The 56809-nt window shown below is 62.8% G+C and carries 53 protein-coding genes and 2 tRNA genes (2 of these 55 only partly in view); 27 read left to right on the top strand and 28 right to left on the bottom strand.

Annotated elements, in window-relative coordinates; all coding sequences use genetic code 11:
* Positions 1–641, top strand: the 3' portion of a protein-coding gene (locus KCN53_RS09260; RefSeq protein ID WP_224199554.1) for an SDR family NAD(P)-dependent oxidoreductase. Its footprint begins 142 nt before the window's first position; 641 of the gene's 783 nt are visible here — the last part of the coding sequence; the start codon falls outside the window, past its left edge; it ends in the stop codon at positions 639–641.
* Positions 642–904: 263 nt separating this feature from the next.
* Positions 905–1393: a type II toxin-antitoxin system RatA family toxin gene (locus KCN53_RS09255; protein ID WP_088712627.1), complete on the top strand. Its 489-nt coding sequence runs from the start codon at positions 905–907 to the stop codon at positions 1391–1393.
* On the opposite strand, the gene KCN53_RS09250 is transcribed toward KCN53_RS09255, so the two are convergent.
* Together KCN53_RS09250 and KCN53_RS09245 are read right to left on the bottom strand one after the other, a co-directional pair.
* A complete protein-coding gene (locus KCN53_RS09250) occupies positions 1345–1854 on the bottom strand; it encodes a CinA family protein (RefSeq protein ID WP_088712628.1) in 510 nt (169 codons plus the stop codon). The genes KCN53_RS09255 and KCN53_RS09250 overlap by 49 nt on opposite strands.
* A 12-nt stretch (positions 1855–1866) precedes the next feature.
* A complete protein-coding gene (locus KCN53_RS09245) occupies positions 1867–3012 on the bottom strand; it encodes a bifunctional 2-C-methyl-D-erythritol 4-phosphate cytidylyltransferase/2-C-methyl-D-erythritol 2,4-cyclodiphosphate synthase (RefSeq protein WP_088712629.1) in 1146 nt (381 codons plus the stop codon).
* 88 nt (positions 3013–3100) lie between these two features.
* Here KCN53_RS09245 and dusB point away from each other — a divergent pair, with 88 nt between their 5' ends.
* Genes dusB through ntrC form a run of 3 tightly spaced genes read left to right on the top strand, consistent with a single transcriptional unit; the run spans position 3101 to position 6626 of the window.
* A complete protein-coding gene (gene dusB, locus KCN53_RS09240) occupies positions 3101–4099 on the top strand; it encodes a tRNA dihydrouridine synthase DusB (RefSeq protein WP_088712630.1) in 999 nt (332 codons plus the stop codon).
* Positions 4096–5190: a two-component system sensor histidine kinase NtrB gene (locus KCN53_RS09235; RefSeq protein WP_088712631.1), complete on the top strand. Its 1095-nt coding sequence runs from the start codon at positions 4096–4098 to the stop codon at positions 5188–5190. The genes dusB and KCN53_RS09235 overlap by 4 nt, the downstream gene beginning before the upstream one ends.
* Positions 5190–6626 carry a nitrogen regulation protein NR(I) gene (ntrC, locus tag KCN53_RS09230; protein ID WP_088712632.1) on the top strand — a complete coding sequence of 479 codons (1437 nt, stop codon included), beginning with the start codon at positions 5190–5192 and terminating at the stop codon, positions 6624–6626. The genes KCN53_RS09235 and ntrC overlap by 1 nt, the downstream gene beginning before the upstream one ends.
* Positions 6627–6649: 23 nt before the next feature.
* Here ntrC and KCN53_RS09225 read toward each other — a convergent pair whose 3' ends face one another.
* The 3 genes from KCN53_RS09225 to KCN53_RS09215 form a co-directional block, all read right to left on the bottom strand.
* A complete protein-coding gene (locus KCN53_RS09225) occupies positions 6650–7558 on the bottom strand; it encodes a C40 family peptidase (RefSeq protein ID WP_088712633.1) in 909 nt (302 codons plus the stop codon).
* A complete protein-coding gene (locus KCN53_RS09220) occupies positions 7506–7847 on the bottom strand; it encodes a MarR family transcriptional regulator (RefSeq protein ID WP_088713451.1) in 342 nt (113 codons plus the stop codon). The genes KCN53_RS09225 and KCN53_RS09220 overlap by 53 nt, the downstream gene beginning before the upstream one ends.
* 143 nt (positions 7848–7990) lie before the next feature.
* Entirely contained in the window at positions 7991–9385 is a 1395-nt protein-coding gene (locus KCN53_RS09215) for a leucyl aminopeptidase family protein (protein WP_088712634.1), read from the bottom strand.
* Positions 9386–9523: 138 nt separating this feature from the next.
* Here KCN53_RS09215 and KCN53_RS09210 point away from each other — a divergent pair, with 138 nt between their 5' ends.
* The gene (locus tag KCN53_RS09210) at positions 9524–10327 is read left to right on the top strand and encodes a SapC family protein (RefSeq protein WP_088712635.1); all 804 of its coding nucleotides are present in this window, start codon (positions 9524–9526) and stop codon (positions 10325–10327) included.
* Between the two features lie 73 nt (positions 10328–10400).
* Positions 10401–10934, top strand: a complete 534-nt coding sequence (locus KCN53_RS09205) for a cytochrome b (protein ID WP_088712636.1) — start codon at positions 10401–10403, stop codon at positions 10932–10934.
* A 148-nt stretch (positions 10935–11082) separates the two neighbouring features.
* Here the strand turns inward: KCN53_RS09205 and KCN53_RS09200 are convergent, their stop codons facing one another.
* The gene (locus KCN53_RS09200; protein WP_088712637.1) at positions 11083–11937 is read right to left on the bottom strand and encodes an N-formylglutamate amidohydrolase; all 855 of its coding nucleotides are present in this window, start codon (positions 11935–11937) and stop codon (positions 11083–11085) included.
* Between the two features lie 131 nt (positions 11938–12068).
* On the opposite strand from KCN53_RS09200, the gene cpdR reads away from it, so the two are divergent.
* From cpdR to KCN53_RS09180, 4 genes are all read left to right on the top strand, one after another.
* Complete coding sequence (gene cpdR / locus KCN53_RS09195) at positions 12069–12458, top strand: cell cycle two-component system response regulator CpdR (protein WP_088712638.1); 390 nt, start codon at positions 12069–12071, stop codon at positions 12456–12458.
* Between the two features lie 63 nt (positions 12459–12521).
* Positions 12522–12596 (top strand) — tRNA-Val (locus KCN53_RS09190).
* 28 nt (positions 12597–12624) lie between these two features.
* The gene (locus tag KCN53_RS09185) at positions 12625–13308 is read left to right on the top strand and encodes a 6-phosphogluconolactonase (RefSeq protein ID WP_088712639.1); all 684 of its coding nucleotides are present in this window, start codon (positions 12625–12627) and stop codon (positions 13306–13308) included.
* 141 nt (positions 13309–13449) lie between these two features.
* Entirely contained in the window at positions 13450–14211 is a 762-nt protein-coding gene (locus KCN53_RS09180) for a crotonase/enoyl-CoA hydratase family protein (protein ID WP_088712640.1), read from the top strand.
* A gap of 532 nt (positions 14212–14743) precedes the next feature.
* On the opposite strand, the gene KCN53_RS09175 is transcribed toward KCN53_RS09180, so the two are convergent.
* Positions 14744–15169 (bottom strand): very short patch repair endonuclease, encoded by a 426-nt coding sequence (locus KCN53_RS09175; protein ID WP_224199552.1) that lies wholly within the window; start codon positions 15167–15169, stop codon positions 14744–14746.
* Between the two features lie 80 nt (positions 15170–15249).
* On the opposite strand from KCN53_RS09175, the gene KCN53_RS09170 reads away from it, so the two are divergent.
* Positions 15250–16770 (top strand): DNA cytosine methyltransferase, encoded by a 1521-nt coding sequence (locus KCN53_RS09170; protein WP_088712642.1) that lies wholly within the window; start codon positions 15250–15252, stop codon positions 16768–16770.
* A gap of 49 nt (positions 16771–16819) precedes the next feature.
* Here KCN53_RS09170 and KCN53_RS09165 read toward each other — a convergent pair whose 3' ends face one another.
* From KCN53_RS09165 to KCN53_RS09145, 5 genes are all read right to left on the bottom strand, one after another.
* Positions 16820–18919, bottom strand: coding sequence for an AIPR family protein (locus KCN53_RS09165; RefSeq protein ID WP_088712643.1), 2100 nt, complete (start codon positions 18917–18919; stop codon positions 16820–16822).
* Positions 18912–19898: a PD-(D/E)XK motif protein gene (locus tag KCN53_RS09160; protein WP_088712644.1), complete on the bottom strand. Its 987-nt coding sequence runs from the start codon at positions 19896–19898 to the stop codon at positions 18912–18914. The genes KCN53_RS09165 and KCN53_RS09160 overlap by 8 nt, the downstream gene beginning before the upstream one ends.
* The gene (locus tag KCN53_RS09155; protein WP_088712645.1) at positions 19891–22644 is read right to left on the bottom strand and encodes a Z1 domain-containing protein; all 2754 of its coding nucleotides are present in this window, start codon (positions 22642–22644) and stop codon (positions 19891–19893) included. Before KCN53_RS09155 ends, KCN53_RS09160 begins: the two co-directional genes overlap by 8 nt.
* Entirely contained in the window at positions 22641–24059 is a 1419-nt protein-coding gene (locus KCN53_RS09150) for an ATP-binding protein (protein WP_088712646.1), read from the bottom strand. The genes KCN53_RS09155 and KCN53_RS09150 overlap by 4 nt, the downstream gene beginning before the upstream one ends.
* Before the next feature lie 638 nt (positions 24060–24697).
* Entirely contained in the window at positions 24698–25450 is a 753-nt protein-coding gene (locus KCN53_RS09145; RefSeq protein WP_088712647.1) for a hypothetical protein, read from the bottom strand.
* Positions 25451–25852: 402 nt separating this feature from the next.
* Between KCN53_RS09145 and KCN53_RS09140 the strand changes: the two genes are divergently transcribed.
* The gene (locus tag KCN53_RS09140) at positions 25853–26806 is read left to right on the top strand and encodes a DUF6615 family protein (protein ID WP_088712648.1); all 954 of its coding nucleotides are present in this window, start codon (positions 25853–25855) and stop codon (positions 26804–26806) included.
* A 121-nt stretch (positions 26807–26927) separates the two neighbouring features.
* Here the strand turns inward: KCN53_RS09140 and KCN53_RS09135 are convergent, their stop codons facing one another.
* The 6 genes from KCN53_RS09135 to gorA form a co-directional block, all read right to left on the bottom strand.
* The gene (locus KCN53_RS09135; protein WP_088712649.1) at positions 26928–27329 is read right to left on the bottom strand and encodes a hypothetical protein; all 402 of its coding nucleotides are present in this window, start codon (positions 27327–27329) and stop codon (positions 26928–26930) included.
* A 30-nt stretch (positions 27330–27359) separates the two neighbouring features.
* Positions 27360–28214, bottom strand: coding sequence for a phospholipase D family protein (locus tag KCN53_RS09130; RefSeq protein WP_088712650.1), 855 nt, complete (start codon positions 28212–28214; stop codon positions 27360–27362).
* A 557-nt stretch (positions 28215–28771) separates the two neighbouring features.
* Positions 28772–30649, bottom strand: a complete 1878-nt coding sequence (locus tag KCN53_RS09125; protein WP_088712651.1) for a DUF6538 domain-containing protein — start codon at positions 30647–30649, stop codon at positions 28772–28774.
* A gap of 98 nt (positions 30650–30747) precedes the next feature.
* Positions 30748–30823: transfer RNA gene (locus KCN53_RS09120), tRNA-Glu, on the bottom strand.
* Positions 30824–30938: 115 nt separating this feature from the next.
* Positions 30939–32321: a class II 3-deoxy-7-phosphoheptulonate synthase gene (locus KCN53_RS09115; RefSeq protein WP_088712652.1), complete on the bottom strand. Its 1383-nt coding sequence runs from the start codon at positions 32319–32321 to the stop codon at positions 30939–30941.
* Between the two features lie 88 nt (positions 32322–32409).
* Positions 32410–33753: a glutathione-disulfide reductase gene (gene gorA, locus KCN53_RS09110; protein ID WP_088712653.1), complete on the bottom strand. Its 1344-nt coding sequence runs from the start codon at positions 33751–33753 to the stop codon at positions 32410–32412.
* Positions 33754–33888: 135 nt separating this feature from the next.
* Here gorA and KCN53_RS09105 point away from each other — a divergent pair, with 135 nt between their 5' ends.
* Both KCN53_RS09105 and KCN53_RS09100 read left to right on the top strand, forming a co-directional pair.
* On the top strand, positions 33889–34248 hold the full coding sequence (locus KCN53_RS09105; RefSeq protein ID WP_088712654.1) for a response regulator: 360 nt from the start codon (positions 33889–33891) through the stop codon (positions 34246–34248).
* Between the two features lie 615 nt (positions 34249–34863).
* Positions 34864–37038, top strand: a complete 2175-nt coding sequence (locus tag KCN53_RS09100) for a methyl-accepting chemotaxis protein (RefSeq protein WP_224199550.1) — start codon at positions 34864–34866, stop codon at positions 37036–37038.
* A 68-nt stretch (positions 37039–37106) separates the two neighbouring features.
* Here the strand turns inward: KCN53_RS09100 and glmS are convergent, their stop codons facing one another.
* On the bottom strand, positions 37107–38933 hold the full coding sequence (gene glmS, locus KCN53_RS09095) for a glutamine--fructose-6-phosphate transaminase (isomerizing) (protein WP_088712656.1): 1827 nt from the start codon (positions 38931–38933) through the stop codon (positions 37107–37109).
* Between the two features lie 97 nt (positions 38934–39030).
* Entirely contained in the window at positions 39031–40389 is a 1359-nt protein-coding gene (gene glmU, locus KCN53_RS09090) for a bifunctional UDP-N-acetylglucosamine diphosphorylase/glucosamine-1-phosphate N-acetyltransferase GlmU (RefSeq protein WP_088713452.1), read from the bottom strand.
* Between the two features lie 115 nt (positions 40390–40504).
* Here glmU and KCN53_RS09085 point away from each other — a divergent pair, with 115 nt between their 5' ends.
* Positions 40505–41206, top strand: a complete 702-nt coding sequence (locus KCN53_RS09085) for an HAD hydrolase-like protein (RefSeq protein ID WP_088712657.1) — start codon at positions 40505–40507, stop codon at positions 41204–41206.
* On the opposite strand, the gene KCN53_RS09080 is transcribed toward KCN53_RS09085, so the two are convergent.
* Genes KCN53_RS09080 through KCN53_RS09065 form a run of 4 tightly spaced genes read right to left on the bottom strand, consistent with a single transcriptional unit; the run spans position 41124 to position 43941 of the window.
* A complete protein-coding gene (locus tag KCN53_RS09080; protein ID WP_088712658.1) occupies positions 41124–42185 on the bottom strand; it encodes a nucleotidyltransferase domain-containing protein in 1062 nt (353 codons plus the stop codon). The two genes, KCN53_RS09085 and KCN53_RS09080, sit on opposite strands and share 83 nt — an antisense overlap.
* Positions 42182–43054: an HprK-related kinase A gene (locus tag KCN53_RS09075; protein ID WP_088712659.1), complete on the bottom strand. Its 873-nt coding sequence runs from the start codon at positions 43052–43054 to the stop codon at positions 42182–42184. Before KCN53_RS09075 ends, KCN53_RS09080 begins: the two co-directional genes overlap by 4 nt.
* A 7-nt stretch (positions 43055–43061) precedes the next feature.
* Positions 43062–43337, bottom strand: coding sequence for an HPr-rel-A system PqqD family peptide chaperone (locus KCN53_RS09070; RefSeq protein ID WP_088712660.1), 276 nt, complete (start codon positions 43335–43337; stop codon positions 43062–43064).
* A 7-nt stretch (positions 43338–43344) separates the two neighbouring features.
* Positions 43345–43941: a hypothetical protein gene (locus tag KCN53_RS09065; RefSeq protein WP_088712661.1), complete on the bottom strand. Its 597-nt coding sequence runs from the start codon at positions 43939–43941 to the stop codon at positions 43345–43347.
* 199 nt (positions 43942–44140) lie between these two features.
* On the opposite strand from KCN53_RS09065, the gene KCN53_RS09060 reads away from it, so the two are divergent.
* From KCN53_RS09060 to KCN53_RS09020, 9 genes are all read left to right on the top strand, one after another.
* Complete coding sequence (locus KCN53_RS09060) at positions 44141–45406, top strand: ATP-binding protein (RefSeq protein WP_172406235.1); 1266 nt, start codon at positions 44141–44143, stop codon at positions 45404–45406.
* A gap of 138 nt (positions 45407–45544) precedes the next feature.
* Entirely contained in the window at positions 45545–46933 is a 1389-nt protein-coding gene (gene pstC, locus KCN53_RS09055) for a phosphate ABC transporter permease subunit PstC (protein WP_088712663.1), read from the top strand.
* Entirely contained in the window at positions 46926–48218 is a 1293-nt protein-coding gene (pstA, locus tag KCN53_RS09050) for a phosphate ABC transporter permease PstA (protein ID WP_088712664.1), read from the top strand. The genes pstC and pstA overlap by 8 nt, the downstream gene beginning before the upstream one ends.
* Positions 48218–49027 carry a phosphate ABC transporter ATP-binding protein PstB gene (gene pstB, locus KCN53_RS09045; RefSeq protein ID WP_088712665.1) on the top strand — a complete coding sequence of 270 codons (810 nt, stop codon included), beginning with the start codon at positions 48218–48220 and terminating at the stop codon, positions 49025–49027. The genes pstA and pstB overlap by 1 nt, the downstream gene beginning before the upstream one ends.
* A gap of 20 nt (positions 49028–49047) precedes the next feature.
* Entirely contained in the window at positions 49048–49767 is a 720-nt protein-coding gene (gene phoU, locus KCN53_RS09040) for a phosphate signaling complex protein PhoU (protein WP_088712666.1), read from the top strand.
* 17 nt (positions 49768–49784) lie between these two features.
* A complete protein-coding gene (gene phoB / locus KCN53_RS09035) occupies positions 49785–50483 on the top strand; it encodes a phosphate regulon transcriptional regulator PhoB (RefSeq protein WP_088713453.1) in 699 nt (232 codons plus the stop codon).
* Positions 50484–50578: 95 nt separating this feature from the next.
* Entirely contained in the window at positions 50579–51478 is a 900-nt protein-coding gene (locus KCN53_RS09030) for an SDR family NAD(P)-dependent oxidoreductase (protein ID WP_088712667.1), read from the top strand.
* Positions 51479–51629: 151 nt separating this feature from the next.
* The gene (locus KCN53_RS09025) at positions 51630–51878 is read left to right on the top strand and encodes a hypothetical protein (RefSeq protein ID WP_088712668.1); all 249 of its coding nucleotides are present in this window, start codon (positions 51630–51632) and stop codon (positions 51876–51878) included.
* A 94-nt stretch (positions 51879–51972) separates the two neighbouring features.
* Complete coding sequence (locus KCN53_RS09020) at positions 51973–52620, top strand: hypothetical protein (protein WP_088712669.1); 648 nt, start codon at positions 51973–51975, stop codon at positions 52618–52620.
* Positions 52621–52655: 35 nt separating this feature from the next.
* On the opposite strand, the gene KCN53_RS09015 is transcribed toward KCN53_RS09020, so the two are convergent.
* A complete protein-coding gene (locus tag KCN53_RS09015; RefSeq protein ID WP_317988427.1) occupies positions 52656–52949 on the bottom strand; it encodes a DUF2794 domain-containing protein in 294 nt (97 codons plus the stop codon).
* A 60-nt stretch (positions 52950–53009) separates the two neighbouring features.
* Positions 53010–53702 (bottom strand): serine O-acetyltransferase EpsC, encoded by a 693-nt coding sequence (gene epsC, locus KCN53_RS09010; RefSeq protein ID WP_088712671.1) that lies wholly within the window; start codon positions 53700–53702, stop codon positions 53010–53012.
* A gap of 138 nt (positions 53703–53840) precedes the next feature.
* Here epsC and KCN53_RS09005 point away from each other — a divergent pair, with 138 nt between their 5' ends.
* Complete coding sequence (locus KCN53_RS09005) at positions 53841–54587, top strand: sulfite exporter TauE/SafE family protein (RefSeq protein ID WP_088712672.1); 747 nt, start codon at positions 53841–53843, stop codon at positions 54585–54587.
* Here the strand turns inward: KCN53_RS09005 and KCN53_RS09000 are convergent.
* Together KCN53_RS09000 and KCN53_RS08995 are read right to left on the bottom strand one after the other, a co-directional pair.
* A complete protein-coding gene (locus tag KCN53_RS09000) occupies positions 54584–55105 on the bottom strand; it encodes a carboxymuconolactone decarboxylase family protein (RefSeq protein WP_088712673.1) in 522 nt (173 codons plus the stop codon). The genes KCN53_RS09005 and KCN53_RS09000 overlap by 4 nt on opposite strands.
* A 132-nt stretch (positions 55106–55237) precedes the next feature.
* Positions 55238–55780, bottom strand: coding sequence for a peroxiredoxin (locus KCN53_RS08995; protein WP_088712674.1), 543 nt, complete (start codon positions 55778–55780; stop codon positions 55238–55240).
* 157 nt (positions 55781–55937) lie between these two features.
* Here KCN53_RS08995 and KCN53_RS08990 point away from each other — a divergent pair, with 157 nt between their 5' ends.
* On the top strand, positions 55938–56809 hold the 5' portion of the coding sequence (locus KCN53_RS08990; protein WP_088712675.1) for a hydrogen peroxide-inducible genes activator. Its footprint extends 31 nt past the window's final position; 872 of the gene's 903 nt are visible here — the first part of the coding sequence; the start codon lies at positions 55938–55940; the stop codon falls past the right edge of the window.

Here is a 56809-nt window from a genome sequence, read left to right as displayed (position 1 = left end):
AATGCGCCGAGGTCGTCGCGGAGATTGCCGCGGAAGGCCATCCCGGCACGGCGCGTGCCTGGGCGCTCGATGTGAGCGACCGGGACGCGATCAAAACGGTAATCGCCGCGATCGGCGAGGCGTTCGGCGCCATCGACATTCTCGTGAACAATGCCGGATTCGCGATCCCCGCCGATGTCGCGAAGGAGAGCTACGAGGAATCGTGGGGGCGCAGCATCGAGGTCATGCTGTCGGCGCATCAGCGCACCATCCGCGCCGCACTGCCATGGCTTCGCAAAAGCGACGCTCCGCGCATCGTCAATGTCGCGTCGACCGAAGGACTGGGGGCAACGCCCGGCAACAGTCCCTACAGTGCGGCCAAACACGGCGTGATCGGTCTGACGCGCGGTCTCGCGGTGGATCTCGGCAGGGAAGGGATCACGGTAAACTGTATCTGCCCGGGGCCGATAGATACGCCGCTCGTCTCCTCCATTCCGGATGAGCATAAGCAGATATTCGCAAAGCGCCGCACGGCGCTCAGGCGCTACGGCATAGCTGAGGAGGTTGCCCATATGACGCTCTCCTGTGTGCTTCCCGCTGCCAGCTTCCTGACGGGCACGGCGATACCGGTCGACGGCGGACTGACGATCAAGAACGCCTAGCTTCGCCCCTTCGCAAAAAAAATTCATCCGGACTGGACCCTCAGCGCTTAACATTCGTTATCATGGCAGACAGCGCTGACTGAGCAGTCGGCCGTACGCGGCCTGCTCCCTCTCTCGGCAATTGAACCTCGGCCCTGCCGCTGCCTTGCAGCCGCAGGGCCTTTTTATGGCGATTGGCGGATTTCTGCGGCTGTACGGGCGACCAGCCTCGAAAAGCCGGCTCGGAGCCCCTAAGTGAGGCGGAGAAAGGAGCTTCGCCCGCGATGCCACGCCACAAGGAAGTGCGCCATCTTCCCTATTCGCCGACGCAGATGTTCGATCTGGTTGCGGATGTTGGCGGCTATGAGGAGTTCCTGCCCTGGGTAGTGGCCACCCGTGTGCGTTCGCGCAGTGAGACGGAGCTCGTGGCCGACCTGATGGTCGGCTTCCGTATGGTTCGGGAGACCTTCACCAGCAAGGTTGCGCTCGACCGGCCGCACCACATCCACGTCGATTATCTCGACGGGCCGCTTCGCTATCTGAAGAATGACTGGCGATTTGACGTTGCCGACGATGGCGGCACCGACATCTGCTTCTTCGTGGATTTCGAGTTCAAGCAGAAGCTGTTCGAGCGTCTCGCCGGCAGCTTCTTTCATGAAGCGTTCCGCCGGATGGTTGCGGCCTTCGAAAAGCGCGCGCGTGACGTTTACGGCGCTCCTGAGGCTCAGTCCGACTCCGGCAGCAGCAGTTCCAGCGCGCATTCCACTGCCTGAAGGCGGATGCCGGTTCGCCCGCTATTCTCGAACAGGTGGCTGTCGGCGACGATTTCTTCCGGGTCCGCGCCGCGTGTTGCGCACGCGAACACGACCGTGCCCACCGGCTTCTTATCGGTTCCGCCATCGGGGCCGGCAATCCCCGTAATCGCAACGGCGACATCGGCGCCGCTCTTTTCGAGCGCGCCCAGCGCCATTGCCCAGGCCGTCGCGACGGAGACGGCCCCGAACGTTTCGATGACGTCCGAATGAACGTCGAGCACCTGTCGCTTGGCTTCGTTCGAATAGGTCACGAAACCCCGGTCCAGCACCGCGGAAGAGCCGGGAATTTCCGTCAGGGCGCCGGCGGCAAGGCCGCCCGTACAACTCTCTGCCAGCGCGACGCGCCGGCCCGCTTCGCGGTTTCGTTCGATCACGTCGGCAGCTAGCCGTTCGATGCGCTCGGGAAATAGCGCGGACATCCGTCTCTCCGGTCAGATCCTGATGGTGGCAGCCGCCTGTGCGGCAATTCCTTCGCCCCGGCCGGTAAAGCCGAGGCGCTCTGTCGTCGTCGCCTTGACGCTAATTCTGCCGGGCTCGACGCGCAACAACTGCGCGATCCGCCGGCGCATCTGCTCCTTGTAGGGACCGACTTTCGGGCGCTCGCAGATCAGGGTTATGTCGGCATGCTCGACAACGCCGCCCGCTGCGGCAACGAGCCTGCGAGCGTGTTCGACGAACTCGGCGGAGGGGGCGCCGCGCCATTGCGGATCGCTGGGCGGGAAATGATCGCCGATATCGCCGGCGGCGAGGGCGCCTAGAAGCGCGTCGACCAGCGCATGCAGCCCGACATCGGCGTCGCTATGCCCCTTCAGGCCCGCCCCATGCGGTATCGCCACACCGCACAGCGTAACGTGACCGCCGGGCTCGAACCGATGAACGTCGAAGCCGGTGCCGGTCCGGAAACCCCGTCCGGCCAACAGTCGCTCGGCGCGCTGGAAGTCGTCTTCATAGGTCAGTTTGAACAGGCCCTCGTCGCCTTTGACGAGGGCGACCGACAACCCGGCAGCCCTGGCGATTTCCGCATCGTCGGTCGCGCCGGGTACGGCTGCGCGATGGGCGGCGAGAAGCGGGGCTAGGCGAAACGCCTGCGGTGTCTGTACGCGGTGCAGGCCCTCACGCGCCACTTCGCCTTCCACGTGCGTCTTGCCTTGTCGGAGACTGTCGACCACGGGCAGGGAGGGAATCGCGCCCTGATCAGTATCCAGCGCCGCCAGAAGGCGGGCTGTCACGGCGCGCGTTACGAAGGGCCGCGCCGCGTCATGGATCAGGACGATGTCGTCTTCCGCGCCGCTCGCTTCCGTTTCCAGGAGGTTCAGCCCTGCAAGCACCGACCCTTGGCGGCTGTCTGCGCCGGTGACCGGGGCGCTTAGCGGCAAGCCTTCCGTCGCCGCGTCATATGCGGCCTGATGATCCGGCTGGATGACGACCCGGACGGAGGCGATGGCCGGGTCCGCGCTCAGCCGTTCGGCAGACCAGCGCAGCAGCGGCTGGCCGCCCAAGGGACGATATTGCTTGGGAAGGCCGGCGCCCGCGCGGGCGCCGACGCCCGCCGCAACGATCAGGCAATGCACGGTCATCTCCGGCGGCCCTCTAACGTGCGTTCTTCTTGTGGAACAGCCTCCGAACGCTTACTCTTGCGCCTTAATTTTGTGCAGATTTGACTCCATGCCCGACTTGACCCCCATTCAGATCGGTCCCGTGCGGATCGAGGAGCCGGTTATCCTGGCGCCGATGACCGGTGTCACCGACGGTCCGTTCAGGAAGCTCGTAAAACGCTATGGCGCCGGACTGACGGTGACCGAGATGATCGCCAGCCAGGCTGCGATCCGGGAAACCAAACGCTCGATGCAGCAGATGGCGTGGGACCCGATCGAGGAACCTGTCTCCATGCAGCTTGCCGGCTGCGATCCGCAGGTGATGGCCGAGGCGGCGAAGCTGAACGAGGGCCGCGGCGCGGCGATCATCGATATCAACATGGGCTGTCCCGTGAAGAAGATCGTCAACGGCCATGCCGGCAGCGCCCTGATGCGCGACCTGAAGCTGGCGGCGAGCCTGGTGGACGCGACCGTGAAGGCGGTCGATGTGCCGGTGACGCTGAAGATGCGCATGGGATGGGATCATGACAGCCTGAACGCGCCGGAGCTTGCGCGCATTGCCGAGGATCTCGGCGTTCACATGATTACCGTGCATGGGCGCACGCGCTGCCAGATGTATCGCGGGACGGCGGACTGGCGCTTCATCCGCCGGGTGAAGGACGCCGTCTCGGTTCCGGTCGTGGTCAACGGCGACATCTGCTCGGTTGAGGATGCCCGTGCCGCCCTCGAGCAGTCGGGTGCCGATGCCGTCATGGTGGGGCGGGGTGCCTATGGCAAACCCTGGCTTTTGTCCCAGATGATGGGCGCGCTGTCGGGCCGCGCGGATTTGCCGGCGCCCACCCCCTGGCAGCAATATCAGCTGATCAAGGAGCATTACGATATGGTTCTGTCGCTCTATGGAGAGCAGAACGGCGTGAACATGTTCCGCAAGCATATCGGCTGGTACACGAAGGGCCTGCACGGCTCCGCGGAATTCCGTAACCGCGTGAACCAGGAACCTGACTCGGCGAAGGTGAAGACCATGCTTGCCGAATTTTACGAGCCGTACCGGGAGCGTATCGCAGCGTGAGCCTGCTGGCGCCGCTGAAAGTCTGGCGTGGGGGAGCCCCGGCGCCGACGGAGGTGCTGAACGCTATCCCCGTACCCGTCGTGCTGGTCGACCGGGCGGGCCACCCGGCCAACTGCAATCCCGCCGCCGAGATGATGTTCGGCCGCTCCGAAACCGCTCTTGCTGACCGTGGCTGGGAGGGGATTCTCCCGCCCGACAGCCCGGTGAAGTCTCTGATCGCGGAAGCGGCGCAGGCGGGCAGCGAACTCGGCGCGTACGGGCTCGAAATCGCCTTCGTCGACGGCACCACGCGAGATGCGGACGTGCTTGTCGGACCGATTGCCGAGAATAACGATTTCCTCGCCGTGGTCTTCCAGCGGCGCAGCGTGGCGGGACTGGTCGAGCGGCAGGCGGACAATCGCGGCGCCGCCCGGTCCGCGACGGCGCTGGCGGCGATGCTGGCGCACGAGATCAAGAATCCGCTGTCGGGCATTCGCGGCGCTGCGCAGCTTCTCGGCGGCGATACGGACGGTGAAGGGCGTGAGGAGCTGTCCCAGCTCATCATCGACGAGGTCGAGCGCATCCGCACCCTCATCGACCGCATGGAGCGCTTTACCGACCCCCGGCCCGGGCGGCTCGAGCCAACCAATATTCACTCGATCCTCGCCCATGTGCGGCGGCTGGCGGAGGCCGAGGGCATCCGTATCGAGGAGAGCTACGACCCGTCGTTGCCGGAAGTGCCGGCCGACCGCGACGGCCTGGTGCAGCTTTTTCTCAATTTGGTCAGGAACGCCTATGAGGCGGCCGGGTCCGGCGGACGCATCAGGATTACGACGGCCTATCGCCACGGCCTGAAGATGGCCACCGCGACGGGCCGCTCACGCGTGGCGGTTCCGATCGAGGTATGTGTCATCGACGACGGTCCGGGGGCGCCGCCCGAGATCGCGGACAATCTGTTCGATGCGTTCGTCAGCTCGAAGCGTGGAATCGGCGGTCTGGGTCTCGCCCTCGCTGCAAAGGTCGCGGCCGACCATCAGGGCCATATCGAATATGCGCGCGACGACCGGGCCGGCGAAACGGTCCTGCGGCTGCTGTTGCCGAAGGCCGGCTGATGACGCAGGCGACCGTTATTGTCGCGGACGACGATGCCGCCATCCGCACCGTTGTGCGGCAGGCGCTTATCCGCAAGGGGCATCTGGTCCGGACGACCGACACATTGTCCGGCCTGAACCGCCTTTTGGAAAGCGGCGTCGGCGATGTCGTTGTCACCGATGTCGGCCTCCCCGATGGAGACGGGCTCGACTTCGTCCCCGAACTCCAGGCCCGGCGCCCGGGCCTCCCCGTTATCGTGGTGAGCGCGCAGAACACGCTCGCAACGGCGGTGCGCGCTACCGAGCGCGGTGCGTTCGAATATCTGCCCAAGCCCTTCGATCTTGATGAGCTGGGCCGCGCGGTGGCCGCGGCACTCGACCGCGACGAGGCGGGCGCGGAGCCCGACCATGAGCCGGGTGACGATCTGCCGCTTATCGGGCGCTCGCCCGCGATGCAGGACGTCTACCGCCTTATCGCGCGTGTGGTGCCGACGGACCTGACCGTGCTCATCCTGGGCGAATCCGGCACCGGCAAGGAGCTTGTGGCGCGCGCGGTTCACGATCTCGGGCCGCGCCGGACAGGGCCCTTCGTCGCCGTCAACATGGCCGCGATCCCGCGCGAGCTGATCGAGACCGAGCTGTTCGGTCACGAGAAGGGGGCCTTCACGGGCGCCCAGGCGCGCAGCACCGGCCGCTTCGAGCAGGCGCAGGGGGGTACGCTTTTTCTCGACGAGATCGGCGACATGCCGATGGACACGCAGACGCGGCTGCTGCGGGTACTTCAAAGCGGCGAATTCCAGCCCGTGGGCGGTGCACGCACGATTCGAACCGATGTCCGGATCATCTGCGCCACGCACCAGGATCTCCGCCGCTCGATCGAGGCCGGTACGTTTCGCGAGGACCTCTTCTACCGCCTGAACGTCGTTCCCATCGCCATGCCTCCCCTGCGCGATCGGCGCGCCGATATCGGCGAGCTTGCCCGGCATTTCCTCAAGCTGGCAGCCGAGGAAGGGCTTCCGAAAAAGTCGATTTCCTCCGCCGCCATCACGCGCCTCGAACAGCATGACTGGCCGGGCAATGTGCGCGAGCTGCAGAACCTCATCAGGCGCATGGCAGCGCTCGCGCGTGAAGACCTCCTTGATGAGGATGCCGTTATCGAGGCGCTGGGAAGGACGACCCGTACCGAGCGTCAGCCGGCGGCGACCGACGCGGACCTTGCCGGGCTCGCCGAGCAGCGCGCGTTCGAAATTCTGTCTCAGATCGACGAAACCGACGAGCAGGGCCTTTACGAGCATGTCCTTGCAGAGGTCGAACCCTCGATCCTGCGCGCGGCGCTCTCGCATACGCAAGGCAACCAGATACGCGCCGCGAAGCTGCTCGGCATGAACCGCAATACACTGAGGGCCAGGCTGGAAAGCCGGAACATCGACGCGCTGGATTTCCGCGCGCGCGACTAACCCGCAACCTGTAAGATTGGCCGCTAGGGAGTTATCCGCCGAGTGGCCGCCACCGGGTTCGGCGACGTCTGAGACAGCCGGCGCACGACATCGTCGAGCGGCTCGATCAGCGTCGTCATCCAATGCGCATTGGCGTGTAGAAGGCGCGTCTCGTCTTCCATGAAGCCAACATGTCCGGGAAAGAAGACGAGATCGCCGCGTCTCAGTTCAGCGGGATCGATTTCCTCGCCGATCTCCGCCGCCTGCAGATCGCTGTCGCGCGGCACGAAGATACCGCAGGCGGAGAGTGCCACCTGCACCAAGCCTGAACAATCGATGCCCGACCTGCTGCGACCGCCCCATTTATACGGCGTACCCAGGAAAAACTCCGCGATTTCCATGTGATCGGGCGCATAGGCTTCGATGGCGCCGACATGCCGCCGGTGCACGAAGGTGCCGTTTCTGTGGCGCAGGAAATTCTCATCGAACTGCTCGGCTGCAATTTCCGCACCCAGCGGCAAGGTCATTGTGACACCCGACTTGATATCGGGGCGCTGGAAGCACAGGGCGAGCGGGGCGATGATCCGGTGGGTCCGCGTCGGCGCATCGCTGCGCAGGAACTCGCTGCGCACATAGCCGACATAATGGTCATGAGCGGAATAGCCGAAAGCCCAGCCGTCATTGTCGTCGACGATGTCGAACCGCTGGCCGGGCAGCAGTTCGCTGACGGCGGCCGCGGCGGGATCGGGCTCCGCGCGCATCATCTCGGAGACGCCTTCTACTAGGCGGTGCGGTACGGGAACGGCGAAGCGACGCGCCTCGACGCGGCCCTGCAGGGCGCTGTCGGCAACGTCGGCATTATAGGCATTGAGGCGCGGGTCGGGGGCCTCGCTGCTTTCGTCAGCTGTGGAGAGGTTCGGCTCCCCGGATGTCTCGTTCGGCTTTGTCGGCATTGGCGGCCTCGATCAGCGCCGAGAATTCGGACAGGAATTCCCGCCCGGCATCCGTGGGTTCGACGAATATGTTGCGAAGGTCGCTTTCATCTTTCTGCCGGCGAATATAACCGAACGCTCCCAGTGTATTGAGTGCCCTTGTGACGACCGGTTTCGAGACCGAAAGGCTCGCAGCCAGTGCCCGGACCGTATGGGGTCCCGGGGTCAGATAGACAAGCAGCAACAGTGCCATTTGCCGATTAGTAAGGTCCGGCCGTGCAGACCGGACATAGGCGATCAAGGTGTGCATCCAGTCGGACAGGGTAGCCCCTGCGTCCGATCCGATGCGGATTTGTTCAGTGCTCATATTCGGCCCTTTCCCGCCTATTTGGCCCCGGCAGGAAAGCGCATGGTAACTTAACGAAACCCTTTTCGATATACTTAATATTCCGCTCAGCCAGTCGTGTAACGATCGGCGATCAGCTGGAAGGTTGCGCGCAGGCCCAGCGCTTCCCCGCCCTTTGGGCGGCCCGGCTTGTTGGCCGGCATCCAGGCGTAGGTATCGAGGTGCACCCAGTCGCGGCTCTTGTCGACGAAACTGGACAGGTAGAGTGCCGCCGTCACGGCGCCGGCAAATCCGCCGGTTGCGGCATTGCTGAGGTCGGCGATATCGGAGTTCAGCATTTGCAGGTAGTTCTCCCACAGCGGCAGGCGCCATACCGGATCCTCGCGCAGCGTGCCGCTGCGTACCAGCGCCTCTCCGGTATCGTCCAGCCGGGCGAACATCGCCGGCAGATCCGGCCCCAGCGCCACGCGCGCCGCGCCCGTCAGGGTGGCGAAGTCGACGACGAAGTCAGGATCGCTTTCCTCGGCATAGGCCAGCGCGTCGCAGAGGACGAGGCGGCCTTCCGCGTCGGTATTATGGATTTCGACCGAAAGGCCCTTGCGCGTCTTCACGACGTCGCCCGGCCGCAGCGCATCGCCGGAGACACTATTTTCGACGGCCGGGATCAGCAGTTGCAGGCGAACCCGCAGGCCCGCTTCCATGACGAGGCGGGCGAGCCCGAGTGCGTGCGCTGCGCCGCCCATGTCCTTCTTCATCAGCCGCATGCCCGACGCCGACTTAACGTCGAGCCCGCCGCTATCGAAGCAGACGCCCTTGCCCACGATCGCGATGCGCGGATCGCTTTCGCGGCCCCAGTTCAGTTCGATCAGCCTCGGCTCCCGTCCGGGCGCGGCGGCGCGACCGACCGCATGGATCATCGGAAAGCGCTTTTCGAGCAGACTTGCTCCGGTGATCGCTGCCACGGTCCCGCCGAATTCATCTCCAAGCGCGCGGGCCGCGGCTTCCAGATCGGCCGGCCCCATATCCTCGGCGGGCGTATTGACGAGGTCGCGCACCAGCGCCTGTGCGTTCGCCTCGGAGACGGCCCGCTCAAGTAGTTTCTCGTCGCTCACCAGCAGGCAGCGCGGAGAAAGCGCCTGTGGGTCGCCGCGGTACCGGTCGAAGCTGTAATGGGCGAGCGCCCAGCCCAGCGCATCGGCCTCGGTTTGCCGCTCACCCTCCAGTCGGTAGGTGCCTTCGGGCAGCAGCTTGGGCAATCCAGCTAGGCGCCAGATGTTGAAATCCTCGCTGGCGACGAAGGCCACGCTCCATTCCTCCGCGTCCTGGCCGGGCAGGATGGCGTGGCTGCCGGCCTTCCCGAAGGAGGGGGAGGCATCGACGCTGGCGCGGGCGCGAGGGCTCAGATCGGCTTTCCAGGCTTCGACCTTTCCTTCCTCTACGATCCGGATGGTGCGGGCGTCCTGCCCGCGGTCGAGGGCAAGCGTATCGGCGAAATCGGTCATGCGGCTGGCCTTAGGGCATTGAACGGGCTTGTCATACGGGCGTAATGTTCCTCCGCTTGCGGGCGTTCCGCCGCGTCCTTATGACAGGCAGCTATACGAATTCTCGTAGTCCCATTAATTCGACCAGGATCCAGATACATGGCTACCACACCGACGAGCGGTGCGCAGGACGCCGCGCCGAAGCTTCCGCTGTTCTACAAGGAAATCACGCCGCTCTCTTCGAGCGCTCATGCCGATTTCGGCGTGAAGCCGCGCGAGTCCCTGGAATTCACCCGGGGCGTGCACGCCATTCCCGTGACCGTCGACGAGTTTGCCGCGGCGCACCGCTTCTTCCCGATCGTGTTCTCCGCCGCCGAAACGCCGACCCCGCTTGCGCTTCTCGGCCTGAAGGAAGGCGAGAATCTCTATCTGGAAGATGACGGCACCTGGATGAAGAATACCTATGTGCCGGCTTTCATCCGCCGCTATCCCTTCCTTCTGGCGCGCACGTCTAGCGAGAGCCAGGACCTTTCGCTTTGCTTCGACCAGACGTCCGGTGAACTGGGCCCCGAGTTCGACAACAAGCTGTTCGAGAATGGCGAGCAGTCGCAGGTGCTGCAGAATGTTCTCAACTTCTGCGAGGAATATGAGAAGTCGATCTCGCGCACGCACGCCTTCGTCGCCGAGCTGAAGAATGCCGACCTGCTGATGGACGGCGAGGTGGCGATCCAGGCCCCCGGCGCCGAGAAGCCGAACGTCTATCGCGGGTTCCGCATGGTCAACGAGCAGAAGCTTAAGGACATGCGCGGCGATCAGGCGCGCAAGCTGGTCAGCAACGGTGCGCTTGCTTTGGTCTACGCACATCTGATGTCGATGCAGATCATTCGCGAGCATTTCGCCCGCGCCAATCCTGCTCTCCAGCAGAATCCCGCTTCTGCCGTAGAGGCCGAAGGCAAGCTCTAACGAGCGACATTTTTAGGAGGTCCCGCTCTATTTCTCCTTGACCGGCGAGAAAAAGCGGGGCCTCTTTGCGCTTATGACAGCGCGCTATTCCGTCCTGACGATCACGCTTCACTGGCTCATCGCGCTTCTGGTGCTGTTCCAGTTCGTCAGTATCAACATTCTCGACGGGATGGCCGAGGGCGATCCCCGCATCGGCACCGGCTACATGCTGCACAAGTCGGTCGGGATCACAATTCTGGTGCTGACGCTGGTCCGTATCGTGACCCGGCTTGCGGAGGGCTTTCGGCCCCTGCCTGTACATATGGCGGCGTGGGAGCGTGTCCTCGCCCGCGCGACGCATATCGGCTTCTACGTCTTCCTCGTTCTGATCCCGCTCAGCGGGTGGGCGTTCGCCGTAACTGACGAGCGGTCGCTGCATCTGTTCGGTCTGTTCCAGATACCGGAACTCGGGCTCGTCCCGCGCCAGCTTTGGCACGAGGTGCATGAGCAGGCACCGGCCCTGCTCGTCATTCTGTTCGTGCTTCACGTGCTTGGCGCTCTGAAGCACCAGTTTCTGGACCGCGATGCGATCTTGGCGCGGATGCTCCCGGGCGCCGGGCGCGGCTGAATGTCGCCCCGCCGGACTGGTTGAACATTCGGCGAACACTTCCCACTTTGAGGGTCCAACGTCGTGTTTTGCCCCTTTTTCACGACGCTGTTGTCGACTTTGGCCACCGCTCGGTCGCTTTTCGCGCGAGACGGTGGCCTTTTTTCGTTTATTCCGCCGCTTGCGGCAGGCGGCTGATGCCCGGATAGGCGCGATATAGCGCGCCGATAGCTTCGGACAGTCGCCGGCTCACATCTCCGAAGGAGTCGGTTGGTAGCAGAGACCCGGCGTCCATGTAGAGCGTTCGTTCGACCTCCAGCTGCACGGCATGATATCCGCGCGCAGGTTTGCCATAGTGCAGCGTCGTCCAGCCGCCCGCATAGACCTCGTCGATCCCCACGCGATAATAGGCTGACAATGTTGCTTCGAGTGCCCTGGCTATCCCGGGCGCGCAGCTTTTGCCATGTCCCGTACCCAGAACGATTTGGGAGGCGGGACGTCCGCCGGATGTCGGCAGCGGCGGCATGGAATGACAGTCAACCAGGATGGCGAACCCGTTCGCATCATAGGCGCGCTTCAGCATTGTTCTCAGCTGGTCGTGATAGGGCCGATGGATCGCGTCCAGTCTCATGTCGGCTTCGGCGCGCGTCAGCTTTCCGGAATAGAGCGGAACGCCGGGCCTCGCGACGCGCGGGATGACTCCCAGTCCGGCCCGGGTACGAACGTTTCCCGGCCCCTTGGCGTCCATATCGATGAGCGCAGGGTCTAGATCGTCGGGGGCGCGGTTGGGGTCGAGCACGGTGCGCCCATAGCGTGCCTTCAGGAGCGGGAGGTCCAGCTCCTGCGCCGCCGGTTCGACCAGCCGGTCGACCCAGGCATCTTCGGCCTGCCTCAGGTCGCGTTCGGAGCAGGTGATCCTGTTGAGGAAATCTGGGGGATAGATCCGGCCGCTATGCGGCGAGGCGAGAACCAGGGGCGGAACGGGCCCGCGGCACTCGGCAACCGTAAAGGCAGGCGCTGTCATGCCTTTCTGTTTAGCGCAACCGGCGCGGAGGTCGAGCCTTCCGCTCGTGCCGCGGCTGTTGAGGCGGCATTAAGAATGTTAGGGCTAGGAAACGGCGCGACAGCATTCGCGTACACAGCAGGAAGAAGAAGATGTCGGCAGGGGAGCCAAGCGCAACACAGGAACCGCGGATCCTCCTTGCCGAGGACGACGATTCGATGCGCGGCTTCCTTCAGCGCGCAATCGAGCGGGCCGGATACCGCGTGACGGCGGTTGACCGCGGTACGGAGGCGATCCCTTATCTCACGGAGGGGGGATATGACCTCCTGCTGACCGATATCGTCATGCCCGAAATGGACGGCATCGAACTTGCCCAGCGCGCTGCCGAGCTGCAGCCGGGCATGCGGGTGATTTTCATCACCGGCTTTGCTGCCGTTGCCCTGTCGAAGAACTCCGGTGCGCCGCAAGGGGCGAAGGTGCTGTCGAAGCCCTTTCACCTGCGCGAATTGACGGCCGAAATCGAACGCATGCTGGCTGCCTGAAAATAGGCGAAGATAGGCCCTTGCGCCGCACGGGGCGCCCGGCTACATGCCCGTCTTCCGGTGGGGCGCATAGCTCAGTGGTAGAGCACTGTGTTGACATCGCAGGGGTCGGAGGTTCGAACCCTCCTGCGCCCACCATTTTCTTCCCCCTGACCCGCGAGGCCGCATGACCGAACTCGAAATGTGGGATGCGGCGGATTCAGAAGAATTCGCCGGGTCGCTTGCGGGGGACATCGGTTTCATCATCGACAGCGCGCTCGATGCCCGCCGCGACGCGCTCGTTGCACTGCCCGCCGCCGACTTCCTGATGCCCGCCTACGAGACTCTCGCGGCGCAGAAGCGCGACTGGCGCCATGTCACGATCGTGCCGACGCATGACTATCTGGTCGCGGTGGACGATGAGCGCTCGCAGGTTGCGAAGCTTGCGCGCCTGTTCATGCCGAAGGGCGCGCGCGTCATGCCGCTGGGCAGCGAAAACCCCGACTACAAGCTCGCCGGCAGCGCCGCGAACGCACGGCTCGAGGATCTCAGCTGGCCCTTCGACCTCATTCTTCTGACCATGTCCTCCGGCGGTGACGTGGCCGGGCTGGTCGCCAGCGACGATCTGGACGAGGCCATCGACAGCCCCGGCGATATCCGTGCGGCCGCGCTCCGGACCGGGGACGGTGAAGAGCTCGTTGCTCTGTCCGGCCACAGCATTCGCTCCGCTCGCACGGTGACCGTCGCTCTCGACGACCCGGCGAAACAGGATACGCTCGAAGCGGCCGCCGAGGGAAATGGCGACGGCAGCGCGGCGCGCATCATTTCGTCGCTGACGGTCCCGGTCGACGCGCACGTCGTTACCGGCTGACCGGTCGGAGCCGTCACCCGGCCTGCGGGCGGAGGCTCGCCGATACCTTGCCCATTCCGCGAGGCTTACGCGCCGCTTCGATCCTGTAGGGTCCGCGCTCCAACAACGGGGCTGCGGCCCGACAATGACAGGGAGCGATCCATGAGCGAGGAAATCCTCACCGTCGAAGATGACGGCATCCTTACCATCACCATCAACCGTCCGGACGCCAAGAACGCCATGACCAAGGCGGCGTCGGAAGGCATTGCCGCCGCGCTCGACCGCCTCGACAGCGACGATTCGCTGCGCGTCGCCATTCTGACCGGGGCCGGCGGCACCTTCTGCTCGGGCATGGACCTCAAGGGCTTCCTCAAGGGCGAGACGCCGTCCGTCCCCGGGCGCGGCTTCGGCGGTCTTTGCGAAGCGCCGCCGAAAAAGCCGCTGATCGCCGCGGTCGAAGGCTATGCGCTTGCCGGCGGTCTCGAACTGATGATCTCCTGCGACCTGATCGTCGCCAATGCGGGCGCGAAGTTCGGCATTCCCGAAGTGAAGCGCGGCCTTGTGGCCGGCGCCGGCGGCCTCATTCGGCTGCCCGACCAGGTCCCCCAGCGGATCGCCATGGAGCTGGCGCTGACCGGCGATTTCATCGACGCCGCCCGCGCCTACGAAATCGGTCTGATCAATCAGGTGACGGACGGCCCTGCGCTGGAGGCCGCAAAGGCGCTCGCAGCGAAGATCAACGAGAATGGCCCGCTCGCGGTGCAGGTCTCGAAGCAGATCATCGACGAATCGCGTGGCTGGCCGATGGAGGAGCGCTGGAAGCGGCAGGGTAAGCTGATGGCTCCCGTCTTTACGTCCCAGGACGCGCGCGAGGGCGCGGCTGCGTTCGCAGAGAAGCGCAAGCCGAACTGGACGGGGAAGTAATACGGTTCGCCAGCATGGCGGGGAGGGCGGTAGTGCCGGCCGCTCTCCTGGCCGGCTCGCGCGGACGTCCCTCGATTGTGAACAGGGGGGCGAAGCAGCGCCGGCACGCCTCGATCAGCGTGCGCCGGTCGCTGACATTCAGGAATCTCTAGAGCCGGTACGCCGCAGCAAGCGTGGCGAAAACCCGGGATCGCAAGGTTTTCGCGAGAGCGGCTGGTGACCCCTACGGGAGGGGTCGCTGCACTTTGAAAACCGCAGAAAACTGCCATCCTCTGTCAGCGCAAACGGTGGCTTTGTACCACCCGTTTGTAGCGCCTTGGACCACCTTTGAATCCGGGCAGTGAGAACGTCAACCGTCGCATGCCAACCGTCCTCCGGGCGATTGATGATAAGGCCTAGGGAGGTCGCTTGTGGGGCCGGGAACGGACTGTCTGGTCTTGGTCCGAAATGGCGTTAGCAGCCGCCACGTTGCTGCGACGACCTTTTTAAGGCCAAGCTCAGGTCCGATCCAGCCGTAGTGGTTGACGTCGTTTCAAATCTCGAAATTCTTTTCGTCGCTAGGCAGCCATGCGTTCACTTCGCTCGCGATCGCCTCACCCCCCCGCTTCCTGATCGAGCACTCCCAGACGACACCCACTTTCCATCCGCTGTTAGCGAGATCGCACTGGTTCCTGCGGTCCCTTTCAACGTTGGCATCGAACTTCGCCTGCCAGAACTCGGTCCTCGTGGCAGGCGTGGTGGCGAAACGACATCCCTCATGCTGATGCCAGAAGCACCCGTGAACGAAGAGCGCGGCCCTGAATCGGGGAAAAACGAGGTCGGGGCGGCCTGGAAGCTTTTTCCAATGTAGCCGGTATCGAAGTCCCCTTCGGTGCAGTGCCCGCCGCAGGGTCAATTCCGGCTTCGTGTCCTTTCCGCGGATGCTGGCCATCATCCTCGACCGGCTGGCAGCATCCACTATGTCCGCCACGAGATCTTCCCTGGCGATAACTCGCCAACCTGGTATTGATCGGGCTTCATGAAGAACAGATCGCCTCGATGAAGCCGAAGTTCAAGACAGTCGACCTGTTCGCGGGACCGGGCGGCTTGGCCGAGGGCTTCTCGACGATGCGTCATAAGGACGGTTCGAGGATCTTCCCGATCTCCATCTCCGTGGAAAGGGAAGCCTCCGCATTCGCGACGCTGCGCCTGAGGGCGTTCTTCAGGCAGTTCGAGGACGCGCCAAGCGAATACTACGAATACATCGCCGGTGAGACGAGCAAGGAAGAACTGATCGCGGCGCATCCCGCCGAATGGGAATCCGCCGTTCTGGAAACGAGGATGCTGGAGCTCGGGACGCCCGACGCGAAAACGTTGATCGACGCGCGCCTCGGCGAACTGACCGCGGAGGGCGATGCCGAGTTCGTGGTGATAGGTGGACCCCCCTGTCAGGCATACTCCCTCGTCGGGCGCGCGAGAAATCGCGGGATAGCGGACTACGAGGCCGAGAAGGACCACCGCCACTTCCTCTATCGGGAATACATCCGGATCCTCGAGAGGCTCCGACCTGCCGCGTTCGTCATGGAGAACGTTAAAGGGATGCTGTCCGCAAAGGTCGGCGGCGAGAGCATCATCGACAAGGTGCTGACGGACCTCCGGGCTGCGGGAGGCGATGGTGGTGGTTACGTCCTTCTTCCGCTCGTGGACAAGACACGCGGTCTGCATTCGGGCAACCTAATCAGATGCGAGGACTTCGGCGTCCCGCAATGCAGGCACAGGGTGATACTCGTGGGGCTTCGCAGGGATATCGCCGCATGGCTGCCGGCCCTGCCGGGAGACGGCCATCTCTTGGTTCCCTCCGGCCGCACGGCCACGGTTCGCGACACGCTGGCGGACATGCCCGGACTACGGAGTGGCCTCAGCAGGGGCGGCGATTCCGCCGAAGGCTGGAGAACCGCCGCGATCCGCGCCGCGGACCTTGCCGCCGTCGCCTGCACCCGTGCTGGTCGCGAGAAGGTCGCCAGACGGCTGCGAGCGGTCGCGAAGCAGCACCGTGATCGCCACGAGGTTCCGCCACGCTCGAGTTTCGCAGTGACTTCGATCCGCGACAACGGACTGGGGTCTTGGACGGCGGACGGGCGACTGATCGGCATGCCGAACCACGAGAGCCGCGGTCACATGGAGAGTGATCTTGCACGGTATGCCTTTGCCTCCGCATTTGCGGAGGTCGAGGGACGTTCCCCAAAGGCGAACGAGTTTCCCGCCGACCTTGCTCCTGCGCACCGGAACTGGGACAGCGGCAAGTTCGCCGACCGCTTCAGGGTGCAGAGCTGGGATCGTCCGGCGACCACGGTAACCAGTCACATATCCAAGGACGGCCACTATTTCATCCATCCCGACCCGCAGCAGTGTCGAAGCCTGACTGTCCGCGAGGCGGCGAGACTGCAGACCTTCCCGGACAACTACTTCTTCGAAGGGAACAGGACACAGCAATACGTCCAAGTCGGCAACGCCGTCCCTCCGTTGCTGGCCCGCCAGATAGCAGAGGTCTTAGCCAAGCTGCTCGGCGCGCTCGACTGAATACCGCGACCGTCGGGAAAGCCGGACGTTCGAAGAGCTAACGCGGTGGTCAGACGCGCTCCTTCTCGCGCGCCCATGCGCGAGGTCCTGCGCTGAACTCATCCAGCTTGCCTAGGAGCTGCTTCAGGCCTTTCTTGTCGCTTCGTGCCAGATCGATCCTCCCGCTCCTCAGCTTGCGGATCGCGGAAGCGGCGCTCGGCGTCATGATCCTCTTCCGCTTGGCGAAATCCTCCAGTTCGCAGATCCTGTTCACGTTCTCGAGCACGAAAGTGTCGAAGCCGATCTCGATATCGATCTCCCCTTCCGAACGATTGTCCTTCTTCCGCTGCCGGACCTCCTCCATGCCAATAGTGGAAGCCTTGAGGTTTCCGGTGAAATCGAATTCGCCTTCGCACAAGGCCTTCCAGCAAATCTCCTTCTTGGCATACTCGCTGATGTTCGAGATGCTCGGTGGCGGTGACTTCACTACTCCGGCCACCTGCGGTGCAAGATCGGTGAAGGCGACCTGAAGCTCTTCGGGCACGTCCTGTTCCTTCCACACCATATCGAAATCCAGCTTGCGGCCCTCCCGGGAGAGATGATCGACGAGCCAGCCGATCGTGTAGGTCACGATGTTCGCCTTGTAGCCGCGGTCCTCTTTATACCAGTCCGACGTTCCCACGTGCTTGTCGACCCAGCGGAAGATTATCGCCTTGGCGACCATCTCCCTGAAGAATGCATCGTTGAAAGTCGTGCGCGAGGTCTGCCACTGCTGATCTATCTCCTTCGCGAACTCGAGAAAGCATTTCTGCGCGCCCGTGCTGACGACATGCGGGGCAGGCCGGAACGACATCTGATACTTCGCGAGGTCGGTCTTCTGGATGACCTGATTGCGAGGATACTCGATCTGGAAGCGCCGCTTCTCGGCGGTTGTGCGAAGGCCGCACTCCGTTCGATACTGCCCTCGCGCCCGCTCGTAGAACCACTTGGTCGTCGCGAGCCTTCCTGCCGCCGCCGGCGCGGCCAGCCTGCGCGAGATCTTCTGCATCTCCACATGGAATTCGTGGTTAGAGAAGAAGTCGGCTTCGCTGACCTTGTTCTGGGTGTTCGCGAAACGCGAGATCAGCGGGACGACTGTGTCCACCTGATCCGGATCGATCACCGTCAGCTTCATCTGGACGAAGATCTTGGACAGGTCCGCCGACCCACGATCGCCGGCGTAGAGCAGCGATGCTGTCGTCTGTCCGCCATTCACGATCTGCAGGTTCCGGATCTGCGAGATGCCGGGCCGACCGTCCTCATCCTTCTCAATCACGAGACCGTTGGCAGTCGCCGTGATGCCGTTGTTGTAAGCGAAGAAGCGCTCCGGCTGGTCGGATGCGGTGTGAATGATCCCCTTGTTAGTCTTCGTTCTCGCCTGAAGGAAGGTGCGGACATTCTGCTCCATGAGCCTCGCGCCATAAAGCCCGTACATGCGAGCAAGCAGCTCTCCCGGCATGACAACGAGATAGGACTGGGTGTCGGACCCGGGATCGTGGGCATCTAGGCAGGGGAGCAGCCCTTCGTTGAGTTCGCGGACCTCCAGCTCGATCGGCTCGGTTCCACCGCGCGCGCTGGCGATGTCGAGGTAGCGTACGAAGTCGATGATGTTCAGCGTCATCTTCGCGCCGATCACCTCTTCGGCTTCCAGCGTCTTCTTGCGCGTGGAAAGCCGTGCGTTGCTGAAGATCACGCACCGGATCCGCTTTATCTGGCTGCCAGCCTGGTTGACCAGATTGGCAAGCTCAAACGCAGGACTCGTTTCCTCAAGCGAGTCGATGAAATCTTCTCCTGCCGAATGCTGAAAGAAACGGCGCACGCGGCCGAACAGCTGCTTGGGACGGTCCATGTTGATCGTCTGCAGGTTCTCGTCCGCATGGTAGTCGGAGATCGCGACATGCAGCTCTCCGCGCTCCGCATCCCAGGCATAGCCGTCCACCTGATATCCTCGGGCACCCTCGCGGAACACCGGCGCGTAGGTGAGATCGGCGGTATCCCCGTTGTCGGCGGCAAGTTCCGCGAACATCTGGAAGAAGGCCGCGCGCTGCGGCTCGCCGGAAAATTCGGCGTCCCGGAGAAGCTCCTCACGGAACTCGCGGTAATCGTCCTCGATCGAACTTTCCTCAGGCACCCAGCACCTCCCTGTCGAGCCAGCCCGGTTCCCGGCGGAAGTCGGCGCAGGCGGCCGGCACTATCTGGTAGCTGACCCGCCGGATCCCCGATGCCATCGAGGATGGAACCAGACGAGGGAAACCATCCTCGATCTCGAAGATGCTCAGAGTCACCGGCTTCCAGCATTCCTGATCGTATTCCGGGCGATGGTCGTACTCGGCGTTCACCAGACCGGCCTCGAACAGGTCCAGACTGCTCGGAGCCTCGGATGCCAGATCGCTTCGCAAGCGATCTACCATCCCATTGAGGGAAATGTCGTCGCCGCTTGCCGAGGGGCTCGAAGCGAACGACTGGTGGCAGAGCACGATAGGGCCGGAGTCGGTGTCCAGCTGTGCTTCGGAGCTGATCCTGAGCACCTGATCGGCAGTGGAGAGCTGCGCCTTGGTCTCGATGATCCAGCCATGGATCGCGAAATCCTGCTCGTCACCGTAGGGGCCACGCCAGCATGAGATCGCCGCCGCGGCGCCAATTCGTGGCCAGATACGGTGGCGCATGAAGTGGAGCTCGCCGAAGAGGCCGATGATCGCCTGACGAGAAAGTATCTTCTCACGCCTGTGCTTAAGTAGTCTCTGCCAGCGATGAATGCGATGGACGACCCGCAGGGCGCCGCTCGAATTCTGTCCGACCGGCATGTCGGCAGTCGCGTTCATCACGTCGGACACCAGCGCACGGAAGATCGAGAACTGCTCCGCATCGCGCAATTCCAGGACCAGCTCGTCGGCGCGATCCTCATGGCGAACGTGGCGAAAGTCGAGGCCCGAAAGTGCAGGCAAGTTATCGACTTCCGGCATGTCATCGACCTTCAGGAGCAGGATGTAGTTGCCACGATCACTTCGCGCGCGAAAGAAATCCAGCGGGTGATCGGGGTCCGCACGCCTCTCTGTGTAGCTGCCACTCGAGGCACTGATGTCCGCCCAGTCGTCGCGTGCTTCAGGCACCGAGCATCTCCTCGTCGTCGTCTTGCTCCGCCCCGAAGAGTGCGAGCTGCCTGCGGTAGACCGCGTTCACTTCATAGGTCCGCGGGATCGTCTGCTTCTCGCTGTCCGGCATCAAGAAGCTGAGGGACACGATAGGAGTGTTCTCGAGGGCGAGATCCTCCATTCCCTTTCCGGGGTCCGTGACCTTGAAGAGGTGGATCAGGAGGACTGGCCTCTCTCGCACCGAACAGTAAGCGCGATCCCCCCTTAAGGTCGTTCCTTCAGTCTTGAGTGCTTCGGCAAGATCCTTCTGCTGCCTCGTCAGCAGGATTGCGGCATCATCCGGATCGGCAACGCGATTGCGATTGCCGGTGGGCTTATAGGCCGGGATGCCGTCGGACGAGGAAATGACCCGGCCGCTGTTGCGCTTCCTGATGGGGAGGCTTTCGTATCGCCTCAGCGTGGCCGCATCGATCGTCGACGGACGATCGCCAAGATTGAACGGGACGATCACGTCCCAAGTCTCAAGTTCGTCGCCAAGTCGATCCTCAACATAGTCGCCGAACAGCGAATGAGACCCGTCTATCCTGGCGAGAGAAGGCTGGTTCGCATGGAACTCGAAGCGCGTGAGGAGGTCGAGAACCCTTCTCCCTTCCACGTCCTTCCAGACGAGATGCTTGGCGACGTCTTCTGCGAGCTGCTCATCCGTGACTGTATCTTCAGAAACCGGTTCACCGAGCTCTTCGATGAACGTCGTCGTCGCCTCGAGATTTCGCTGATTGACGGCATCGTCATTCAGCAGGGCGAAGCCCTCAACATGCTTGTTCGCGAAAGTCTCGGCGAGCTGAACCCTCGTCGAGTGACGCATCTTGTTGGCTGCGGTAATCAGGATTCCGGTCTCGCTGCGCCTGACCTTGAGACCGAACTGCTCGGGCGTCTCCTCGCGCATCTCCATGCGCTTGAGCTCGCCGCGCAGCTCCTCGATCGTCTCCTCGATATATTCGTAATGCCTCACCGAAGTCTCGCAGATGTAGAGGCGGCACAGATCCTCGTAGTTGCGCCTGTAGCCGAACCAGCGCGCCATCTGCATTAGGGTGTCGGAAGCAGCCGAATTGCGCAGCAGATAGCTGATGCTGAGCCCCTCTAGCGTCAGGCCACGAGACAGAGCCAGACCGCCGATCGCGATGACGTGCAGGCCATCTTTCTTTTTGGCCTCGTAGTCCAGCTTGCCGCCTCGCATGTTGACGGTGATGACCCGGATCGAGCGAGACGCTTCCGACAGCGCTTCAAGGATGTCCGTGAAGCTGAACTCCGTTTCGCAGTATTCCGCGGCGAAGGTCTGCGCGAGGGCAGCGATGTCCGGGTCGGCAGTGGCTTCGTCACCTAGCCCAGCGTTGGTCTGGATCGCGTTGTCGAGCCTGGTCTGATACTTGAAGACAAGACCCTCGACCTTCTCCTGCACGTCATTGAAGCGGCTCACGTTGATCATCATCGTGCAGTGCGCACTGCCGTCGCCACGCAGAATCCGGATCGCTCTGACGAGAACGAAGGCGCGGATCGCTTCGAGCAGACTGGGCGGCAGTTCCTCGAGCACATGATCCTTCTTGTGCTTGAGTGGGAGGATGTCAGGATAGTCCTCCACGATGCGGACCATCTGCTGGCGAAGCCTGCCCTCCGGCGAGAACACGCTCGTTGCCCCGACATAGTTTCCTGGTGGATCTAGTGCCTTGATGAAATGCCGGGGGAAAAGATCGTCGCCGCGCATCTCGTCCTCGGAATCGGGATCGATGAAGATGTTGGCGAAGGGCGTGGCCGTGTAGCCGACGTAGGAGGAACGCGAGAACTGCTGGAGTATCCTGCGGATCACCTCGTTGATCGCGGTGGACCGGGTCGGGTCGGCATGCGTGTTCACCGAGGCGTTGTCGGCCTCGTCGTCGATCAGGAGCAGGGGCTCGTCGATCAACTGGCCGCCCTGCCGCTGCTGCTCGATCCACTCGAGCATGTTCTCCAAGATCGCCTTGTTCTTCTTCGTAACGAAGATGATCGGATCCTTGAGATTATCCAGCGACACGCCGAACTGGCTGGCCATCGCCTTCTGGAAATCGGAGTCACGGGTCGTCCCGTATGCGGGATACTTCAGCTCGCCGTCCGAATACATCATGATCGGCATCTTCTCGGGATTTCGCTGACCGAAAAGGGACTTCTTGCCGATGAACGTCTCGTCGATCCGCTCCTGCGTCTGAGTACGCAGGGAGTTCGTCAGACCGGCCAGAAGGATGACGATCCTGTAGCCCGCGTCCGCAGCCTTGCAGATCAGGGATGCGTAGTTGGTGGTCTTGCCCGACTGGACATGGCCCATGACCATGCCACGTCTTTTCCACGTTCCTGAATCCTCGGGATCGCCGCAGTAGTCGAGCACCTCGTCGGTCACCTGATGAAGGCGGGAAACCACGTTCGCCGGCAGGATGTCGTCGTCGATGAAATACTGTCGCAGCCGTTTCCAGTAGCGGAAGTCGATGGCGCGATCGCCGAGCCAAGGCTTGTAGTCGCTGCGGACGGCGTGGCCCGCATCCTGACGGACCGAAAAGCTGAATTCGAGCCGCTTGCGGATATCCTCCATATCGGTTTCAGGCAGCCCGAACGGATCGTCATCAAGTATCTCTTCTATGGCGTGCCGCGGTATGGACGCCATCTGCTGCAGATCTTCCCTGTAGCTTTCCGCTACTTTCTTCTGAAAGTAGCTGAATTCCGCATTCCTGTCCGTCATTTCCAACCCTTCGCATCGAGATATTCCTTTACCATGGGCCAGTTCGCGCTGAACGGTTCGGTCCGCCTGAGTTCATCGATCATCGCAGAAAGATCGTTGTCATTGGCTATCAGCATCGACGGAATGGTCACGTCGAGCAGCGCCTTCATCTCGGTTCGGCTCGCAACCGTCTGACTGATGTTCTCCGGTCGCAGGTTCGCATCGTCGACGAATGCGGATACCGGGAAATTCGACTGGATCAGGTTGATGACGGTTGCGGCGAGGGGGCCTTCGCCCGACGACAGCAGGCTCGATATGATCGGATGCTCCGAATTGATCCGATAGGTGACCTCGTTGTTCCTTGTGTATCTCGACCAGACAGGCACCTTGCCCGGGCGATCGATCCTGCCCCCCTTCGACCTGTAGACGCGCGACGAGCGCCCCTTCAGTCCATCAACTATCTGGCGCAGGCGGTTCCTAAGCGGCGTGGGCAGCTGTGCATCGCTCTTGTCGACGGTAATCTTCCATATCTCGTCCATGGAGTTGGGAATGTCGACGCCGATCCTGATCAATTGTGACATCTCCCCATACTTCGCTAGACGGAACCAAGTGCCGTGCACGATGAGGCGGTCGTTGCGGAAGACGTAGAAACCCTGATTGCGCAAAAAGCCCTCGTTACCCCCAAGCTTCTCGTGCTCGGTATCCGAGAGCTTTGAGTAGTGCGGCAAGATGTGTGGGCGGATGCGGACAGGTGCTCCCGAAACCAGCAAGGTTTCCTCTTCGAGAGGAACGGCCGCGTTGTGGGACATGTAGAAGGGATCGAACGGCTCGAGCGCCTGACCGTTCAGGTTTATAGACAGCTTCGGCCTGTCGGCCGCCTTGCCTTCTAAGAATCTGTGGAAGACCAGCGGGAGCGTGCGACGCGCGTGCGCGACGAGTTCGTTGAAGGCATCGCTGCTGATCCGGCCACCTTCCGACAGACGATCGCAGTTCGACCACCTTACTTCGGTTCCATGGTCCGTCGGAAGATGCTCATCCTGAACCTGCGCGACCTCATCGGAGCTCAGCACGCCCATCGACCAGCCATTGATGTCGTCCAGATCCCAGACTGCGCCGCTCGCCGCACCATATTGTCGGGACAGGACGGTGAGCTTGCGGCACTGGGAGAAGGAGGCGGACTTCATGCCCCACCCGAATCGTCCCAGGTCGTCAGGCGAGCGCTCCTCGGTAGGATTGGTGGACGCCGGACGCATCGCTGCATGCAGTTCCGCTTCGCTCATGCCATCGCCATCGTCGACAATGGTGACGAGCGGATCGGCAGCATTGAAGCGGATGGTGATCCAGATTCTTGTCGCGTTTGCCTTGATGCTATTGTCAATCAGGTCCGCGATAGCCGCCGCAAGATCGTAGTTTCCGAAGCTGCGAGCGGAAGTCATCAGAGACAACGCGTCTGGAGGATTCGATATTGTTTTCACGCGGCCCCCGCAATTTCATTGCATTCGCTACATGAAGAACGACTTGATGCAAAAGAGGTTTAGTCCGCATCGTCAAACCGAATTGTCGACCGGCGTGGTTTTCGAGCCCGTTGTGGAATTGGCACAGCCTGCATCTATCAGATCTGTATCCAATCACCGCTTTAGGGATCAGGCGTTCATAGCCCTAATGAGCAAGGTTGGGGCGCCTAGCTGCCGGTCCACATTGCGCCCCCATCCCTCTCATTCGGCGACCTGATCGACGGACCTGAAAGCGAGCATGGGATTAGCGGCTCGATCTGGCCGCGATGTCGTCCGATAGAGACTACCGGAGTCGGGATTAGAATAAGTTGAGCAGACATCCGTTCAGGCAGCCACATTCGCGACCGCTATCAATATCCACTTGGTCGTTTTCCAGCAGGGCCTGCGCGCGCACAGCATAGCAGGCGCCATCCGCAGCCGCGAGACTGCTCGGCCCCTCATGCGATCTCGCAAACAGCGTGCTGCCGGCGGAGAAGCCGATCCGGCTGGTTGGGGTAACGGTGTCGAATTTCGAGAATGTGGCGAGCGAGGCAAGTGAGGCGGCGCTTCTGCTACTGGCCTTAGCCGCTGGCTAAGTGATCGGGGAAATACAATTCGTGGGCATGCTGGCCCGCGGCTTCGATCACCTCGTCGATAAACGCGAGAATCCGGCTGATGAAGACATCCGACATATACCAGACCCAAGGTTTGCCACCGGACACTGCACTGATGAACCAGGATGTATCCCAGTTGCGGATGCGGTCGGCAAACTTCTCGCGTCGCTCGGGCGGCCATTCGAAACCGTTGTGCAGCATGCCGTTACGGTATTCGAACAGAGCTTCGAGCACCTTGCGGGTGTCGGCAGGCAGGCGCGACGTCAGTTTCGCAGCTTCGGCGAGTTGGACGATGCCGTCAACGAGACTAGTCTTCACCTCTCTGGAAGTGAAGCTAAAGTGAGGGTTCCAGAAGTGTGCGCGTGAGAGTTTCGACCGTTTGGAATCCTTATCGCTGCCAAGATAATCGCCCTCTTCCTCGCCGATGCCGCGGAAGATACCCGTGAACAAGTTTTCCACGAATGGAGCGAGCATCCCAACGGCAGCGGCGCTGCGGGCTGCATCGCTGTAGACCGAAGCGTGTACGGTGAGGGTGTACATGCCGACAAGTTGGTCATCGCCGATCTCCTCCGCGCGGCGGGCAAGGGCTTTGATCCGGGTCGCTTCCTTATCCTCGTCCTCCCGTGATCGGTCGAGGAATCCTTGGATCGCAATCAGCTGGGCTTCGAGATCATAGTCATCGAAGAAGAAGTGGGCGTAATCGCTGTTCTGCAGTTTCATCCGTCTGCTCTTTGAATGCCAATATTCGTTGGTATGTCGATTTCGACATGCCATGATCGGCACGGTAATTCGAGCGTAACGCACACGACTGCCGCTACCTTCTTAAGGTCGCGAAATCCCTGCCTTCTGCCTGTCGCCTACTTCGCCCCGATCCGGGCACCCTCGTGAAGGGCGGACGGCGCGGCAGCGTGCGCGCGAGTCTGGGGCCCAGCCGCCGACCTGCGCACCGTCAGAAACGAGAGTGTCGCGCTGCTGAGCAGAAGCGCGCGAACCTTGGCGGCTTCATCGAAGCGGCTAGAGTGCGCTCCGCTTACCCCCCCCACGCCAGCGTTAATTCCGCTGTCGACGCGAACACATCGTTTATGCCACCTATAAGGGGGAAACCGGGAGGACTGCCGCAAAATGCTCTGCGAATTTGCCAACCGTTTCCCAAAAGATCTTGCGATACTGCTCGAACGTGACCGGCATCTTACCCGCAACTTCCGTGAGGAGACCGCGACCGATCTGCTGATGATGGGCCTTGTATCGCTGCAGCCATTCGGCGTCCGTGTGAATTTTCCGGATGAAACAGCAACCGGGGCGGATATGGACTGGATCTATGCGGCGCCGCATGAGGTCGGCGGCGGCAGCTATCTGCGTCTGATGATTCAGGCAAAGCGTTCCAAGGAAGCGACGCTGAAGGACGGATCCACTTATTGGTTTTACGATCATCTCGACCACGGCACGCCTAAAGGCAGTCAGGCGCAGACTCTAGTCAGCCACGCCGCAACAAAACCGGACAGCATGGATACGCTGCCGCTCTACATGTTCTATCATCCGGAAACGGCACTGGCTCCAGCGTCCGGCGCATTGCCGGCAGTTGAAGGCGTCAATGTCCGCCTCGCACGCGACATTGTCGCAACTGTCACCGGGGGTTGTACGCGAAAAGAAAAGAAGGTCAGCCACTGGCGCGCCGGGTTCATGACCCTCTCCGACCTGCTGTGCTGGCCCGTCCTTCCTCTGCCTGCCCCGCCGCCGCCGGCGGCGGCACCGGGCACCGAGTTTCTGCGGGCAACTGGTCTTCATCCGCTGCTCTATCCGGGGCTGGCGTTTCATCCGGCGCTCGTCGCCGAACGGATCAACGCGATCCGCGGAGAGGCAGCACGCACCGCCGATCCAGATTTCGTGGTCGCGCCAGCAGAGGGTCTGCCCGCCGAAATCCGCCGGGCTATCGCCGGCGAGGTAACTGCTGAGGACCGTGCGGCGCTTGATCGGCCACGGGTTGTGTTCAGCACCCCACTGACACGGGAGGACCCGCACTTCGAGCAGGCGCGCGCAGCCATCAGCCGGCGACGCGGCTGGCCGGCGGATAACTGACCGAGGCAAAGCCTATTTGCGCCTAGTGGCGCCTGCGCCGGCACTTCAGCCCGCCTAGCGCGCGCGACTACTCGTGTCCCACCGACGTGGACCGACCCATCGGGATGTCGCAGGATCCGGATTACCCGCCGCCTGCCGGCTTACTGTCAGGAGCGTAGTCGAAGTCCTTTAGCCGGCGCCGCGCGATCTTTGCCTCCTCGTCTGAAAACAGTTCGCGCCATGGCGGCTGGAGGATCAGGGCTTCGACGGACCGATCGAGGCGGCCATGCTCCCACAGCGTCTCAAATCCGCTCGTTGCCGAACCACGAATCAGACGGCGTGCCGTCTCGACCCCGCCGTGTTCGGCAAGCATTTGAAGGAACTTGGTCGGCCGGTATCCGAATGTCGTCGCCTCATGATAATTTTGCTGCATCGCGCGGTCGAATGCGCGGGCGCGCGATGGACCGGCCTGCTCACCGATCAGCGCCATGGCATCGGCAAAATTGACGATCGCGTTCCCGTCACCGTCCCCGTGTTTCGCCACAGCAGCCGCCGCGATTGCAGCTAACGCAGCCTACTCCTGCTCTGAAACCGGGAACTGACCGAGTGCCTGCAAGGCAAACCATTTCACGGGCAGCACCAGCCGCAGCCGTTCGCGACCGCCGCCAGGCACGGCTTTCCAAGTTCCGGAATAGGTCGGACTTTTGCCGCTAACTTCGAAATCGATCAGCAGATCGCCCGGGGCGATATGCTCATTCCACCCGTCATAAGCGCCGACCTCGGAAACGAGGCGCCCATCCGCGATTTCACCGTTGACCCAGGCCTGATCCTCGGGGGACAGGTCTTCACGCCAGTAGGCCACCTTGACGCGCTTCCATATCGGGTGCCGGGGGGCTGTCCGCCATGCCTCGAACAGTGACGAGGCCAAGCGCCGCCCGGTCGGGGCCTGCCGCGTCCTAGCTTTCCAGATCAGCGCCGCCCGATCGAGGTCGTCGGGGCCAACAGGATACCCACCGGTGAACAGGTCGGTGAACCGGCGGTCGATATCGGCTAGGACCTGCGGATCGGCGATGCTGATATTGGCTTCGTGCCAGCCGGTCGCCGCAGCGGACTCAAGGGCAAGGCCGTTGGCCGAGGCGTTCGAGGAACCGAGTACAGCGCCTCCAGCTGTCCAATAGAACTTAGCGTGAAGTGCCGGGTGCGATCGCAGTTCAATGTCGGGGAGATTGAGAAGCCGTCGCAGTTCGGCCGGATCGCATGCGCCGGAATCAAGGTTGCAGAGAATTTCAAGCGATAGCCCCGGACGACCCAGACCAAGCCGGCTAATCGCGCCCTCGCCCCAGAAAGCAACCGCAATACGGGCGTGATCGGCTCCCGCAAGAAGGGCACGGATCGCGTCAAGCGCGGTAGTCTCATCGAGAAGCTTCATCACATGGACTTGCACAGTCCGACAGATGTCCGTCAACGTGCTCGCTTACAGCCCGCATACTACCGCCCTTCTCTATGCGCGCTGGCGCGGCCTGCTACCGCACTCACGGTCCTCTGCAGAAGATGAGGGTGCAATCGTCAGCGGTATCCTCAGTTCGCGTTCGTTCCGCTCTTACGCGGGCACACTCGCGCATTGGCAGAAGAGATGCCTGACGAAATCGAACTCCCAAGTTTCAAGTTCGGGGGCTTCGAACGCCAGCAACCTTCGCGCGTTACAAAGCAGATCAGCCGCATAGGCGTTCAGTCCAGCGCCTTCGAACCTTCGCGCCATTTCCTTTGAGCCAGTGAACGTGGCGTGAAGGACGAGAGTGCCCAGTGGGGAGCGCAGTACGTTGGGTGCTGCGCACGGCGTCGGACGCGCCGCGCTCCCATGCGAAACTTCACAGCCCGTGCGTGGTTCGAACAAACTCGGCGCGCTGATGATGAAAAACCGCTTGATAGCTCCCGGAAGCGGCTCTCGCGCTCTGAATCAGCCGTTCGCGATCAATAAAGAAGAGGTCAACCTTCTCGACCTCTTCGCTCAGGCGGAATAGCGAGGCGAAGCCGTAGCGATCTGCCACGGACCGAGGCGTGACCCGTGATCTGGTCATTTACCCTGGTCGAAACTCCAGAACTGTCGGCACGGCCTTTGAAATCGTGCCGAAAGCTATGAAAAACGTATCTGAGATCGTCGGTGACAGCTCGATCGATATACCGATTGACGCGACGTGATAGCTCCTTCGTAAAGCTGCCGTTCTTGTCGGCCTTTACGTCGAACAAGTACGTCTCACCTGCTTGCCGGCGCCGTTCGACGTACTCCATGAGTCCAAGATCGATAAGAAGCGAGTGGAAAACAAACGGGCGGGCTGATGAGTCGTTCTTCGTGAATCGCAAAACCTGCGTGCCGTGCACCGTTCGACCCTTGTATTTTCCTGCAGGCGCGGTGACCGATTCGATGTCCGCCAGCAAAATCTGGCCAATTTCATTCAAGCGCGGACCGAGAGTCACGCCGGGGACGAAGAACCAGTATAGCTCATCCTGGAAAATGAACTCGCCCGGCTTGGTAAGATCTAAGTCGCGCTTTCCGTTGCAGCCGGTGAATAAGGGCGACGCGAACAGCTTAACCATCATCGAGTCGGTAAGGGGATATATCGTTCGCTTACTGTCCCTTCTATAGCCCGCGATATCTACGTCCGCGAAGACATTTGTTTCTATCCACTCCTCGCGTTCGGCTTGTCCGAAAATCGCGGCGAGAAGTTGGAAATCCTTCTTTACCGTCTTTGGCGAAGGCATTCGGTAGTTGGGGTCTGCAGCCTTGGCAGCAGATATAATCGCTGAGGCTCCTTCGGACACAAGCCTCTCGAGCTTGGTATACGCTGGAAGCTCCTGAACCGCGTCACGGAACTCCCGCACTACAGACTTCGTGATTGTGGTAATGCCGACATCGCCTATGATCGCCTTTAGCCTTTCCACGGCCCGCTTTGCTTCTCCTAGAGTCTTCTGGGACGGCTGCGCATACCGCTTCCAAAGTTCAAATGCGTCCGAGATAGTGTGATCTCGCTTGGAAATGATCCTCTTGGTTTCCGGACGGCTTACAGATGCTGGGGCCCTCTCTTGTTCAGACACGCATAGCTGCTCTGAGGGCCAAGCAATCTCACCCGGTCTCGTATTCAAGATCACCTGGGGGTACGGGTGCAGCGACTCAATTGCGAACTCGCTCCAGGTTGGGTCGCGGTGGAAGACCAGGGCCTCGGCCCATGCACGGCACACCATCAGGTAGAATGGCCAGCTACGTTTGCCCTCAAAGCCTGCGAGCACCATGCCAGCCTCGCCAAGAAGCGGATCGTAAACACCGGCCTTCAGAAGCCGGTCAGGATACGAAATCAGTGATAAGCCGCGGTTGTATTTCGAGCTTTCGAGGGCTGGGGCGAGCCTAAGCTTATCTAACTCTTTAGGTTCATCGATGAGGTGACTGAGGTGACTTAAATCATCCCTATGCTCGAGCTCTTCTAGCTCAAACAGCACCATGCAGGTGCTTCGGTCGAGTAAGCTTTTCGAGTTTGGTAGAGCGGAAAGAAGCCGGGCGGCGCACATGCGGATGCCTAGAAGAAGGACATCTTCCCGGAAGAGGTTCTTGGCCTCGCTGCGGTCAAGGAACGCAGTAACGAGGCGGCGGGCTTCAGCTAGCGTTTCTCCGTTGAGCTCCTGTTCCGCTTTCGCGAACCAGGCAAGAACGCTGGCCTCCTTGCGGTGCCAGCGCTCTTCAGCCTCTTGCCAAGATGGCGTACCGAGTGACTCTACAATCTCCCGCTTGCCGATGATGGGCCGAAGCTGCTCAGGTACGACCTTCCGATAGTAGAGGTTCTGGGATTTTTTACGACGCTGAGGGCCCGACATTCGTCTTCTCACTTTGTACCACCTTTTTGTACCAGTCGGCGGTTAACAAAGTGCGGAATCCCGTCGGTCCGAGGGGAATTGGACCGCATTTTGGGAAATGGTGACCCCTACGGGACTCGAACCCGTGTTTTCGCCGTGAGAGGGCGACGTCCTGGACCGCTAGACGAAGGGGCCGCTCGCGCGGGAAGCGCGGCTTGAAGACGGGCGACCTATGAAGGCCGCCCGCGCTTGTCAATATGGCGGGCCGCAAGAATCCGCGCGGACCCCGGATCGCCGCCGAAAAGGGTGGTCAGGCCGCGGCAGCGGCGCGCTCGTCCTTCTCGAGCTCCGTCCGGATATTCTCTGCCAGCAGGAAGGCCAGCTCGATCGACTGGCTGGCGTTCAGCCTGGGGTCGCAATGGGTGTGATAGCGGTCGGCCAGCGTTTCGTCGGTGATCGCCGCCGCCCCGCCGGTACACTCCGTCACGTTCTGGCCGGTCATCTCGCAGTGGATGCCGCCTGCATGCGTTCCCTCGGCGCGGTGCACGGCGAAGAAGGACGATACCTCGGAGAGGATCCGCTCGAAGGGCCGCGTCTTGAAGCCGGAGCCCGACTTGATCGTGTTGCCGTGCATCGGATCGCAGGACCAGACGACGCTGCGCCCTTCCGCCTTCACGCGGCGGACGAGTTTCGACAGGCCCTCCTCGACCTTGTCATGCCCGAACCGGCTGATCAGCGTCAGGCGTCCGGGGTCGTTGTCGGGGTTCAGCGTATCGATCAGGCGGATCAGGTCGTCCGGCTCGAGGCTCGGGCCACATTTCATCGCCACGGGATTTCCCACGCCGCGCAGGAACTCGACATGGGCCGAGCCGGAGAAGCGCGTACGGTCGCCGATCCACAGCAGATGTGCGGATGTGTCGTACCATTTGCCGGTCAGCGAATCCTGGCGCGTCATCGCCTGTTCGTAGCCGAGCAGCAGCGCCTCGTGGCTGGTGTAGAAATCGGTGCCGTGCAGCTGCGGCACGCTGTCGGGATCGACGCCGCAGGCCGCCATGAAGTCCAGCGCGTCACCGATGCGCGATGCGACTTCCCGGTACTTCTCGCCTGCCGACTGTCCGACGAAGTCGAGATTCCACCGGTGAACCTGATGCAGATTCGCATAGCCGCCCTGGGCGAGTGCGCGCAGCAGGTTCAGCGTCGCTGCCGCCTGCATATAGGCACGCAGCATGCGCTCGGGATTGGGTTTGCGGCCGCCTTCCTCGAACGTGATGTCGTTGACGATATCGCCGCGATAGGAGGGCAGGGACTGGCCGCCCTGTTCTTCCATGTCGGCCGACCGGGGCTTTGCGAACTGGCCTGCCATGCGGCCGACCTTCACCACCGGCATCTTGGAGCCGAAGGTAAGGATGACCGCCATCTGCAGCAGCACCCGGAACGTGTCGCGGATGTTGTTCGGATGAAACTCCGCAAAGCTCTCCGCGCAGTCGCCGCCCTGCAGCAGGAAGGCCTTGCCGCCGGCCACCTCGGCCAGGTCTTCGCGGAGCTGACGTGCCTCGCCCGCGAACACGAGCGGGGGATAGGTGCCCAGCAATTGCTCGGCCTCCGCCAGAGCTGCGGTGTCGGGATAGGACGGCAGCTGCCGCGCTTCGAAATTGCGCCAGCTGCCCGGTTGCCAGTTACTCACTTCGGTCATCCTTCAATCTTGGCGAAGCGCCGCCCGGCGCGCAACAAACCATTCGTCTTACATGCCCAAGCTATAGCATTCGGACGGTTTCGGCGGGTCAGCGCATCAGGACCAGTTCTTCCGCCATGGTGGGGTGGATCGCGACCGTGGCATCGACCTGTTCCTTCGTAAGGCCGGCCTTCACCGCAATCGCGAGCGCCTGCATGATTTCGGGTGCGTCGGGGCCGATCATGTGTGCGCCCACCAGCTTGCGCGTCGCAGAATCGACCACCAGCTTGTAGAGCGACCGCTCGTTCCGGTTCGCGAGCACGTTCTTCATTGCGCGGAAATCGGACGTGTAGATCTCAACCCCGCCCAGCGTGTCGCGCGCCTCGGCTTCCGTCATGCCAACCTGGGCGATGGGCGGGTGGCTGAAGACGGCCGACGGGATGCAGTCATAGTCTACCGTCCAGGGATTGCCTCCGAACAATGTGTCCGCGAGGGCGTGCCCTTCTCGGATCGCGACCGGCGTCAGCTGTACCCGGTCGGTGACGTCGCCAACGGCGAAGATGTTGTCGACGCTGGTCCGCGACGCGTCATCGACACGGATCGCGCCCTTGTCGGTCAGGTCGACGCCGACATCTTCCAGATTGAGGCCGTCGGTATTCGGCGGACGGCCGATGGCGGCAAGCAGCAAGTCGGCTTCGAGCGTCTCGCCGCCCTCCGTCGTCACGCGGACGCCGCCGTCCTCGCGCTTTTCGACCTTTGCGAAGGGCGCGTTGTAGACGAACTCGATACCCTTGATCGTCGCGATGTGCATCATCCGCTCGACGACCGAATGGTCATAGGCGCGCAGCAGCTTGTCGGACCGGTTCACGACCGTGACCTTGCTGCCCAGTTCGTTGAAGATGCCGGCAAATTCATTGGCGATGTAGCCGCCGCCGGCGATCAGGATGCTGTCGGGCAGCTTTTCGAGGTGGAAGACCTCGTTGGAGGTGATCGCATGTTCCTGTCCCTCGCAGGGGAAACGGCCTGGACGCGCACCTGTGGCGATGCAGATCTTGTCTGCGGTGATCGTACGGTCGCCGACCTTCAATGTATGCGCGTCCTGAAAGACCGCGCGGTCATGGAAGACGTCAACCTTGTGGCTCTCGAGTGTGGAGGTATAGGCCCCTTCGATCCGGTCGACCTCCTCCAGCACATTCTTGCGCAGGGTTTGCCAGTCGAAGGACTTGTCGTTGACCGTCCAGCCGAAACGTTCGGCATCGACCAGGTCCTCGGCGAAATGTGCCCCGTAGATCAGCAGTTTCTTCGGAACGCAGCCGCGAATGACGCAGGTACCCCCGACGCGGTACTCCTCTGCCAGGCCGACCTTGGCGCCGTGCCCGGCCGCAATGCGTGCGGTCCGAACGCCGCCCGAGCCACCGCCGATGACGAAATAATCATAATCATAGTCAGACACGTATGCAGACCTTCTCTCTTCGAACTTTGCAGAGGGGGTTGGGGCGCCTCACCGTCTCCGGCACCGATATGCAAGGCGTTCTTGCCTTTCGATATGGGTTTGGCCTAACGCCGGGCCAGGGAAAGGTGAATTCGCATGACCACTCGCCGCGTTCTGGTGGCCGAAGACAACGCCCTCGTAATGATGTCCCTTGAGGCACTCATCGAGGATATGGAGTGGACGCTGGTCGGACCGGCGGAGACACTTGCCGATGCCGAAAGCCTCGCCGGCGATTGCGAGGCGGACATTGCCCTGCTCGACGTAAACCTGAACGGCGAGCGCAGTATCGGCGTTGCCGAAACGCTGGCCGGTCGCGGGATTCCGGTCATCTTCGCCACCGGCTACGGGGATGCGCTCGACCTCCCTCCGGCCCTCGAAGGGTCCCCCGTAGTGACGAAGCCGTTCCGCCTCGACGAGCTGGAAAGTCTGCTTCGCGAGCGTTGCGGGCGCTCCTAGCGCCCCCCGGTAGATATCGGGAGTGCCGGTAGGCCGGCAATCCGGGAACATTCTGCATCAGCCAGCCGTGTAAGCTGCGATTCGCCAGGTCATTAAAAGAACCTTGCGCGATGCCGCGCCACCTTGGTTCTTCGGTCAGCCAGTCTGAAACGGGCGCAAGAAGCGGTCATGAGTACTTTAGGTATGGCTGTATTTTACTGATCAATTAAACTGGTTTGGGGAAAATAGTCTTTAGATCGGAGTCAAAAGACTATTTTCTGAATGCCTTTTTAAAGACGTTTCTAGTCTCACTCCTGAAGCAATATGCTTTAGGTCAAAACTAACTCATATCAGAGCGAATTTTTTAATGGTCGGTCGTCTTGGGTACGGGAATCCACCTATAGAATGAGTTCATACACTCACAGGCGCCGGTTCGCCCGGTGAGTGCCGGATAGGCAGAGGGGTCTTGTCTATTCGATAGCGAGAATATTCGTATCATGAACTTGCGTAATTATGGGCCGATATAGCGACATGACTTCAAAAGCTGACAAGGTCTTCATTGATGAAGACCCATCTGGTCTCTCGGCGATATCCAAGAACCACCGGAAAACGGAAGGCGCTTCTGTACTGTCCAACATGAGCATTTCTCGGCGCTTGCTACTTATTAGTGTCTTCCCTGCTCTGGCGGCGCTCTTCCTGATTGCAGGCGATGTGTCTTCGCTGTTCGACCAGAGGGCGCAGGCAGTGCGGTTAGCCGGCGCTGCCCACATCGCGGCGGGGGTCAGCGACCTTGTGCATGAACTTCAGCGCGAGCGAGGGCTTTCGGCAGGCTATACCGGCAGCGGCGGCGCGAAATTCGCCGAAGAGCTTCCCCGTCAGCGTGCTGCAACCGACGCGAGTCTTGCCGCACTGGAAACGGAACTCGCCGACTATGAGGCCAGCGCGGTTTCGGAAGAGGCGGCGGAACATGTGCTCGACCTGCAGAACGGTGTCCGCGCGCTTTCGACGATGCGCGGCCGGATCGATGACATGGCGCTCACCGTGCCTGAGCTTGCCGGTGCATATACCGGTCTCGTGAATGACGGGCTTCGCAGCATCGAAACGCTTCTGGAAGTTGGGTCCGACGAAGCGCAGAGCCGCGAAGCTGATGCATATCTCGCCGTTATCCATGCGAAAGAGGATGCCGGACTTGAGCGCGCCATGGGGGCGACGGGCTTCGGCGCCGGTGCGTTTCCCGCGCCGATCTACCGCAAGTTCGTCAGCCTGATCGCACTTCAGGACGATGAATTTCGCCGCTTTGGTCTCGCCGCCACTGCGGAACAGATTGCGGAGTTGGAGCGCGTGCTTGCCAGCCCGGCTTCGCAGACCGTGCAGCAATTCAGGGATGGGGCGCATCGTAGCGCGCTGGAGGGCGAGCCCTTGAATGTCGACGCCGCGCGGTGGTGGACGGCGATCACAAAAAAGATCGACGACCTCAAGACGATCGATAGCTCGATTGGCGAGCATATGGTCGCCGTAGCCGACGCGCAGAAGCGCTCTGCCGACCTGCAATTGCTCTTGAACGCGCTTGCTATTCTTCTCGTCGGAGGAGTTCTGGCTACGCTCGTCTTCCTGATTGGTCGTAGTATCGTCGTGCCGCTGCGTCAGATCGGAGACGCGACCGACAGCATTGCTCGGGGGCAGTTGGATGATGCACTTCCTCTCCCCGCCGGCCGCAACGAACTGGTCGATCTGGGCCAGAGTGTCGATGCCCTGCGCAGCCAGTTGAAGGCGGCCGAGGAGGCCAAGGCAGAACAGACGCGCCTGATTTGCGATAGCATCGGAACGGGTCTTGATGCGCTCGCAAAGGGCGACCTGACGCACCGGGTCGAGGCCGATCTCATCGGGCCCTTTGCGGGCTTGAAGCAGAATTTCAATCAGGCGGTCGATGGCCTCCACGACCTGATGGGATCGATCGTCCGCACCGCGGTCGAGATTCGGGCGAGCTCGAGCGAAATCTCGCAGGCCTCGGAAGATTTGGCGCGGAGAACCGAGAGCAACGCCGCAAGCCTCGAACAGACCGCGGCCACGCTTTGCGACGTGGAGGGGCGCCTTCAGTCCACGGCGTCCGCGGCTGGTGAAACCGTCCGGCAAGCCGATGAGGCGATGGCCAGGGTCGGCGACGGCCGTGCGATTGCCGCTGACGCGGTTCAGGCCATGAGCCGTGTGTCCGAAAGCGCGGAGGGTATCGACACGGTCATCGAGGGTCTCGACAAGATCGCGTTCCAGACCCGCGTGCTGGCCATGAACGCCGCGGTAGAGGCTGGCCGGGCCGGCGAGGCCGGTCGCGGATTCGCGGTCGTCGCCGATCTGGTCTCTTCGCTTGCGATGCGCGCCGAGGAGGAAGCGAAAAACGCGCGTAGTCAGCTCACCGTGACTCAGACCGAAGTCGGGCTGGCCGTGGAATCGGTCGAGCGCGTCGATGGAGCTCTCGACACCATCCACGACGGAGTGAACAAGGTAAACGAGCTATTGGGGCGGATGGCCGAGGACAATCAGGCCCAGTCGTCGTCGCTCTCGGAAATCAGTTCTGCGGTCAATACGATGGACAAGTCCACGCAGCAGAATGCCGCGATGGTCGAGGAAACTTCGGCGGCCGCCAGGAATCTCGATACCGAGATCGATGCGCTGGTCGGGCATACCGAACGGTTCAAGACAAGCGTTTCGTCCGAGCGCGATACTGCATCGCGCCCGGCAGGGGGCAGGCTTTCGGGGCCGGACGGTTGGGCGCCCCCGATGGCCGGCACGGTGCGGGAACCGGTCGCCGCGTAGGCGCGAGCCTGTACCGCGAACAGCTTGGGGCGGCCCGGAAATCTCCGGCGCCGCCCTTCGGCGATCCGCTACTCGACCGTGACGGACTTGGCGAGATTGCGCGGCTGGTCGACGTCCGTGCCCTTTGCCACGGCGACATGGTAGGCCAGCAGTTGCACCGGAATCGCATAGACGAGCGGCGCGATCAGCGGGTGCACCTTCGGCATGCGGATATATTCGACGACGTCGTCGCCGGCTTCCGCGATGCCCTCGTCGTCCGAGATCAGCACAACCTGCGCACCGCGGGCCTGGGCCTCCTGCATGTTGGACACGGTCTTCTCGAACAGGGGTCCCGAGGGGGCCATGACGATCAGCGGGACGGTCTCGTCGATCAGCGCGATCGGCCCGTGCTTCATCTCGCCCGACGCATAGCCCTCGGCATGGATATAGCTGATTTCCTTCAGCTTCAGGGCGCCTTCCAGTGCCATGGGATAGTCGGGGCCGCGGCCCAGATAGAGGACGTCGCGCGCTTTCGACACGAACTGGGCCACCGCCTCGATCTTGCCGTCTCGGTCCAGCGCCTCGGTCATGAACTGCGGTACTTCCTGCAGATGCTTGACGATATCGCGCTCTTCGTCCGCGGGCAGGCGGCCTTTCGCGCGGGCGAGGTTGGTGGCGAAGGCCGCCATAACCGCCAGCTGGCAGGTGAATGCCTTGGTCGAGGCGACGCCGATCTCGGGACCCGCATGGGTCGACATCAGGAGGTCGGCTTCCCGCGCCATCGTCGATGTAGGCACGTTGATGATGCCCGCCGTCGTCAGACCTGCCTCTGCGCAGTGGCGCATGGCGGCGAGCGTGTCCGCCGTCTCTCCGGACTGCGAAATGAACAGCGCCAGCTGGCCCTCCTCCATCACCGGGTCGCGGTAGCGATATTCGGAGGCGACATCGACTTCGACCGGAACGCGCGCGAACTGCTCGATCCAGTATTTGCCGATCATGCCGACATAGTAGGAGGTGCCGCAGGCCACGATTGAGACGCGCTTCACACCGGCCAGGTCGAAGTCCATGTCCGGCAGCGCGACCTGCTCTTCCAGCGGGCGCACATAGGATTGCAGCGTCTGGGCGACGACGGTGGGCTGTTCGAAAATTTCCTTCTGCATGAAGTGGCGATACTCGCCCTTCTCGACTGCCGCGGCGCTCGCTCCCGAGGTCACGACTTCGCGGTTCGCCCGCTGATTGTCGGCGTCGTAGATCGTCGCCCCGTCGCGCGTGACGACGCACCAGTCGCCTTCCTTCAGATAGCAGATGCGCTGGGTCAGCCCGGCAAGCGCCAGAGCGTCGGAGCCGAGATAGGTCTCCCCCTCGTCGGTGAAGCCGACGACAAGGGGCGAGCCCTTGCGTGCGCCGATCATCATGTCCGGCCGGTCGGCGAACAGGATGGCGAGCGCGAAGGCGCCGCGCAGGCGCGGCAGGACGGTCTTCAGCGCATCTTCGGGGCTGGCGCCGCCCTCGACCTCGCGGCTGATCAGGTGGCAGACGACTTCGGAGTCGGTGTCGCTTTCCAGCGTCCGGCCGTCCCGGACCAGTTCCTCGCGCAGAGCCTTGAAATTCTCGATGATGCCGTTGTGCACCAGCGCGACATGCTTCGTTGCGTGCGGGTGGGCATTGTCCTCGGTCGGCGCCCCATGCGTCGCCCAGCGCGTATGGGCGATGCCGATATGGCCGCCCAGCGGCTCCTTCGTCAGCTTTTCGCGCAGATTGTGCAGCTTGCCCTTCGCCCGGCGGCGCTCCATCCCGCCGCCGGTAAGCGTGCAGATGCCGGCAGAGTCGTAGCCGCGATATTCCAGCCGCTTCAGCCCGTCATACAGCTCGTCGGCAACGTCGCGCTCCGCGATAATTCCGATGATTCCGCACATGTCTACGCGATCTCCTTAAAGCTGATACGGCACCGGAACGCCGGGCGCGTCCTCGGGAAAGTCGAAACTGGTCTTGGCCACGAGCGCATCTCCCATGTCAACGCGACCGCGACTTCTTCTCCTGCATGGCCTTGCGGAATCGCGCCGCCCAGCCGGACTTGCTCGCCTGCGCGGCCCTCTCCAGCCTCAGGTCGCCTGCTTCGACATCCTCCGTCACCGTGGAGCCCGCACCGACAATCGCCCCATCGCCGATGCGCACGGGGGCCACCAGCGCGGAATTCGAGCCGATGAAGGCCTCCGCGCCGATCTCCGTCTTGTATTTGAAGTAGCCGTCATAATTGCAGGTGATCGTTCCCGCGCCGATATTCGCCCTGGGCCCGACTTCGGCATCGCCCAGATAGGTCAGGTGATTAGCTTTCGCGCCTTCGCCCAGCACGGCCTTCTTCATTTCCACGAAATTGCCGATCTTCGCGCCGCGCTCCAGCTTCGCACCGGGCCGCAGCCGGGCATAGGGCCCGACTTCGCAGTCCGGTCCCACATGAGCGCCTTCCAGATGGCTGAAGGCGCGGATCGCCGCGCCGCGGTCGACGCGTACGCCGGGACCGAACACCACATGCGGTTCGACGACCACATCGGGCTCGATCCGGGTGTCGTAGGAAAAATACACCGTCTCTGGCGCGCGCAAGGACACGCCGGCCATCATCATATGCTCGCGCTGTTCCTCCTGCCACAGCGCCTCGGCGCGTGAGAGGTCGCGCCGGTCGTTCACGCCAGCAACCTCGGCCTCGGGGGCTTCGACCACCGCGCTGTCGCGGCCATCCGCGGCCGCCACAGTGACGACGTCGGGAAGATAATATTCGCCCTGAGCATTGTCATTGGAGATGCGCGAGAGAAGGTCGAACAGCTCCTCGCCCCGGGCCATCAGCGGGCCGGCATTGCACAGGTCGCAGGCGCGCTCTTCGGGGCTCGCATCCTTGAATTCGACCATCTTGCGGATGCGTCCGGCCTCGTCGGCGATCACGCGGCCGTAAGCCTTTGGATCGGCGGGCCGGAAGCCCAGCACCACGCTGGCCGGCCGGTCCTCTGCGGCCAGGCGCTGCTGCATCGTCTCGACCGTCGCGGCTTTCAGCAGCGGCACGTCGCCGAAGCAGACCAGCACGTCGCCAGTAAAATTCTTCAGCGTGTCGCGCGCCATCAGCGCCGCATGTGCGGTCCCCAGTTGTTCGGTCTGCTCGGCGAACAATACATCGTCGGATTCGGCCGCGGAGCGCACACTCTCGCCGCCTGCGCCGACAACGACGACGCTTTTCTTCAGGTCGAGCTTGCGCAGCTCGTCGATAAGTCCCAGCAGCATCGGCCGTCCGCCCACCGGATGCAGAACCTTGTGCAGCTCCGATTTCATGCGCGTGCCCTTGCCGGCGGCGAGGATGACCACCGCCAGAGATCGTGAACCCATATTCGCTATTCCTCCCTTTGGAACGCTGCAGAGGCGCCGCGTCCCCGTCCCGTTCTCGCCTCGCACCAGCGACGCTGCCTTGTGAATCGCCGACATCTCATAGAGGGAAGGCGTCATGCCCGAAACGCCCCGTCCCTCCGTCTGTTTCGATCTCGACGGTACGCTTGTCGATACGGCCCCGGATCTTGCCGCCGCCATGAACGCGGTGCTTGATCATTTCGGCCGCCCCCATGTCGAGACCGACCGGGTACGCGACATGGTCGGCCATGGCGCGCGTCGCACGATCGAGAAAGGCCTGGCCCTCACGGGAGGGGGCTCGGAGCGGATGCTCGACGAGGGCGTGCCGGTCTTCCTCGATCACTATGCCCGCAATATTTGCGTAGGGTCGCGGCCCTGGCCGGGGGTGGAAGCGGCTCTCGACGCGCTGGCGGAGGATGCGCTTCTTTCGGTCTGCACCAACAAGCCGGCGGCGCTGGCTCGCGATCTGATTCAAGCGCTTGGCTGGGCGCCCAGGTTTGCCGCCATTCTGGGGGCCGACTCGCTCGACGTGAAGAAACCTGACCCGCGTCACCTGACGGAGACCATTGTCGGCGCTGGCGGCGATCCTCGCCGCGCCGTCTATGTCGGCGACTCCAGCGTCGATTCCCGCGCCGCCGCGGCAGCGCGCATTCCGTTCATCCTCTTCCGGCCGGGATATCTCGATTGCCCTGCGGAAGAGCTCGAGACCGCCGCGGTCATCGACCGGTTCGACGAGTTGCGTCCCGCGCTTCACGTCGCCGCGCCCTCCATTTGGTCCACAAGTGGCGCACCAACATGAACGGCGGCATGCGCAGCCAGTGACCACGGGCGTATAGAATGAAATCCGCAACCGGCGTGCGCTGGCGGCCATAGCGGTCGCGGCCTTGGAGTTTCCTTTTCGCCAGTATGTCCACCGGGTCCGTTCGCTTCGACAGCGCGGCGGGAACCGGCGTGCCGTAGAGGGCCTGTGCCAGAAAGAGCGCGCGCCGCACGGGAAGCATGAGCCCCTGTGCGCGCGCCGTGTCCCTAAGGCTCTCGGCAAACGCCGCATCGGCACTGCTGAATGCGCGGAAAAGGCGGTCGATATCCCACAAGTTCCGGGCCCCGCCATGGAAATCCCCATCATAGGCGACGTGCAGGGCGGCATGGATCAGCATGTCTTCGGGCGACAAGATGAACAGCCCGCCGGGCAGACGCACCGCCCGATCGATCATGCCGGCGGCGTCGGGCGCCAGCCGTCCGGTCGGCGGCAGAACATTATGGTGCAGGTCGATGACATTGCCCCGCGATCTGTGCGCCAGCGGCGGCAGCTCGTGCATCCACTCGCGGTAATAGCTGTCGTCATATCCGCCGCTGGCCTTCACCGAAATCCACCCCGCCTCTCGCAGGGTGCGTTCCGCCTCGCCGATCCGGTCACGGGGCACGAGAATGTCGAGATCGCCTATCTCCCGTCCGGGAAGCGGTGACAGCCCGGCCATCAGGAACGCGCCGCCTTTCAGGAGGACGACCGGGAATCCGAGCGGAAGCAAGGTCTCTGCCATGCGGTCTATCTCGAAGCGAATCCGGTCCTGCCCGCGTTCCGCGTCGAGCCGCGCTTCCTCCAGGATCGCGGCTGCCCGCACGGGCAGGGCAAGGCCCTCCGCTCGTGTTCCCAGCGTGGCAAGCAGGCGTTCTGCCCGGCCGACGCGGATCAGTCCGTTCCAGTCCTTCGCGGTCAGGGCGAGAAGGCGTTCCGGTTCACGCAGAGCCTCGAACAGCAGCATGGAGGGGCCGGTCATGCCTGCTGCCAAAGCTCGTCGACCAGCTTCAGCGCGTCTTCGCTCGAGCCATAGCTGATGTCGTAGGCTGGTACGGTTTTCACCAGAGAGACCATCGCATCGAACCCCCGTTCGCCCAGGCGAAGCTGGTTGGTGGAGGCCGTCGACAGCCGCACATAGCATTCGGATTCCGTCATGCGGCGGACGGCGGGTTCCCGGCCCGCTTCGAAATGCGGGCAGATGACAAGCTTGGGTAGGGCGGGGCGGTCCATCTGTTCGATGGCGCGCTGGGGGGGAACCAGATGTCTCACATCGCCCTTTACCGTGTCGGTCAGCAACGGGCCGAAGCGATCCTCCGGCGCGCGCGATTCCATGACCGGAATGGACTCGTTCTTCAGGCTGATCGGCCTGGGATAAGGATGCAGCAGCGGACGCGTTTCCAGCGATAGGAGTGCAAGCTCGTCGCCCATGTGCCGCCACCTGGCCTGGTAACTGAGAAGCGCCGACAAGGTACTTTTGCCCGATCCGGACTCGCCGGTGATCAGGATCGCTTCGTCATCCTTGGCGGCCGATGCGGCATGGACGACGATATGGCGCAGATAGCCCAGCGCCATCTGCAGATTGATGGCCATTTCGAAGCCCAGAAGGCCCAGCCGCTTTTCAACGGGAACGATGTCGGCAAGCGAAAAATCGCCGCCGAACATTATTGAGGGGCGGAGAAAGCGGCGCCATGGGCTCACCGGCAGTCCGGTGACCGAAAAATCGAAAATCTCTCCATCGAGATTTTGCGGGTAGCGCCGGTAGAGCGCTTCCACCTCCGTCAACACCGAACGAAAGGGCGAGCGCAGCTCGAATATCGCCGGGCCGATCCGCAGGCGCACGCGTTTCATCTGCCTGTCAGGCGCGCTCGACGAGACCGAGCGCGCGCAGCTCCTCCAGCCGGGATTCGATCGACCCGGTCAGGCCGACATCTTCGGCCTCCACGATCTCGAACCGTTCCGTCAAGATACGGCCGATCTCTGCAGGCGACCCGCCGCGTTCGGGGAGGGCATCGAGGATCGCAGCCGTTTCCTCGGACAGGACGTGGGTCTCGCCCGACAGGCGCTGATGGGCCAGTGTCAGCCCGGCCAGGGGTTCGATCCTGACCTCGTCCGCCCTCAGGCGGTAGCGCATACCAGGCTCAGATGTGAAGATTGAGGTTGTTGGTCAGGCTGACGAGGCAGGTCAGGCCGGCACCCTCGATTTCGCGTGTGCCGACGCGGTACATATAGTTGAGATGGGCCTCATATTCGTCGCCGCTCACACCGGACGGCGTGCTCCAACCGGCTTCCGAGGAGTCCTTCAGTTCCTGCCCGGAATAGCTGCCCGCGCTTGGGCCTTCGTAGACGCGCCACCATTGTCCGGACCGGTAGGTGTACATCTGCTTTTTGTAGCCCGAGCCCGAGTAGTAAATGTCGCGCTGTTCGACCGGGTAGCCGTCCTCCGAAACATAGGAGGGCATCGGCACGGTGCACATCATCAGCGATACGGCTGCACCGCTGGTGCCGCCACCGCCGGAGCCACCGCCGCCCCAGCCCCCGCCGCCGCTGCCATAGGTTGCCATCGCCATGGAGGGGGACAGGGTTGCCACGGCGGGTACCGCGAGCGCGCCGAGTTTCAGGACCCGGCGGCGATTTGCCGTCTTCGCGTTTATAGCCTGCTGCTCGGCAGGCGCATCGCCACCGCGACGGCCCGGTTCGGCATCCTGTGCCGCGCCGTTTTCAGCCTTCTCGTTCATGCTCGCCTGCCAACCTTACTCAATTCTGCCGAAAATACGCAGTCCGCGCTTTGCCATGCAAGTAGCATACCATAGGCGGAAACTGTTGAAAACTGGTTCCTATTCTCTTCCGTCGATGCGTTTTCGTAAAAAACACCGACAGTTCGTCTTCGCCTCTCGAGGCTAATATGAGATGAATACCAAAAAATGGAAGAGAGCGATGCTCGTTGAATATCCGGCCCGGCTGTACATCGTTGCGGGCCTGCTGCTGCTCATCGGCTTCGGTGCCGGTACGGGATCGCAGGCGCTCGCCTTCGTGGCCGCCGCGGTCGCAGTCATGCTGCTTCCCGGCCTGTTCACGCGCCAGAGCTTCGTTTCGAGCGAAGAAGAGGATGAGGAGCGCGAGCCTGCCGAGCCGGTCGTGCTGCCCGATGATACGATCGGGCTGGAAGTCTTGGAGGACGCCGCTCTCGTCGTCACGACCGAGCATGACGTCGTGGCCGCGAATAGCGCGGCGCGCGAGCTTCTCGGCACGGTGCCGGCGGAGGATGTCCGCCTCGCCATTCGCCACCCGGTCGCGCTGGAGGCGGTCGATATCGCCATCAGCGAGCGGTCGGAGGTCGTACGCGAACTCGACAGCTTTGCGGCTGCGGGCCGCACCTACCGACTGCGGATCGCCCCCATCGACGAACACCGCCTGCTCATGAACTTCGTCGACTACAGCCAGGTGCGCGCGACGGAGAGGATGCGTGCGGATTTCGTCGCCAATGCAAGCCACGAACTGCGCACGCCGCTCGCAACGGTCTCCGGGTTCATCGAGACGCTTCAGGGTGCAGCGGCCGACGACGAGGCCGCCCGCACGCGGTTTCTCGGGCTGATGAACGAGGAGACCAGTCGCATGACCCGGCTGATCGACGATCTGCTGTCGCTCTCGCGGGTCGAGCTCGACAAGTCGATGCGGCCCCGTACGCGCACCGACCTCCTCGCGCTGGTCGACGAGTTTTCGGAGACCGTGGAACTGGAAGCGGACGCCGGCGGCCACGAATTCATTGTCGATGCAGAGGCGAATCTTCCGCCGGTGCTCGCCGACCGCGACCAGATCTTTCAGGTTCTGCGCAACCTCGTCTCGAATGCGTTCAAATATGGTGGCAGCGGGTCGCCGGTGACCTTGTCCCTGCGCCGCGCGGAGAATTCGGTCCTCGTTTCGGTCAGGGACGAGGGGGAGGGCATCCTGCCCGAGCATATTCCCCGGCTCACCGAGCGCTTCTACCGCGTCGACGCCGGCCGCTCGCGCCGCCTCGGCGGAACCGGGCTCGGGCTGGCGATCGTGAAGCACATCGTCGAACGCCACCGCGGCAAGCTCGAGATACGGTCCGAGCCGGGCGTGGGGACCGTCGTCTCCTTCACGATTCCGCTTGCCGGGCCGCTTTCCGGCGAGGCCGGAGGAGCGCTTCCGGCCCTGCCGGAGGATCTTCGCGCGATTTAGTCACAATTCTGCAAACTGCGCTCGTCAGTAGGGCCGGGTTCGACCGCCGCGCAAATCGGATCGCCAGCTTGGACATGGCAGGCTGGGTGCGGCATTGCGATTGAAGACAGAGTTTATGTAGGGGGCGCGGACGCGCACATGACGCTAGGCGGATTCGCACTGATCATCGTCGCGCTGGCGGTTCTCGCCTATCTGACGACGCGTGCCCGGGCCGCGGCGTTCGGCGGACCGGCGGGAACGATGCGCTCGCACTCGCGTCCCGTCTACCATGGCGCCTGGGCGGCGATCCTTGCCTTCGTGCCCGCCATATTGGTCATCGTCTTCTGGGCGGTGCTCGGCGACAATATCGTCGCGCAGCAGACGCTTGCCCGCATCCCCGAGGCGATTCGTCCGGGTAGCGGCATCGAGCAGCAGGCGTTTCTCAACGAGCTGCGCGCCGTCTATTCCGGCGCGCTGCCGGCGGCCTTCAACGAGAATGTGGCCGCCGCCGTCCCCGTCTACGGCGAGCTTGTCGGCTTCTGGCGCCTTGTCATCGGTGGCCTCGCGCTGCTTCTCGCGCTGATCGGCGGCGGCTATGCCTGGCTCAACAGCCAGTCTGAATTTCGCGCCCGCACGCATGTGGAAAGCTTCGCCACGATCGTCCTCGCGCTGGCGTCGCTGGTGGCGATTCTCACCACCTTCGGCATCGTCCTGTCGCTGCTTTACGAAAGCCTCGAATTCTTCAGCCGGGTATCGCCGTTCGAGTTCATCTTCGGCACGCAGTGGTCGCCGCAGACCGCAATCCGCGAGGACCAGGTCGGCTCTACCGGCGCGTTCGGTGCCGTGCCGCTTTTCTGGGGCACCGTGTTCATCGGCGCGATCATCGCGATGATCGTCGCGATTCCGCTCGGCCTGATGTCCGCCATCTATCTGACGCAATATGCCGGTGCCTCCGCGCGCCGCATCCTCAAGCCCCTGCTCGAGATTCTCGCCGGTGTGCCGACGGTCGTCTACGGCTATTTCGCGGCGCTGACGGTCGCGCCGGCGGTGCGCGAATTCGCCATTTCCATCGGTATCGACAGCGCGTCGTCGGAAAGCGCCCTCGCCGCCGGCGCGGTCATGGGGATCATGATCATCCCCTTCGTATCCTCGATGGCGGACGATGCGCTTTCGGCCGTTCCCGGCTCGATGCGCGATGGCAGCCTCGCCATGGGCGCAACGCCGTCCGAAACGATCAAGAAGGTCCTCGTGCCGGCCGCGCTGCCCGGGATCGTCGGCGGCATACTCCTCGCCGTCAGCCGGGCCATCGGCGAGACCATGATCGTGGTGATGGCGGCGGGTCAGGCGGCAAATCTGACGGCGAACCCCTTCGAATCCGTCACCACCGTCACGGCGCAGATCGTGCAGCTTCTGACCGGCGACCAGGAATTCGACTCGGCCAAGACGCTCAGCGCCTTCGCGCTCGGTCTCGTCCTCTTCATCGTGACGCTCCTTTTGAACATCTACGCGCTCGCGGTCGTGAAGCGCTACCGGGAGGCTTATGACTGATCCGTCATCGCCCAGCGACACCGGCGAGACCCTTCCCGAGCGCACCCCGACGGAATGGCATTCGAACGCGATGCAGCGCCGCATCCGGCGCCGCTATGCACGCGAACGGCGTTTCCGCTTTTTCGGGCTGGCCGCGCTCGTCCTTGCCGCCGGCTTCCTGGCCTTTCTCCTGTTCACGATCGTCTCCGATGGCTGGCGCGGGTTCCAGCGCGCCGAGGTCGCCGTCGAGGTGACCTATGTCGAGGACGAGCTGACCGCCGAAAGCGGCTCACTTGCCCGCGCCGACTACCGCACGCTTCTGCGCCGCGACCTCCGCGAGCAGTTCGGGACGGAGCGCGTCGCCAGCGAGGGCGCATGGCTGCGCCTGCGTGAGCGGATGGAGGAAAACCCGGGGCTTCTCGGGCAGACCGAGCGCGTCTGGGTCGTCGCCTCGCCGGAGGTCGACCTGATGGCCAAGGGCGATGTCGACTTCACGCTTCCGGCAGAGCGCCGCGTGGTCGATGACGAGATGGTCGAAGATTATCGCGACCTGCGAGAATCGGACCGGGTGCGCCTTGCCTTCAACAGTGGTTTTCTCAGCCGCGCAGACAGCACCAGTTCCGAACTTGCGGGCGTCTGGGGCGCGCTTATCGGCTCCATCCTCACCATTCTCGTTACCTTGGCGATCAGCTTCCCCATCGGCGTGATGACCGCGGTCTATCTTGAGGAATATGCGCCGAAGAACCGCATCACCGACATCATCGAGGTATCGATCAACAACCTGGCGGCCGTGCCCTCGATCATCTTCGGTCTTCTGGGCCTGGCGGTATTCCTAAATTTCTTCGGCATGCCCCGCTCGGCGCCGCTCGTCGGCGGGCTGACGCTGGCGCTCATGACCCTTCCCGTGATCGTGATTGCCGCGCGCGTCGCGCTCCAGTCGGTGCCGCCCTCCATCAAGGATGCTGCGCTCGGGGTCGGCGCATCGCGTCTTCAGGTGATCAGCCACCATGTCCTTCCGGTGGCGCTGCCCGGCATTCTGACCGGTACGATTATCGGCGTCAGCCGCGCGCTGGGGGAAACGGCACCGCTGCTTCTCATCGGCATGCGCGCGTTCGTGTCGGACATACCCGAAGGGGTGACGCAGCCCGCGACGGTGCTGCCGGTACAGATTTTCCTGTGGTCGGATGAGGTAGGCCGAGGCTTCATTGAAAAGACTTCCGCGGCGATCATGGTGCTCCTTGCGGTTCTTCTCAGTATGAATGCACTCGCCATCTATCTGCGTAATAAGTTCGAGAGGCGTTGGTAATGGCCGAATACGACACCGAGACCGTCGTTCACGAAGAGATGACGCTCCGCAACGACGCCAAGATGACGGCACGCGACGTCAGCGTCTTCTACGGACAGAAGCAGGCCGTGCGCAGCGTCTCGATCGACGTCGATTCGCATTATGTCACGGCCTTCATCGGGCCCTCCGGTTGCGGCAAGTCGACCTTCCTGCGGTGCTTCAACCGAATGAACGACACCATCGATATCGCGCGGGTCGAAGGCGACATCGATCTTGACGGGCGCGATATCTACGATCCGAAGATGGACGTCGTGCAGCTGCGCGCCCGGGTCGGCATGGTGTTCCAGAAACCGAACCCGTTCCCCAAGTCGATCTATGAGAACATCGCCTACGGCCCCCGCATTCACGGGCTCGCGGAATCCAAGACCGACATGGACCGGATCGTCGAAACCAGCCTGCAGCGCGCCGGACTTTGGAACGAGGTCAAGGACCGGCTCGACGAAAGCGGGACGGCGCTGTCGGGCGGCCAGCAGCAGCGCCTGTGTATTGCGCGGGCGATCGCCGTCGACCCGGAGGTGATCCTGATGGACGAACCCTGTTCGGCCTTGGACCCAATCGCCACGGCGAAGGTTGAAGAATTGATTGATGAACTCCAGGGCCGCTATGCCATTGTGATCGTCACGCACAATATGCAGCAGGCCGCCCGTGTGTCGCAGCGCACGGCGTTTTTCCACCTGGGGCATCTTGTGGAGTACGGGCCGACCGACGAGATATTCACGAATCCCAAGGCGGACCGTACGCGAGATTATATTACCGGTCGCTTCGGCTGATCCGGACTATTGGAGAACCCATGTCGTCACCGCCTTCCCCTCCCGGCCACACCGTCAAGTCCTTCGACGATGACTTGCGCTCGCTGCGGTCCATGATCGGGCGCATGGGCGGACTTGCACGCAAGCAACTCGACGACAGCATCGAGGCTTTGCTGACCAGCGACGAGGAAGCTGCCGACCGCATCTGCGCGAAGGACAAGGAGCTCGACGAGATGGAGATGGAGGCTGAGGCCTATGCCATTTCCATTATCGCGCGCCGTGCGCCGATGGCGGGCGATCTGCGCGAAGTCATCGCTGCGCTTAAGATCGGTTCGGTCATCGAACGGGTCGGCGACTATGCGAAGAATTGCGCGCGCCGGGTTTCTGTGTTGGCGGGGCATGTCGACCGCGGGGTTCACCCCGGCATCGCGGAAATGGCGCGCATGGCATCGTCCCTCCTGGATGACGCGCTGACATCGTTCGCCCAGCGCGACTCGGAGCTGGCCAAGAAGGTTGCCGCCGGCGACGAGGCAATCGACGACTATTATGAAAGTCTGTTCCAGGCGCTTCTCGCTCAGATTGCCGAGGACCCGAACCAGACCGCGACCGCGACACATTTCATTTTCATCATCAAGAATTTGGAACGCGTCGGCGATCACGCTACGAATATCGCCGAAATGGTACACTACAGCGCAACCGGTGATCATATCGCGGACCGTCCGAAGGGCGGCGACGCCACGGAAATTTCTCTGCCGCTCTGATCATGGGAAAACAGGCCATGGATCCGAAGGTTCTGATCGTCGAAGACGATACAAACCTCGTTGAACTGCTGACCTACAATCTGGAGAAGGAAGGCTTTGCGACCGTCCAGACCGAGGATGGCGAAGAGGCACTCGTCCTTGCGCAGGAGGAAAGTCCGGACATCGTCATTCTGGACTGGATGATCGCCAACCTTTCCGGAATCGAAGTCTGCCGCCGACTTCGCCGCAGTCCCGCGACCCAGAATGTGCCGATCATCATGCTGACCGCACGGACCGAGGAGGCTGACCGGATCAGGGGCCTCGAAACCGGCGCAGACGACTATATCACGAAGCCCTTCAGTCCCCGCGAACTGGTCGCCCGCATTAATGCGGTGCTCCGGCGGCTGCGCCCGGCCATTGCGGGCGCCACGCTCAGCTATGCCGACATCGAAATGGACCTCGGTGCGCATAAGGTCGTGCGCGCCGGCGAAGCCATCTCGCTCGGGCCGACCGAATTCCGGCTACTGCGCCATTTTCTCGAACATCCAGGCCGTGTCTTCAGCCGCGAACAATTGCTGGATGCCGTCTGGGGGCGCGACGTCTATGTCGAGCAGCGGACCGTGGACGTCCACATCCGCCGGTTACGCAAGGCGATCAACGCCAATGGCCGCAGCGACATCATCCGAACCGTCCGTTCCGCGGGTTATGCCCTCGACTCCGGTGTGGGTCAGAGCTGAGGCAGGGCGGCGGCCCAGCCTGATGAAAGGGCAGGGTTCCGGCTTTCTCCGCCCTTCGCTAGGGCAGGCGGCAGCTATGACTTTTGGAGACTGACATGGATTTCACCGACCGCGTTGCGATCGTCACCGGCGCCGGCAACGGCCTCGGCCGCGAATATGCCCTCGACCTTGGTAAAAGGGGTGCGAAGGTCGTGGTGAACGACCTTGGCGGCGCGCGCGACGGCACCGGTGGGTCCGCGACGGCCGCCGAATCCGTGGTGGCGGAGATCGAAGAGGCGGGCGGAACGGCGATCGCCAGTCCCGCCAGCGTAACCGACCGCGACGCCGTCTTCGCCATGGTCGACCAGGTCATGTCCAAGTGGGGAAGGATCGACATCCTCGTGAACAACGCCGGCGTGCTGCGCGACAAGAGCTTCGCGAAGATGGAGCTGGACGACTTCCAGTTTGTCCTCGACGTGCACCTGATGGGCTCGGTGAATTGCACGAAGGCGGTGTGGCAGCACATGCGCGATGCCAATTATGGCCGCATCGTCATGACCGCGTCCTCGACGGGTCTCTACGGAAATTTCGGACAGACGAACTACGGCGCTGCGAAGCTCGGCCTGGTGGGGCTGATGAAGTCGCTGGCGCTGGAAGGCGCGAAGAACAACATTCATGTGAATACCATCACCCCGGTCGCCGGCACGCGTATGACCGAAGACATCATGCCCGAGCAGATGCTGGAGATCTATTCGCCGGATAAGGTTGCGCCCGCAGTCGTGTTCCTCGCATCCGACGAGGCACCGACCAATACGATTCTCGGCGCCGGTGCGGGCGGCTATCACGCGGCCCATGTGACTCTGACCAAGGGGATCATGCTGCGCGAGCAAGAGCGGACAGCCGAGACCATTGCCAAGCGGTTCTCCGAAATTGTGGACCGGGAGGGCGAAACCGTGCCGCAGTCCGGATCCGAGCAGGGTGCACTCGTGATGGGGCGCCAGGGAGAGATCAGTTAACGAGGGGAATCCCGGCTCGCCGGTAGGCGGCGCGCGGCGCACGCGGCGCATCGCCTACGGCGTTGCGCTGGTCATCGCCTTCATCAGCGGGGGACAGAGCGGCTTTCTCGATCGGACCGCGGCGCAACTGACCGCGTTCGATTTCGCGCTCATGGTCCCCTTGCTGGCCGCCTGCATCATCTGGACGGCGGCGGACTCGCGGCTTCACGGCAAGGAGCCCCCGCCCATCTGGCTGAAGCTCCTCATCATCTTCGTTCTTCCTCTGGGGCTCCTCTGGGGCACCATTCGCAGCCGCGGGGCAGGTCGGGGGATAGCCGCTTTCCTGGTCTTCGTGGGCGGTTACGTCGTCGCGCAGGTCTTCGGGTTTCTCGCAGGAAGCGCAGTCTCAGGCCTGATCTGAACTGGCGATGCCATTGGCGGTGCGCGATTAGAGCTCGCTTTAGCCCCGCCGTCAGTCCTCTTGTACCGAACCGGTCAGGCGGTAAATATGCGCCATGCTTCGTAAATTCGTCCTAGCCGTACAGATGCGGACTTTCCTTGCCGCGCTCGTGGCTCTTTGCGCTCTCGTCTGGTCCGCCCCTGGTGCGGCCCAGGTCACCATCGCGTTCTGGTCTCAGGACACGGGGGAATATTTCCCTCACGCCTTCGTCACCTTGCGCGGGCACATGAAGGACGGTGAGGTCGTCGACGAAAGCTATGGCTTCACCGTAAAAACGGTGAGTCCCTTGATCCTCCTCACCGACGTGGCCGGGAAGATCGATTTCACCGAGCCCGACTATATGGCGAACAGCGACGTCTGGTTCGAGCTGGACATCGACGACCGTCAGGTGGAGCGGGTGCGTTCGCTCGTGACCGAGTGGGGCGATGAAGGCGACAACACGTACAGCCTCAACAACCGGAACTGCGTGCATTTCGTTGCCGAGGCGATGCGCCGGTCGGGCCTCGTGGTCGAGCCGCGCGAGGAGTTGATGAAGAAGCCCAAGAGCTTCACCATCCATCAGATGGAGCTGAACGCCGACGAGGTAAACCAGCTGGGGATGAGCGCTCCGGACTATTGGGCGCTTCTGGAAAAGCGCGATGCCGGCGCAATGGAGGCTGCGCAGACCTCTGCCGGCGCAGAGGCCGCGTCAGGCTCCAACTGATCGGGCGGGCCAGCGGGGCGGGAATTAGGCCGCCGCTAGGCCTCCACCAGCTTCATGAGGCGCCGTTCCAGAGGCGCCATCAGGCTTTTCAGATCGCTGCCGCGTTTCAGCGTTTGCCCGGCTTCTCCCAGAAGCGCGTACAGGCCCTGCTTGCGTGCCAGGTCGGGCCGCTTGACGATCGAAATCTCCGGCCGGTCGGCCGCGCGGCGAAAGGCGCTGAAGCGCGCCTCGCGGCTTTCGAAATCGATGGAATAGTCGCGCCACTGACCCGCAGACACCATGCGGCCGTAAAGGTTCATGATCTGGTTGATCTCGTGGCGATCGAACAGGACCTGCGTGTCTTTGTTCTTCTTGTCGCCGAACAGCGGCGTGACACTTGCTGAGATTGACTATCTCCCTATGCGTTTGCGCGGCTGGGGATCATCCGCCCCCCGCCGGGAAGCGTCAAGGCGCTCCTCCAGCGCCTGCAATTCGGCCCTCAGCGCCTCGATCTGCTGCATGGCGGGATCGCAGCGATCCGCGCAGGGGGTGCCATAGGGCATGAAGTCGGCGGCGTAGTTCTCGGCGGCGACGGGGACCGGCTTACCTGGAATTCCGACCATCGTGGCGCCTTCGGGCACTTCGCGCGTGACGACCGCATTGGCGCCGATGCGCGCACGCTTGCCGACATAGATGGGCCCCAGAATCTGCGCACCGGAGCCGACGATGACGCCGTCGTCGAGCGTCGGATGCCGCTTGCCGGGCACGCCGTTCGCCGGATTGGTCCCGCCCAAGGTCACGCACTGGTAGATGGTGACGTCGTCGCCGATCTCCGCGGTTTCGCCGATCACCGTGAAGCCGTGATCTATGAACAGGTGCTTGCCGATGCGCGCCCCGGGATGGATGTCGATCGCGGTGAACATGCGCGCAATGTGGTTCACCACGCGGGCCAGCAGGTAGAGCTCTCCGCGGTAGAGGAAGTGCGCGAGGCGGTGGGCGCCGAGAGCCCAGACACCGGGATAGAGCAGCACCTCCCAGCGCGAGCGGGCCGCCGGATCGCGCTGCTTCACGCTGTCGAGATATGCGACAAGTTCGCGGAACATCCTGGCCACTCCTGCATTCGCAATCTTCGGTCGTTTCATTCCTGCAAAACAGGAATATGATAACCGGCCTGGGCGTTAATTGTCGTCTCACCCCGCGCTGCGCAAGGGGCGGGCCGGCCAGAAAAAACTGTCACGCAGATAGCCGACCTTCTTCCGTTCGTCCTAGTCGGTTTCCTCGCCCAGCTCGTTGACGGCGCGCTGGGCATGGCCTTCGGGGTCATCTCTTCGACATTGCTGATCGGCTTCGGGGTGCCGCCCGCGGCTGCGTCGGCGGGCGTGCACCTTGCCGAATGCGTGACGACGGGCGTCAGCGGCATGGGCCATATCGCGGCCCGGAACATCGACTGGCGCCTGTTTCGCCGGCTCGTCCTGCCGGGCCTGATCGGCGGCGCGCTCGGGGCCTATGTTCTCAGCAGCATAGACGCGTCGGCCGCCAAGCCCTTCGTGCTCGCCTATCTTCTGGGGATCGGGGTCCTGCTCCTCTGGCGGGCGCTGCGCTATCCGCCGGTGCCCAAGCAACCGAAGATCGTCGCGCCGATCGGCCTGGCGGGCGGATTTCTCGATGCTGCGGGCGGTGGCGGCTGGGGACCGGTCGTCACCTCCAACCTGCTGCTTCAGGGCTCGAGCCCGCGCACCACCGTCGGCACGGTCAACAGCGCCGAGTTCCTGTTGACCCTGACCATCTCGGTCACCTTCATCCTCTCGCTCGGCTTCGAGGCGTTTACGAGGGCCACTCTGGGCCTTGTCGTCGGCGGGCTGATCGCGGCGCCGCTCGGCCCGATCGCGGTGCGGTATCTCAAGCCGCGATCGCTCCTGATCCTCGCAGGCGCCGTGATCATCCTCACGAGCGCCTACGGGATCTATTCGGCTGTCGCCGGGGGCTAGGCCGCCGCGAGCGTGCGGCCGAGCGCGAAGACGACGGCCGCCATGCGGACGGCGAACTGGATCGTCTCGGCGTTGACGCCTTCCTTGATCAGCACCTTCTCGTGGCTGTCGATGCACATGCCGCAGCCGTTGATGGCGCTGACGGCCAGCGACCACAGTTCGAAGTCGACCTTGTCGACGCCGGGATTGGCCATCGCGTTCATGCGCAGCTTGGCGGGCATGTTCGCATATTCGTCGTTCCCGGCGAGGTGCGTGAAGCGGTAGTAGATGTTGTTCATCGCCATCAGGCTGGCAGCCGCCTTGGCGGCGTTCATCGCCTCTTCGGAAAGATGCTCGCCGGCTTCCTCTTCGGCGGCATCGATCAGCGGGCCGTAGCTGGTGGCATGGGCACAGGCGACCAGCAGGCCGTATTTCTTCTGCTCGTCGACGGTGCCGTCTCCGAGCAGCGAGCCGATGTTGAGCTTCGTGTCCTTCGCATAGTCGGGAAGTTCGCGGGCGAGGTCCTTGACCTGTGACATGGGGGCGTCCTTTCGTTTCGGGGAACGGCTTCGGGGGAGTGAGGCGCACCGGTACGCGGCACGGTCTCATGAAAAGAAAAGGGGCGGCGACGAATGACCGGCGCCGCCCCTGATCGGGTAGAGGAAGTCGGCTTACGCGGCCGGCTTCAGCGTTTCCTGACCCTGGTCCCAGTTGCACGGGCACAGTTCGTCGGTCTGCAGCGCATCGAGGATCCGCAGCGTCTCCTGCGGGTTACGGCCGACGTTCAGGCCGTTGATCGTGATGTGCTGGATGATGTTGTCCGGGTCGACGATGAAGGTCGCGCGCAGGGCGACACCGGCGTCGGCGTCGACGATGCCGAGCGCATTGGCCAGTTCCTTCTTGTTGTCGGCCAGCCACCAGAAATCCTGGGCGGCGAGACGTTCGTCGGACTTACGCCATGCGAAGTGTACGAAGTCGGTGTCGGTGGAAGCACCGATCAGCACCGCGTCGCGGTCTTCGAAATCTTCCTTGAGGTCGCCATAGCCGATGATCTCGGTCGGGCAGACGAAGGTGAAGTCCTTCGGCCACCAGAACAGGATCTTCCACTTGCCCTCGAAATCGCTGTGGCTGATGCGCTCGTCGTCCGGAAGCGCGTCGACACCCTTCTGTGCGGGGACGTTGAATTCGGGAAGCTTGTCGCCAATCGTCAGCATGCTGGTTGCTCTCCTGCTTTGGTAAAACTCGGGTGAACGAGGCGGGCGGGAAGCCCGCTCGGGCCCTCACTCACCTCGTCAACGGGCTTGCATATGGGAGTGGTTCCTATAATCAGCCAATTAATTTTTTTTGACGGAATGATCGAAGGGGCCGATCATGCATCTACCTACGCTGAAGCAGCTGCAATATCTCGTGGCGCTTGCGGACTATGGCCATTTCGGCCGCGCGGCAGAGGCCAGCTTCGTCACTCAGTCGACCCTCTCGGCGGGCATCCGGGAGCTTGAAACGCTTCTCGATGCGCACCTCGTGGAGCGTACCCGGCGCGTCGTCCGCTTTACGCCTTTGGGCGACCGCATCGCCGACCGGGCGCGGCGGATTCTCGCCGATGCCGAAGATCTCGCCGCACTCGCGCAGATGGAATCGAAGCCGCTGACGGGCGATCTGCGACTTGGTGTGATTCCCACCATCGCGCCCTTTTTCCTGCCTCGTGCGCTCCCGGCGCTGCGCAAGGCGCATCCGAATTTGAGGCTGTTTCTGCGCGAGGAGCCGAGTTCGGGCGCCTGCGACGCACTCCAGAAGGGGCAGCTAGACTGTGTGCTTCTGGCACTGCCTTATGGCTGCGGGGAGGTGGAGACCGAGAAGCTGTTCGACGACCGTCTGCTGGTCGCAGCTCACAAGGACGATGAGACGCTGGCAGCCGAAAGCGTGGCCGCCGGCGAAATTGACGGCGACCGGCTTCTCCTTCTCGAGGATGGGCACTGTCTCAAAGAACATGCCCTTGCCGCGTGTCGCCGGCCCGAATTTCGTACCGAGGCGTCGGTCATCGGTACCTCGCTTCACACGCTCATCCAGATGGTCGATAACCGGCTCGGGCTTACGCTCGTGCCGCAAATGGCGCTCGACGCCGGCCTTCTCCGCGGAACGGACGTCGAGGTCCGCCCGCTTGAGGGCAATGCGTCGCGCGAGATTGCGCTTATCTGGCGCAAGTCGAGCCCGCGCGAGGCGGAATTCAGGATGCTCGCGAAAGC

This window comes from Pacificimonas aurantium (genome assembly GCF_020092905.1).
Classification (GTDB): domain Bacteria; phylum Pseudomonadota; class Alphaproteobacteria; order Sphingomonadales; family Sphingomonadaceae; genus Pacificimonas; species Pacificimonas aurantium.
Note: the sequence above shows the minus strand (reverse complement) of the source record. Positions and strands in the feature narration are given on the sequence as shown.

Coding starts and splice junctions, on each gene's coding strand:
- pstA (WP_088712664.1), top strand. CDS start 46,926: ATGACTGATCCGTCATCGCCCAGCGACACCGGCGAGACCCTTCCCGAG.
- KCN53_RS09180 (WP_088712640.1), top strand. CDS start 13,450: ATGAGCGAGGAAATCCTCACCGTCGAAGATGACGGCATCCTTACCATC.
- KCN53_RS09155 (WP_088712645.1), bottom strand. CDS start 22,644: ATGACGGACAGGAATGCGGAATTCAGCTACTTTCAGAAGAAAGTAGCG.
- KCN53_RS09060 (WP_172406235.1), top strand. CDS start 44,141: ATGCTCGTTGAATATCCGGCCCGGCTGTACATCGTTGCGGGCCTGCTG.
- KCN53_RS09185 (WP_088712639.1), top strand. CDS start 12,625: ATGACCGAACTCGAAATGTGGGATGCGGCGGATTCAGAAGAATTCGCC.
- epsC (WP_088712671.1), bottom strand. CDS start 53,702: ATGTTCCGCGAACTTGTCGCATATCTCGACAGCGTGAAGCAGCGCGAT.
- KCN53_RS09170 (WP_088712642.1), top strand. CDS start 15,250: ATGAAGCCGAAGTTCAAGACAGTCGACCTGTTCGCGGGACCGGGCGGC.
- KCN53_RS09215 (WP_088712634.1), bottom strand. CDS start 9,385: ATGACCGATTTCGCCGATACGCTTGCCCTCGACCGCGGGCAGGACGCC.
- KCN53_RS09245 (WP_088712629.1), bottom strand. CDS start 3,012: ATGACCGTGCATTGCCTGATCGTTGCGGCGGGCGTCGGCGCCCGCGCG.
- KCN53_RS09020 (WP_088712669.1), top strand. CDS start 51,973: ATGCTTCGTAAATTCGTCCTAGCCGTACAGATGCGGACTTTCCTTGCC.
- pstC (WP_088712663.1), top strand. CDS start 45,545: ATGACGCTAGGCGGATTCGCACTGATCATCGTCGCGCTGGCGGTTCTC.
- KCN53_RS09250 (WP_088712628.1), bottom strand. CDS start 1,854: ATGTCCGCGCTATTTCCCGAGCGCATCGAACGGCTAGCTGCCGACGTG.
- KCN53_RS09105 (WP_088712654.1), top strand. CDS start 33,889: ATGACCACTCGCCGCGTTCTGGTGGCCGAAGACAACGCCCTCGTAATG.
- KCN53_RS09000 (WP_088712673.1), bottom strand. CDS start 55,105: ATGTCACAGGTCAAGGACCTCGCCCGCGAACTTCCCGACTATGCGAAG.
- KCN53_RS09125 (WP_088712651.1), bottom strand. CDS start 30,649: ATGTCGGGCCCTCAGCGTCGTAAAAAATCCCAGAACCTCTACTATCGG.
- KCN53_RS09030 (WP_088712667.1), top strand. CDS start 50,579: ATGGATTTCACCGACCGCGTTGCGATCGTCACCGGCGCCGGCAACGGC.
- glmS (WP_088712656.1), bottom strand. CDS start 38,933: ATGTGCGGAATCATCGGAATTATCGCGGAGCGCGACGTTGCCGACGAG.
- KCN53_RS09130 (WP_088712650.1), bottom strand. CDS start 28,214: ATGAAGCTTCTCGATGAGACTACCGCGCTTGACGCGATCCGTGCCCTT.
- KCN53_RS09065 (WP_088712661.1), bottom strand. CDS start 43,941: ATGAACGAGAAGGCTGAAAACGGCGCGGCACAGGATGCCGAACCGGGC.
- glmU (WP_088713452.1), bottom strand. CDS start 40,389: ATGGGTTCACGATCTCTGGCGGTGGTCATCCTCGCCGCCGGCAAGGGC.
- KCN53_RS09225 (WP_088712633.1), bottom strand. CDS start 7,558: ATGCCGACAAAGCCGAACGAGACATCCGGGGAGCCGAACCTCTCCACA.
- KCN53_RS09150 (WP_088712646.1), bottom strand. CDS start 24,059: ATGACTTCCGCTCGCAGCTTCGGAAACTACGATCTTGCGGCGGCTATC.
- KCN53_RS09025 (WP_088712668.1), top strand. CDS start 51,630: ATGGTCCCCTTGCTGGCCGCCTGCATCATCTGGACGGCGGCGGACTCG.
- cpdR (WP_088712638.1), top strand. CDS start 12,069: ATGTCGGCAGGGGAGCCAAGCGCAACACAGGAACCGCGGATCCTCCTT.
- ntrC (WP_088712632.1), top strand. CDS start 5,190: ATGACGCAGGCGACCGTTATTGTCGCGGACGACGATGCCGCCATCCGC.
- phoU (WP_088712666.1), top strand. CDS start 49,048: ATGTCGTCACCGCCTTCCCCTCCCGGCCACACCGTCAAGTCCTTCGAC.
- KCN53_RS09140 (WP_088712648.1), top strand. CDS start 25,853: ATGCTCTGCGAATTTGCCAACCGTTTCCCAAAAGATCTTGCGATACTG.
- KCN53_RS08995 (WP_088712674.1), bottom strand. CDS start 55,780: ATGCTGACGATTGGCGACAAGCTTCCCGAATTCAACGTCCCCGCACAG.
- KCN53_RS09075 (WP_088712659.1), bottom strand. CDS start 43,054: ATGAAACGCGTGCGCCTGCGGATCGGCCCGGCGATATTCGAGCTGCGC.
- phoB (WP_088713453.1), top strand. CDS start 49,785: ATGGATCCGAAGGTTCTGATCGTCGAAGACGATACAAACCTCGTTGAA.
- KCN53_RS09210 (WP_088712635.1), top strand. CDS start 9,524: ATGGCTACCACACCGACGAGCGGTGCGCAGGACGCCGCGCCGAAGCTT.
- KCN53_RS09200 (WP_088712637.1), bottom strand. CDS start 11,937: ATGACAGCGCCTGCCTTTACGGTTGCCGAGTGCCGCGGGCCCGTTCCG.
- KCN53_RS09205 (WP_088712636.1), top strand. CDS start 10,401: ATGACAGCGCGCTATTCCGTCCTGACGATCACGCTTCACTGGCTCATC.
- KCN53_RS09085 (WP_088712657.1), top strand. CDS start 40,505: ATGCCCGAAACGCCCCGTCCCTCCGTCTGTTTCGATCTCGACGGTACG.
- pstB (WP_088712665.1), top strand. CDS start 48,218: ATGGCCGAATACGACACCGAGACCGTCGTTCACGAAGAGATGACGCTC.
- dusB (WP_088712630.1), top strand. CDS start 3,101: ATGCCCGACTTGACCCCCATTCAGATCGGTCCCGTGCGGATCGAGGAG.
- KCN53_RS09255 (WP_088712627.1), top strand. CDS start 905: ATGCCACGCCACAAGGAAGTGCGCCATCTTCCCTATTCGCCGACGCAG.
- KCN53_RS09080 (WP_088712658.1), bottom strand. CDS start 42,185: ATGACCGGCCCCTCCATGCTGCTGTTCGAGGCTCTGCGTGAACCGGAA.
- KCN53_RS09100 (WP_224199550.1), top strand. CDS start 34,864: ATGAGCATTTCTCGGCGCTTGCTACTTATTAGTGTCTTCCCTGCTCTG.
- KCN53_RS09070 (WP_088712660.1), bottom strand. CDS start 43,337: ATGCGCTACCGCCTGAGGGCGGACGAGGTCAGGATCGAACCCCTGGCC.
- KCN53_RS09145 (WP_088712647.1), bottom strand. CDS start 25,450: ATGAAACTGCAGAACAGCGATTACGCCCACTTCTTCTTCGATGACTAT.
- KCN53_RS09220 (WP_088713451.1), bottom strand. CDS start 7,847: ATGCACACCTTGATCGCCTATGTCCGGTCTGCACGGCCGGACCTTACT.
- KCN53_RS09115 (WP_088712652.1), bottom strand. CDS start 32,321: ATGACCGAAGTGAGTAACTGGCAACCGGGCAGCTGGCGCAATTTCGAA.